Raw genomic sequence first — 57671 nt, 5'->3', positions numbered from 1 at the left:
ATATTACTTTTCAAATTTAAAAAAAACGAGCTCTAATTCGGAGCTCGTTTTTCCTTTCCTCAGTTCCCAACTTCAATTGTCGGGATCAACATGGAGAACAACAATTAAAATTGTGAATGGCTACCTATAAAAATCAGTGTGTTGCGCTTCGTCAAAATGCAATTAAATTTGTGAATAGTTAGCTCCCCCTAAAAATCTAATTAGCATCCAATACAATTAAATTTGTGAACGCAGATTTGTGTTGTATGTCTGAGCTTCAATAAGCTTTATTCAGAATATTATTTTTCTCATTTCAGATCGAAACAAAGGTTATTTGACAATATCTATTTACACTTAATTAGGTTTAGCCGCCCATACCTTGCATTGCCAGCCATTCTGCTCCTTTTCAAAAATACAAATTCCTCCTGTTGGAACCTTGAGATCTTTATACTGAAACAGTTCATCAAGTACATAACTGAACCTCATCGTACCATTACTGCTAATTAGTAAAGTGTTTTTCCCATGATGCTCTTTATAAACTTTATCAGCGAATGACAACCATCCGTCTTTTAGATTCTCCGGATCTACTATCCAGCCAGTTGGCACAATGGCTTCGGTATTCCAAAGTCCTATAACAGATTTTCCTTTTTCAAGATCGCCATTACCTAACCTTAAGCATACCTCTTCTTCAGTCTTATTCTCATCGATGCCGTAATCAATTTCATTGAAAAAGTTTTCAGTAACGATCTTTGAATTATCAATATCCAATGACTGACAAATAACCTTAGCTGTCTGATAATGTCTTTTTAGTGGTCCTGAATAAATTACATCCGGAAAGATGCCTATGTCCCTCAAGTAACTTGCTGCAAGACGAGCTTTTTCACTCTCGACTAAATCAAGGTCGGTTCTAGCTCCAACTCTGGTGGTGACGTCCCCAGGCAAAAAAGTATTCCCATGCCTAACAATAACTAACCGAGTTTTCATGATTTCCCCTCAACTTCTATAACAGTTATATAGTTTTTATACTCTGGTAAAAGACTATTTAACTTCTCTGATCGCTCAGAAATGTAGTGCTCGGGTAAGAATCGGCCACCATCTCGAGTATTATTCATTCTTTGCTTGATAATCTCCATTGGTGTCACAACAACCGTCATACGAACGCTATAATCAGTTTGATGGTTAATATACTTATATAAGCTAACGTGAGAATCTATTGCAGAACTATGCCCCCAAATAATACTAGAATTATCAACTACCGCCTTTATCAACAATTGATAGCCAAGCCACCTCGCTGGAAGTTCGTACTCATTAAACGCTTGTTCATTCCCAAATTTCTCAAAAGACTCTCTGTAACCCTTCAGGCGAATCATAATGTCATCAAATTGAAGAACAAACGCTTCAGGAATCTGTTGCTTTAAATCTTTGACATAATGAGATTTTCCAGACAAAGGAGGTCCCGCCACAATATCTAGTGTCGGAAAATTTGAAGAAGTTAACTTATTCGAAAACTCATTGTAAACATCACGAAAGTCTTCTACGTCAAATAACTCCTCCTGCCTTTCTAATCCATATTTCGTTAACAAAGTTTCAATATCTACAGCGCTAGCAACTATACTCCGTATTTCGCATTCTATATTCATAGATTTGCTTTAACCTATTTAAGGTTAAACTCCCCATCAGCATCTAAAATTTCTTCAGCACGACCAATATCCTCAGGGCTATCAACACCACTCATGCCTCTGCGCCCCATATAATCAACTTCGACCATCTTCACAGGTATGCCATTTTCTAGAAAACGCATCTGCTCGAGTCCTTCAGATTTCTCATACTGGCTCTCAGGTAGTTTCAAATACTTAGTTAGTCCTTCAAAGCTATATCCATATAGTCCAATATGTCTTTTTACGGGTGATAATGAAGTTTCCTCTCTCCACATCTCCTCTTTTCTGATTGCAGGAATTATATTTTTACTAAATGTCAAAGCTAATCCATCTTTTTGTACCTGAACAGTAGTTCCACTAAAGGGCGTGATCTTCTTAGTTTCTCTCAAGACATCTAACTCCACCCAGCTTAGATTGACATACGGAGTAAAAACCTCACCTACTGTACTATCCTTCCAAGATTTAATTAGCAAATCCACAAACCAAGGTGGACAGAGCGGATTATCTCCTTGTAAGTTAACAATGAAGTCGGGGCTTTCATCAACCTTACACGCCACCTCATAACAGCGTTCAGTTCCACTATTACACTTATCTGAAGTCATTATCCAAGGAATATGCCTAGCTGAACAAAAGTCTCCAATTCTCGAATCATCAGTAGCGACAACATAGCTACAATTTGCATGTTTCGATGCCACATAAGCAGCAACGTCAGTGACTCTTTTGATCATTTCAACACCCGCTATTTTCGCTAACGGCTTTCCTGGTAGTCGAGTGCTGTTATAACGTGCTGGTATTACTATTAAAATATTTTTCATAGTTATTAACCACTTATCTGTTCGATATTACTGTCTTCAATCAATTTTTTTAATACTAGCCTGGTTGAGCTAACACACCTGTCTTCAGCTTTCTTTATTTTTTCCCTATTCTTGATATTCTTTGATGTATCTTTAGTATTTGTATCCAAAGAGAGTAATTCAAGGAGGATACTTTTTGTTAAAAAGTCCTCTGGATGTATTATGCTTAGCTTCAGATGTTCGTTATATCCACTATTTTCCCAATAGTAATTTGTCAAAGGAATTTGCCATTTTAGTACAATCTCTTTAAGATCATTTAATGAATCTCCAAGCTTAAAATCGTACATTAGCTTAATGACCTCTTTACAAATATTTCTATCTGATTGAAGAGTGTATCTACCAAAGTGTTTTAATGCGAAATTCGTAACACTTTCTATTGTCATTTTTTCGTTATTCAGACTAGTTTTTCGACCTCGCTTATTGGGTATAACCTCATTATAAATACCCATACCCACCAGAGATTTACTCCTTTCGTTCAATAACTCGTTGTGACTTTTTCTTGCATGGCTAAGAAAAGTAACAATATTTAATATCGCTTTACTTGTAATGGGTGTGTTGAAACTACTAACTTCATTCACTTTTTGTAAGCACAGTAATTGCCATTGATCCACTATACTAATGCGTATTTTTGAATTTTTAGTAACGACATCTTCAGAACTAAAAAAAGGATGTTCATTTAATTCCGTCTTATAAACTCTACTTTCTAAAAACAAGTCAGTTTTAGATTCAATCATGCGAAAAAACATATTTTTCTCAATATTAGAAATACAATCGTGTTCAAGTTTAAGTCCATTTAGAATAGACGAAATTTTCAGCACAGTATCAGAAATATCCTCTGTATTGGACGCGACAATAAAAACATCAATTTCAGGTAGGCGCTCCAAGGCCCATTTTTCAAACGCTGGTATCAATTGATTTTGGTTAAGATCCCTACTCAACCATCGTATATTTTGATCCTCAGGATTTCCTTCTTTTTGAAAAAAATCAATCGCAATTCTCTTTAACAGCATCGAATTAATGTAATTTTTTTTCAATGAATCGTCATTTTGATCGAAGAATTCGGACAATTCTTTTAGAGTAAAATATTTACCCTCTAACTTAACTTGTATAGAATATTTTCTTACATCTAGCCCATGCTCATTGTTTTTCAAAAAATTTGATGTTAAAAATTGTTCTAAGTTAGCTATGTAGTTTCGGTATCTCTTAAAAAAGTATGAGTCAAGGTGATTAGCTAAAAAATCGTTATACTCTGTTCGTTCAAACAAACAGCTAACTTTTTTATATTTAGCAGAGCGAACTTCACGAGTTTCGTATCTAGCCCTTTTGTCAATCTCAGAAATGAAGTAATTTTTCCAAAACGTGTTGGAATATAGAAATGATTTAAAAATATCTTTAATCTCAACACTATTTTTCACTAAATAATTATAAGTACCTAAAATTTTTATTTTATCGGGAATCTTGTAACCCCCATCAAAACCGGCAATTTTACCAACCCACCTGTCAGCTATAAAATCGACAAGATCCACTTTTTCAAAATTTTCTACTTTTCTCTCTGACCAAACTTCAGGTGATATTTCATAAGAGCTTCCATAATGTATAATTCTGGCAATATCAATATATTCGAGTTTATTTATCGACTGATATTTTTGAATTGTTTTCCTCAAGAGGTACTTCAATAGCTCCCAATATAAATCAGGCGGACTTTTTTTTGCTGGCTCGATCACTTTTTCACTCCTTGAAGGCAATAAACACAAATAAATCTTACCCTAAAACCCACACAAAAAAAAATAAAATACTGTTTAAACAAAGTATATTTTCAGTTAAAGCCTTTAAAAATAAACAATAAAATCAAACACATAAGATCACTCTTCGATTTTAAATAAGAATCTTATCCTTTTTAATCTTAATTTACAGGGTTTAATTTACTATTTCCCCTTCGAGAAATAGAGGTTTTTGACTCCCATCATCAAAATACTGTGAAATTTACATATTTGGCTGTAATAGCAACACTAATTGGGCTAAATAAACAACGAGGAATGCTTGATGAAACTGAAACCTAATACACCATTTCAAACGATTACAGTTCCATTGATAGGAATTGTTGATAGCTTTGTCGATAATCTGAATACAATGAACCTGAAGGAGGAGGATGGCGGTCGTTGGAGAGGAACTGCTCGAGCCACTGTATGTGGCAACACTGGTCAAGTTTTACCATACAATGGTATTGAAACAGAAAAAGGTTCCGTAATTCCCTACTATCTACCTAATTCATTGAATACGGACTACCGTGGTGTGATTCGTATGTACAATAATCTAAATACATTACACGATGGCTCATCATTCTGGATAAATCCGTTAATCAAATGGCTAACTGGCTTTCAACTCAGCGAACATCCAGTGGTAGCTCCATACTATGAATTTGAGGTAATGGTAATCAGATATAAAGTCACAGAAAAGCAATGCGCAATAGTTACTCCCAACTCACTGCATTTCGATCGACTAGGAGAAAATACCCGTAGTTGTATTCTAACTGTAGAAAGAAATAACGTGAAAGGAGGGGCTTTTGTCATCGCGGATGGTTCAGAAGTTGGTTTACATATTCTAGATGCTAACGAGGAGGCGCTATTATACAACAAAGAGGTGCCTGTTGGGGAGGGAGTTATACTTGATGAACGCCCTTGGTCAAACAACCAGCCTGTATGCCATTCGGCAACTGAAACATTCGTCTCCAACCCATTGTTAGCCGGTTATCGCACTATTTTAGTAACCGAGATGACCCCAGTTTTTCCGATAATACATTAAACCTAGTCCCCCTTTATAAAGCTCGCTTTGCGGGCTTTTTTTTATGGACAAATTTTCAATTCACATAATGTCCTTCTAAATTTTATTCAAGAAGTCGAGCCCAATAGTCTTGAGCCTTTTGTAAATTCATAAAAAACTCACGGGAATTACCGAGTGCATCCAGTCTAGATAAGCGACTAGGATGCGGGACTAGATGTAACCTTTGCGAGTGAAAACTGATTTGAGGCATTTTAAAAACAAAAAATGGTAACTAGTTTAAGCATTTTGATTTTGGGAAAAGGCTACGAATTTTTCGTATAATTGATTCCTTTAAAAAGTCGATATTTTCAGCATTCCTTCGGACTTCTATTTCAATCTGGCCAGTACATGAATGACTAATTAAAGCATCATCAAAGCCGGCTTCAAAAAGCAAGTCATCAATATTGTCTGTAGACATTTCACTTCCACCTAGGTCAAAATTCATTGTGACATTGTATGCCTTCAAATTACTGCCTCCCATTTTCAATCCATGCTAACCTTATGGAGCGACTCTCAAATTAATTTAAAATATGTCCAAATTAAAACGAGACCAAATTCACCCCCCCTTCAAAATTAAGCCTTTAAAAAATTCTGGTGTTGATGTTGAAAAATCAAGAGAAAGAAGCCGGAAGAAACTAGAAAGCCTAAATCAAATGAGACTTTTTCCAGACTTAAATAAGGCTTCCTCCTAGTATCAATAGTAGCTTACACCTGTTCTTACTGGCAGCTAATAGAGCTACCTACGGTAAAAGGTCAGAATAGATCACTCAAAATCTTCGGGGTTAAGTTCTTCTACACGGCATAAATAGCCGTGAGCTTTGATTTTTTCATCACTTAAAGACTGATCTGAAAACTTCTCAAGCTTAATAGAGCGTTTATCTTTCATAACTGTACATAGCAAAATATCACCAATTTTTAATTTATTTTCCGCACTGAAATATTCGTCTGGCGGGAGAGGAATCGCCCCATTTTTACCAACGGTTACAATCATAATTCAACCTATATTTATAATTAGGATTCATTAGCGGTCATCACACTTTCTTTGACCTCGTAACCAGAACTGAGCACTCATTCCCGTTAACACAGCAAGCTTGTTGGCAAAGCAAGTTGTGACCACGGATTTTTCGTCCAGAAATTCACGATAGTCACTCACAGATATATCCAAATTCTCGATTATATCCTCGTCACTTAATCCCTTTTCTCTTAGCTTAGGCACAAATAAGTCTTTGAAATAGCGTGCGGGGTGCAGTGCTTGTTTATCAGGCGGTGTATCGACAAAGCCATTATTGGCATAATCCTCTATCAACACACGCCCCTCTGTCAGTGAATCAATATCTAACCTTTTGTTGTCTGACATTTTTTGACCTATATACCTATACCATCAACCGTCATTCGAATATCCTGCGTATCTTTTACTTCTGGGTAAAGAGGGAGGTAACACACTGTAGAGCCACTCTTTATCGTGCTTGAAAAGCCAACTGTAACTAGCTTTGCATGCGCATTGAATTTCTCCGCGATGTAAATTCGGACGCCCATCTAATACTTTTAGAATATTTTGTTGATGATTGTTAAGTTGCTCGTTGAAGCGCATCTCACGTCTAGATTTCACAAGGTCCGGGTGTTGTGAAAGTACCTGTTCTACGGCGCCGACAGAACAATCAACCTTATGGGCGATTTGGCGCGTTTTAACGCCACTCTTAAGCATTCCAACAATTAACTCCCTATCTACACCGAATATCCTTTTGGGACGTCTGTCTACTTGAACGTTGTGTTGCACCGCGATTTTTTTGACATATATAATGCTGCGCTTGAAATACCGTGATACCTCTCTCAGCGACTGTCCGCCTCTAAGTGAGCGTAAAATGTCAGCATCGGAGTTATCTTCATTCAACCAATTAGCGTCACAGCTTTCGTGCAATCCTGGCTCACTAGTGTTGTATTCGACGAACTCCTGCCAAGAACGCCATAACATCCCGATTAGCAATAGATGTTTTAACGGATGAAACTGTGCCCTCTGGGCCCTGAACAAATTCTCAGGGTAACTGTTGTCGAGTAAAAGTTGCTGCACTACTGGGGAGGCACTCTCCGACCAGTATGCCCTTAGTGTTTGTCGAAGCCTTTCTTGCCGAATGGCTCCTATGTGAGGTGCTAAAGCGGCTTCCACAAGCCGCTGTCGGTATCGATTCAATAAATCGTTATATTGGATTACAGGCTGATTACAGCGCCATACATCATCAATCAGACCACTTAGTTGAATGTCTATTTCGCTCAAGTTTAATGAATGCTGAGTTGCTAACTGAGTTGGCTGAATTAACTCTCTACGTCGTACCTCTACTTCAATCAACGGTTCACAATGCTTCAAGCAAACCGAACAGCCAGGAAGTTGATGTTGCAAATGCCACCATGCTCGACCAACATTTTCTAAGTCACCTTCAATACATTCTGGACAAGCCCTTAAAACAGTACCGGCGCTAACTCTATTGGCTATAAGCGACATACGTGAATGAAGATTACTGCCGTTGCCTCCAGCGAGATTATTGAACACCGAAAAATAGGTCTTTTCTCGTAAAAAGCATCGGAAGAGAGGAAGCATTGTGTGCTCGTTAATTATCTTACTAGCGGATAAACCCAACACTTTGCTGATAAAAGGGATATACCCAGGGAGTTGAGAAGCTAATTGACAGTGTGCCAATTGGCTTCGCTCAAGCACTAGTCTTGTAGAGGGAAGCCCTGACAGTTGGCAAGTTGCAGCTAACCAACCGTAAGGTATTTCGTCATCCTCAAGAAATAAGTGATAGCCCAGCATCATTAGATTGACCAATATGGTAGAAAAACACTAACCAGATAATGTGCGCTATTGGTGTAACCTTAGTCGGGCTATTCATTACCGATTCTATGCAAAGCAGCTCATGAAGTTCAGCCTCAGATTTGATATCGAAGTAGCTGCCAATTTGGTTCTCCAAAACCCAATCCCAGAACTCATGCTCTATCTGCGTTTTAGTTTCCCAATACTCTTGATTCCGGATTCGAATCGCATCTCCAAAAGCGTGTTCAACCGAGCGAAGTATTTGGCGCTCTCTCTTAGGAAACTGAAGTGAGCATGAGTTTAAATGAAGCTCTCGCCCAACACGTTCAATTGCAACGTTCGCAGCTGTAGCGGTTGGTAAGCTTTCCTGCATATCATGATTGCATTTCGGGCAGATGGTATTGGGCAAAGGACTTTTTCTTAAATCAATATTCTCCCATCCACAACGTTTACAACCTATGACCAACGTTTGGAATGCATGTTTAGCGCAAACTTTGGCTGTTGGTAACTGATGGCTGACATGCCAATACGGTGCTCCAAAGTTTTCAATATCCTCCTCTATACATTGCGGGCAAGCTCGCCAACAATTTGCATTTTGTATTTTGGTTAATCCGGGAATGAAAAGCTTCTTACGATCACACTGCGACTTCCCTTTGAGCAGCTCCCTGCGACGTTCTACATCAAGAAAATGGCTATAGAAACCAGTACTCGTATGCCGACAAAGCAAGTCTTCGCACATCGTCGCTTTTGTATGAGTTATCAAGCCGTTGCATACGGCTTGATAGTCCTTAAGAGGGTTAACCGACTGATTCACACTAAACCAAGTTCGATAGAACTCAGCCACCGATTTAGTGGGTGTAAGCACGGCCATGCGGGCAATGCGCGAAAAGTAGTGCTCATCAGGCAGCAGCGGTAACAAAAAGTGCATCGTCGCCATAACCTAGTCTTTAAGCCCTGTTTTAAAGTGACCTATACTCGCACCAGAAGATATGTTTGCTCCCAGCACAGGGGCAAGCAATGGCGCTTTTGGACTCGACCGTGGTATCGACTTTTGGGGTGGTGCTTTAATGCCCTTAGGCCTTTCCGGCAATGCAGACTCTGTATTCTCCGCTTTCTGCACTTCCTCCAATGCATTTTCATAAGCCCGTATATCTTTATTTTTTAGATGCATCAGCGCCGTCTTATAAAGCTGAAACTGATTGAGGAATGCCGTTTCCAAGTATTTAGCTGTATTTGTCGAAGTGCCGGGTTCAAGTTTGCCTTCATTGTATAAAAACACCAGATACTCCTGATGTACTTGCGCCAAACGAGTCATGAATGCAGGGAGCCCGCTGGTATACTCATAGAACCTATTAACGAATTCGGTCGATAATTCGCTGCAATGAAGGAGGGACCAATCGGGATAAAGCGCATGTAATGTGGTAGTGAACATATCCCCATTCTTCGAATAAGTCGTCAACCGAAATTCTCTATCATTGACTAGTCGGCGTAGCGTAGTGATTTCAGGTTGCGATTTACCATCGACAAGGACTCGCTTCGAAAATAGCTGCAACCCTGAATCTGTGCAGCTGATAATCATTGGAATACCAATTTTGTTGAACATAGCTTCAAGGATGGTAAGGGTTGGTGCCTTTTCCGAGTTGCCATATGCCAACAAGAACTGAAGTTCATCAATATGTACTAAACCAATCTCATGGGTGGCTGCAACTAACTGCATTCCAGCTAAATGCCGATCAACGGATTCACGATTACGAGCATCCCACTGCTCAAAGTAATCCGTAGTACCAGTGGCATCATCTACAGCCTTGAAAAAGTTAAGCGCCAGGGCTTTTAACGAAGGCGTTGAGGGCATATCCAAAGACAACCATACAATTTGATTTTGGTTGAAAGGTTTCCCTTCAAACTCAGTGTGACGAATCACTTGAGGAATAATCCCTAATGCACTGCGGATCATTGTAGTTTTTCCAGCACCACTGTACCCAGTGACCAAGACGCTTGATGCCGTGGTTTTGTGAGTGGCAATGCCGCGCTTTATGGAACCGTCCGGTTTCGAGCGGTAAGCCTCTGCCAGTCCCATTTTTAATACCATTGATGTTGGCTCTAAAGGATTTCTGGAGGCATAAGAATGCAGCAAGAGCGACCAGCATTTTTGGTAAAACGTGACAAACTTATCCGACGGAACGTGGGTGCATCCCATTCCCTGCAAGATTGCACGTTGATATAGTTGATCTAAAGACCAAAAATCCGCGTCACATTGCATCGTCCTAGTTGTACGACGAAGCAACTCTGTTACGCTCCGTGGTGCTGGTAAAGCCTCAGTAAGCGGATTGCCGTTGAATTGCGATACTGGGTGTTTGCGGTACTGCGCATCGATTTGTAAACTCATTAAAAACCCTCCGTGGTTGTGAGTTCTGGTTGTGATTCAAATTCTACGGCCTCGCCTTCAAACCCTAATGCGACCATTACATCCCGAGCATGAGTCAGGGTGTTAAGTTTCTTGCCAATAGCTTGAAACTCTTTAATTCTGGGGACGATAGATTTACGTTCGTTCTCGGGCATTAATGCAATTTGCCCCATTAGACGGTCAAACTCTGGCTCGGCCATACTGCGCATGTGTTGACGTAACCGTGCTGCATATTCCTCGTGCGCAACAACTTTCATCTTGAGCCATTCGAGTTGATGAGAAACAATATCCCAAGGCATTCCCCAATATGGAGAGCCATTGTTTGCGTTTTTCAAAGTGAGCGTGAGGTACTTAAATTTAGCGCTATCATCCTTAGTTTTGACGCGGCAAAATATGTGATTCGTCCAGTCCTTTACCCGTTTCACAATCAGAGGGAATGTTCCTTCTAATGCCGCTGTTTGATACAAGCCTGCTTCATGAAAGTATGAGTGGTGATATTTGAGTCCTTCAAAGTAAATACAGTCCTCTCGTACTCTTGCTTCTTCTTCCGGTAGAAACGCCCAGCGAAGCTTAGCTTCGTCAGTTTCCTGCGTTTTGCGCCCACCGCTCATATCCTTTTCTAGGCTGTGAAGGAATATCGATTCCGGCGAAAGACCAATATCATCCACCATGGCCTCAAATCCATGCTTCTCAAGACGTTTAGCGGATTTATTTTGAAAAATGATGAAATGAATAATTTTACGGACCAAGCTGTCGTAGCTCAAAACAGCCTGATTTGATGGATGCTGTTCCGTACGGTCACGCTCTTTGAATATAGAGCCAGGTTGAAAGTGAGCCACTTCACCGTTGAATATATCGAACGTGCCCTCGACAGTACCCTTCGCGTCTCCTCGGTATACTGCCGTAAAGTTAAATGCCTTTATCCCAAACATTGACTTCAGGATTGAGGCTACGAGCTTATTGGGGTACTCAGTTCCATTATCTATTGTCACTTCTTGAGGGATAAAATTAGCAGGCCAGTCAGCCTCATCGATATCCAAACCATACCGTTTTGCAAATTGGACTTTACACATACAGGCGTTAACCATAGCCTGCGCTACGCCATCAGAATTCGGTGCTCCAAATCCTAAGTAAAATCCAACTATCATGGTTGAATACACATCGACCACAAAATAGAGAGTAGGCCTCCCCATGCTGTATCGGCGATTTTTTATGTAAGGATAATGGACATACATGTCCAGTACAGTGGCATCAATTTCATAGCGAGATGTTGCACCCAATATACCCTCTAGTGTTGTGCCTTGACGTGCTTCGTAGTCTTTCTTAAATTGGAATGATCCTACCCGCATTTCCAGCTGATCGCGTCGACTGAAAATCTGGTTAAAATGGTAATAGAACATCCGGGGTGAAATGCGCTCTTCAGGAGGGAGCAAGTCATAGTATGGAATTTCATGTTGTCCTACCGTTCGAGGAATACATTTGACTTGAAACGTATCCTCAAAACTTTGGAAGACCTTTCGCTTGCTGAGCTTTTTCCCCTCACGGATCCACTGTTTGACGACCTCTGCAATATTCTTTTTGTCGAGAGTTGTGATACCTCTGAATTGCGTTCGGCTTTTACTATTATCTTTACGGCCTCTACCACGTTTAATTATTGGATCGTTTGGAGTTTCAGCTTCTGGATAATTTTTACCTATACCAGCCCATTGGAACGAAATTAAGGCATTTGGCACCATACCAAAAATGATAAATCGATTTAGTGCATTGTGATAAGCCCCTTTCGATTTCCATTTCAATGTCGATAATGAAAGCAACGCTTCAATCTCTACCCCCAGCCCTTTACCATAGAGATATTGCTCAACCAAATGCGGTGCAGTTAACGACTCTATGTGGTTAAATTTAAAGTCCCTTCTTGTGAGCCATACGCCATATCCTTCTTTGAGAAGAACCTTGTCAGAAGTACTGAGTGTTTCTGGCAACTCATAAGATTTCCCCGTCTTTAGCCCTTGCTTTTGGATGAACTGAGCTAACTGAGTTTCGTTAAACACTCTTGGTTTTGGAGGGTTGCTTGCCTCCATCGCTTGAAGCATGTCAGCAACTGCATAAAACTCGCGGCAGGAACTTATATGACAAATACGGTAAGACATTTGCAAAGTAACTTGTTCCAGTTTGGAATCAATTTCATCTTTGTATAGATGTTCGCCTTCGAACCTCATGCAGCCAACTCCAATTCATCATTCAGTAAGTGGACAGGTCGAAACCATCGAACCATGTGCTCCTCACGTTTCTGGGCTAGTGGCAAAAAGCCGTAGAGCACCGAGAACCTAAATAGCTGTCGGGTATAGCTATCCGAAATGGACAATGTTTTGCTGATTTGTTCAATTAGATCCTGTAATTGGAGCCACGGAGCAAGTTGCCATTTTTCGCAAAAACAGTTCAAAAATGTAGTCAGCTCTTCGTTTGAAACATGGAGGTCTTTGGCGGCCTCTGAAAACAACTTGTTGTAATATTGCACTTTGGTAGCATCTCGTTCTGTCACAACTCTGTACTCAATACCACGGCGATGCCAGAATTCTCGCTCTATCGCGAATTTTTGCCACGTCCTCATACTTTTGTACTCAACTTCATCAAGCCAATTTAGCTTAAAGATTTGGTCCCAATATTTGAATGTGTAGGCTGTGAGCTGTGTTGTTTGACCATCTGCGGAAACTGTTTCCACTAAGAAGTCTGTCGTCATTACATAGGCTTCCTTTGTCTTCCAATTTCTCGGGTGAAGAATGTTACGCTCAACTGCAATATCAAGCGTTTCATCGAGATCCAGGGCATATTGCTCAAAAATGGCAACATTATTCCGCTTATACAGCAATTCCATATACATACGTCTTTCGCCATCAGATAAAAGATGTACTTCGCGGTTTTGCCTGTCGCAGAAAATCCAATGCCGGCGTCCGATCTTATTAACATCCCGAACCGTCAGATAGGATCGGTATTCACCATTAGAAATGTCAGCAATCCATTGCTTATATTTCAGTACTGTTTTGGGTGGTTTTAAATAAACCAACTTCTTCATGCGACCTCCTTTTCACAATGATCTCAACGCATATTAGAGATCGAAAAAGGATCTGAGATCAAGGCGGGAGATTTCGTAACCACATGAAAAACAACACTTTTGTTGTTTTTCGTGATTGAATAAACAGCAAATAATTGAAATATATCAACGGTATTTTTTAGCCCGACCTCCTAACTTTTTGATTTTCTTGGAAGGAGACAGTGAATTTGTTGTGATTTTATTTTTATGAAAAATAATCAGAAAAAAAGACGACTTCTGAAATCGATTGACAATCACAGATTGATTTATGACCAAATTAAACCAGCAGTCTGCTAACTTAACTTTCCTAAAATGAAAAATAGAAACATCTCTGTTAGTATTTTTTAATATGTCGTACCCCGTCAACTGATACCTTGGCTTCAAGTAAATTCAAAATTGCAATCTGACAAAGGAGTGCCAATGATTTCTATAGAGGAAATTGAGAATATTGCACCTGGTGTAGCTAATCTTTCAAAATCTGAGCATGATGTTCTCTGTCGATTTACATTGTTGTGGACACTATTCGAAGCCCAAGCTTTGGACAACGAAGGTTCAGTACGAAAGATAACCAGTGTAGTGAATGAAATAGAACCTCAAGTCATCAAAGAGAGCTGGTTCAATGAACAACTCCATTACTTCATGAACCGTTATATCGAAAATGGGAAAACGAATTATCGCTTCGAACATCTCCACCTTCGCAAAAACGATAACCCTGAACTAGTTGAACTTGTTTTACTAGGAAAAACCGAGGACATTGTCGATCAACTTATTGTTTGTCTAACCATAGTATTCAGATTTAGGAACAATTTTTTTCACGGAATAAAATGGGCTTATGGCCTACAAGAGCAGTTTGAAAATTTTGAACAAGCCACTCGCCTACTAAAAACATGTTTGGAGAAATTTCCAAAATGATATTTGGCCAAGTACTCGTATTGCCAACTGTAGCCAACCATTTAAATTTTAAATAAGAATTAATATGAAACCTGATTTTTTAGGCGCTAGAGGCTCAAATACTGGTGATGATTTTCATGAATGGTGGGCCCTTCGTTTAGCTTTACAATTACTGGAACCAGAATCAACATTAACTGCGGTAACTGTTGAAGGTGTTAACCTTGATGACAACAATAAACAAGAATTAACGGAGTGGGATTCCGTTGATTGTGGCTTATTTTACGGTGGCCATACTATAGAGCAGGCAGAAAAAGTTGTCATTGAGCAACTAAAGTACTCTGCATCAACACCTGAAAAAAATTGGACTGTTTCGGAATTATCAAGCTCTAAATCGAAACCTTCAAATAACAGTATTATCAAGGGGCTTGCTGATTCATTTACTGCAATATTAAAAGCTAGGCCAGACCTGATTGGTGCTGGTGCGCTAACAATCAGGCTAGTCAGTAATCGCCTTATAGGTAACGATCTTAAGGATGCTCTCTCAGTTCCTAGTAAAAATCCAAAATCATGTTCAGACCAAGAAAAAATTAGGTTAGATAGACTAAGAGAAAAGCATGAAAAATTGAGAGCAGCCAGCGGCCTTACTAAAGGGAACTTTAAGCAATTTATTAAGCTCTTCGACTTTTCTGACTGTGGTGCAGGTTCTCGCTTTGATCAGGAAGAAAGCGCGATTAATGAGATTCTAGATCTTACACTGAGTGCTGACCGGGGATTTGTGCTGGATTTGAAAGATCGAATTCATAAGCTGATGCTGCCTGAGGCTACAGGAAGTTATATCACAAGAGAAACAGTGCTGACATGGATGAATGTGTCTGACCCTCGAGCTCTATTCCCATGCCCTCCAAGGCTCAAAGCAGTAGAAAATCCTATTAACAGAAATGCTGCTGTTGCGATACAAACTGCCATGGTCAATGGCGATCAATTTATATGCCTGCATGGAGAAGGCGGTAGTGGAAAAACGACCGTACTAAAACAGGTTGAATATCTGTTGCCTGAAGGCTCAGTCATGATTACATATGACTGTTATGGTGCTGGCACTTATATGGATAGTGAAGCCTATCGACATAGACCGAAAGATGCCTACTTACAATTAATCAATGAAACCTCAGCTCGATTGCGATTACCTTTGTTGATTAGCCAGGATACTTCTGTAGATTTTATTAAGGCTTTTTCTTTAAGAATCGAAAGTGCAAGCAAAGTTTTAGAGGCACAAGAAGCTAATGCATTGTTGGTTGTCGCTATTGATGCTGCGGATAATTCTGTAACGGGTGCAAAGCAGTGTAAGCCAGAAGAAATCAGTTTCGTTCATGAACTGATTAAAATCGGAAATCTGCCAGCTAATGTTAGATTGATGATCTCTGCAAGAACTGGACGTTTAGATTCCTTATCTATTCCATCTAAATACAACTCAGTAGAAATCTCTAACTTCTCATTGGAAGAAACAGAGCTTAATGTATTAAATCAATTTCCCAGCGCAACCAAAGCATGGATAGAAGATTTTCATAATTTATCTAACCGAAATCCACGAGTACAAAGTTACGCATTCGACTATGCAGCATCAGATGCGGGCAAAGCGATTGAATTTTTAAGGCCCAATGGAAAAGGGTTAGAGCAAATCTTTGAAGCCCGCTTTGAAGAGGCTATTTTGAAGGAGGGTAATTCTGACACCTTGTCTCTTGTTTGCTCATCGTTAGTAGCACTACCTGCACCAGTTCCAAAGCAACATTTAGCTAGTGTTGTGGGGATATCAATAGAAAGGGTTAATGATATTGTTTCTGACCTTCCTGGAATGCGGATTCTTGAGGATAAAGTAGGGTTTCTTGATGAGGATGTTGAATTTTTTGTCAGAGAGAAAGCGCAGCCAAGGCTTTTGGAAGCTTATAAACGTTCAGCAGCACATTTCAGTGCCAATCATGAAAGTGACGAGTATTCAGCCATGCACTTGGCTTCAGCGCTATTTTCAGCTGGGCGAGGTCAAGAAATCATAAGAATCATTGAAGAAAATGAAGCACCAAAAGCTATAAAAGACCAAATAATTCGCCGAGAAGTGCAACGTCAGCGGTTACAGCTCGCAATGAAAGTGTGCCGCTCAGCAGGCGAGCAAGCAGATGCAATATTTACCTTGTTAGTTGGTGCTGAGGCGATAAAAACAGATGATGCCGTAAACAAAATTATCGCTGAAAACCCAGATTTATCTGTCCATTTTGCGTCTGATACTGTAGGCAGAAATATACTTTACTCGTCAAAAACATATGAAAGCCATGGTAGGTTCTTATCGCATATTGTTGCCCGTGATGCAGCTGACAGAGATTTTATCGCTGCCCGTGAAAAGAAACGCATTCTTCGTGAATGGATGAATCGGAGAAGTGAAGATATTGAACGACAAAAAGCCGAACAAAGCCAGCTTCGGTACCAACATATAGATGCGTGGCCATTAGAGCTTGAGGATATTACTGCTGTTGCCCATTCAGTGTTGGATATAGAGGGTTACCAGGCTGCATATGAATTCATTTGTGGCTGGAAGCCGAAAAGTATCCATTACAAAATCGCGATCAGATTATTGGATCGCCTGTTGTTATCGGGCAAGGTAGTCACCGTTGAAGAGTTTTTGGATAGTGGTTGTATCCCAGATCCTTGGTCATCATTGTTCCAAATACCCTTGGCGCTTGTCGGCCATGATATCGATTGTGCCTCTCTTGAAAAGTCACTGTGCAACAAGGATGTATTGAAATATTGCGACCTAAAAGAGCTAGAAAGGCACACCTCAGAAGGCTCAGACAGTTTTAGCTACGCGGAATTGTTACTTAGTGGCTGTGAAATTTTGGCGGCCAATGGAGTGAATTTATCCTCAGTTGAGCCAATCCTTGAATATCTATGCCCTGATAATTGGCGGTTGGTTAATAACATCTACATACACGATATTATTAAAAACGATGTCGCTTTTAGAGCTTACTCTTTGTTGATGCGTCATCGGGGTATCAACGTCACAATAGAGTCCTATTGGATTGATTCGCCTATACCTGAAGAGCTTAATGAGACCGAAAAAAATAAGAAAAAGCAAAAACTATCGGAAAAGCATAAAGAGATAAAGGAAAACCTGTCAGGCTTAATTTCTGTTTACTCTGTTAGAGCGGATGTATTGCTGGCTAATATCGCGCCGAAAAGTGCAGAAGAGAAAGTTAAGTCTGCACTGGGCTCTTTGTCTGAAAATTCCTGGAGGATGTCTAGGGAACACTATTTTGAATCCATATGTAGTCACCTTTCTTTATCGTTAGCCAAGCTGTCTGTTGTGCCTGATATCGATATGAACACAGTGCTAACCCTAGCTAAGGGAGCGTTTAAACAATGGCCATCTGTGTTTTCTTCCAGTCAGCGTAAAGTTATTGCGAATCTAATAAAAATACCAGAGTTGAAGCAGCTAGTAGTTAAGGATATTTATTATCGCTCAGTTGAAGTAAAGGATCTAAAAACAGCAGCAAACGAAAAAATCAGCATCCTTTTGGATTTGTCGAGAGTATTACTGTTTGTGGATAAGGACGAAGCCAGAGAAGTATTTAAAATAGCGGTTGATATTGCTAATGACGTTGATGTCGATGCTATGCATGACGTGGCTCTTTTTTCAGCGTTATCCAAAAACGCTAAAAACCACTTTTCGCTCGCAGATTCGCAGCTCATAGCAAGTCAAATGGCTGAGATAATAACGGAGTACGGTACTCTTCTTGATGGCTATGATCATTTTCCTTGGAATGATGCAATTTCTGCTGTTGCTATATTGGATATGCCGAAAGCAATCAGTCTTATCGGATATTGGGAAGATTGTGACTTAGTTCAAGCCAGCGAAACTCTTCCTGCGTTGATGTCTACGGGCATTTCAGAAGGTACCATAAACTCTGCGCAGGCTGCATCTTTGCTAAATTTCTGTGATGATTTGAATGAGGAGCTTGTGGCTAAACTAGCGTCAGTTACAAGCGTTCAAGATGCCTGTCAGCTGGTAGAGGAAATTGCAAAGGCTGAGTTGTTAAGATTCAACAGAAGCGGTAACTCCAAAGTATGTCAGGAGTTAAATGAGCTCGTCCCATATAGCGAGAGTAATGAATATTGGCACTCAGCACTTAATCAATTAGTTGAATTTAAATCACATGCCCCAAAAAGTACCAAGTCCCAAACTAACAATGACAAACTTGATTCGACAAGTAGGAAGTTAAAGGAGCGCGAGTTCATTGAAAGTATAAAATTGGCGGAAATTTCCTTTGAATCACCTTCCGATTTTATGAATTCAATTCAAGCCAAGAGAAAAGTAGCTAGAGGTGAAGATTTTTATATTACTAGTGATGACATACTGAGATCTTTAATCAATCGCTTGGAGTCAAGAGATCGTATTGCCTTTCTTGGTTTCTTGACCGATGGAAATGTTATTGATGATCTTGGCTATACATGGGCTAAAACATTACTTGACTGCATTAACTTTTGGATAGGGTCATCTCACGCCATATCTGCTTGGAAAGAGGAAAACCTGCCACTCTTAATTACTAATCATTTGGGCGAGTTCTCTTATGGTGAAAATTATGGTTACGACAAGTGGATACTTAAAGATGTTATTCATAGCCTTAATTTAAATAAAGAAGAAGCGGTTAGCATACTGCTAGATGGTCTGGAAAAAAATTCCGAACTCTTGCCATTACCCAAGTTATATTCGGTGATCAGACTATTGACTGATTACTGTAGCGGGGAACAAATTGCAGATGTCACAACTCGTTATGTACAGCGACTTACCACACGCTTAAAACTTTCAACCAAGAAGACTGAGTCTAAGTGTTCAGTTGAGTCAGCATTTGCAAGCCAACTTTACTCGTTCTTAGGTGATGTAGATACCAGGGTGAGGTGGCGAGCAGCACATAGTATTAGAGCATCTGCCAGAATGGGAGATTTTAAGACAATTGTGGCGTTAACCGCTTTGTATGAGCATAAATCAATGCCCGGCTATCGTGAAGATAGTGCGCCTTTCTATTGGTTGTCAGCCCGTCTTTGGCTCATAGTTACCTTCGATCGAATTGCATCTGAGGTGCCGGAAGCCATTGTTCCTGTCGCACGCTGGTTATTGAGCATTGCTAATGAGCAAGACTTCCCACATGTATTGATACGCCATTTTGCCAAATCCTGTTTGATGAAGCTTCTTTCGAATGATTTTATTGATTTTGATGAGCAGGAAATTTTAAAGGTACGCAGCATTAATACCTCTGATTTAGATGCAGAAAAATCTAAGCGTAGGATTTCCCGTGGAGGATTTCACGAAGGTGATAATAATAGAAGATTTCGTTTTGATTCGCTAGATACTCTAAGTTATGTGTATCCAGGCGCGATAAGATGCTTCTCTGATGTTGACCAAAAAATGTTCCTTGATGAGGCGGAAGCTTGGATCATAGATCGCTGGAATAGCGGCACAAATTTATCAAAATGGGAAGACGAACCAAGAAAGTATAAATTTCAAAACGCTAACTATACTCTTTACAGCCACCGCCACGGTTCAATGCCGACAATAGAGCGTCATAGTTACTACCTGGAGTGGCACGCCATGTGGTGTAGTTTAGGTTCTCTGATGACAGTAAATGCACTGGCAAAGCCTGAATACGATGATGACGATTATGGAACGCTAAACGGCTTTTTGAGACAAAAGGGATTAACTCAACCGCCACACTGGTCAAGTGATCTTCGCTGCCCAACACCACTAGAAACACGTTTTCACTATCCCCCAACTGTCGGGGCTGAAGATTGGGTAGCCACAATAACCGCCAATGATTTTGAGTTGGAGCTCGGTTTAACTTCCGGAGATGAAAACCTAGTTGTGGATTCATATCATGATATTCGCACCAGTAATCATCACTCCAGTGTAAGAATATCCTCTTCGCTTGTTAACCCAGATACCGGGTTGTCATTGATTAGGGCACTACAAACATCCGATGACTCCCACGACTACCGCTTGCCACCTGCTGGCCATGAATTAGAGATAGATGAAGCTCCATTTTTATTACGTGGTTGGCTTAACGAGCACTCTGGTGATTCTCAATTAGATGAAAGGGATGTGTTTAATCATGGTGTCCGCTTAATAGAAACAACGCCGTCTGAAAATGTCATTGAAATACTGAAATTACGCCAGTCGGGCAGCTACCCCGTTAGCTGGATTAATTCCACTAACGGAAGCAAAGTATTTCATTATGAAGCATGGGCTGATGTAAGAGATGACTCCCGACAAAGAGAATACATACACGGTGAAGATGTTATTTCCAATGGGCATAGACTAAAAATATCACTACATCACCTAAAGGAATATCTAGATAAAGTTGACTTTGATCTAATCTTTGAGGTCGAAATAACACGAAGAGTAACTAAAGATGGAATTACAGAAAATAACAAAGAGTCCGAAAAAGAAGCGCGATACACAAGACTCTACCTTTTCAGAAGAACTGGAGAAATCTTTACCACTGAAGGACGTATTGGTACTTGGGCACCACCTAGCGACAGAGCTGGGTTTCTCCGATAGTTGCGATACACTGGGAAAGTGGATGTCACATCATTTAGCCGAAATGATGGATCGTGTTGAACGTGAAAAAGACGCAGAAAAAAAAGAAAAATATCAGGAGCAAACCGTTGAGTTGATCTTAAAAATATGGAAACACAGAAGTTCCCTAAATGGACATGCGTACCCATTAGCCAGATTTAAAGGAATAATCGACTCCTTAAGCATATTGTCTCCTGAAGCTAATGTATGGGAAAGAAACAGACTCGGTAAATATCAGTCCCTTGCTGCGGACAGCTTTTCAATGATCGTTGATTTATACAGAACGTTGCACTTTATTGAGTTTGTTTCCCTAGAGTCTGTTAGGAGTAAACAAGTGCCTTCAGCCGTTTTTTCCGATGAAGAACAAAAAATTTATGATTTTTTGACTAACTGGGCTGAAGAAGAAATAGGTTTTCGCTCATCAGAAAGTTCACCGTCAAATAAAACAGAGTTTGAAAATGCGGCTGAAAGTGTATGTCATTTTATTGATAAATTATGTGGCAAACTAAATGAGCTAAAAAATGAAATATCTAAATAGACTTGAGATTAAAAAAGCGAACCATCTCTGGTTCGCTTTTTTCTTACTTATGCGTTCACAATCTTAATTGCATTCACATTTTTAATTGCAGCGTTCACAATTTTAATTGCAGTTAGTCAACCAACCTACTCTTCCCGATAACTATCCACGGCAGGGCAAGAGCACATCAAGTTTCTGTCGCCGTACACGTCATCGATACGGTTAACGCTTGGCCAGAACTTGTTGCGGGCAACGGTAGCGACTGGGTAAGCGGCTAGTTCGCGGCTGTAGCTGCGGTTCCATTCGCTATCGCAAATGTCTGCCAATGTATGTGGTGCGTTGTGCAGTGGGTTGTCTGTAGCATCCCACTCGCCGCTTTCTACCTTGGCAATCTCTTCGCGAATGCTCACCATGGCTTCGATAAAGCGGTCGAGTTCGAACTTGGCTTCAGATTCTGTTGGCTCAATCATTAGCGTACCCGCTACTGGGAAGCTCATGGTTGGCGCGTGGAATCCGTAGTCGTTCAAACGCTTGGCAATATCAAGCTCGGTCACGCCTGACGCTTCTTTCAATGGGCGCAAGTCGATAATACATTCGTGTGCAACACGGCCGTTACGACCTTTGTAAAGCACTGGGTAATGCCCTTCTAGCGACTTAGCCACATAGTTAGCATTCAAAATGGCGACTTCGGTGGCTTTGCGCAAACCTTCGCTACCCATCATTTTGATGTACATGTAGCTGATTGGCAGAATAGATGCACTGCCCCATGGCGCGGCTGATACTGCGCCACAGTCTTTGCCTGCAGTTTCTACATTCACTACGCTGTGGTTAGGTAGGAATGGTGCTAGGTGCGATTTCACACCAATTGGTCCCATACCTGGGCCACCACCACCGTGTGGAATACAGAAGGTTTTGTGCAAGTTGAGGTGCGATACGTCTGAGCCGATGAAGCCAGGTGCCGTAATGCCTACCTGTGCGTTCATGTTGGCACCGTCCATGTAAACCTGACCGCCGTACTGGTGCACGATGTCACAAATTTCACGAATGGTTTCTTCGTATACGCCGTGGGTAGACGGGTAAGTGATCATGGCACACGATAGGTTGTCACCTACTTCTTCTGCTTTCGCGCGAAGGTCGGCCAAATCTACGTTACCGTTCTTGTCACATTCCACTACCACAACGTTTAGGCTAACCATTTGCGCTGAAGCTGGGTTAGTACCGTGAGCAGAGCTTGGGATCAAGCACACATTACGGTGGCCTTCGCCGCGGCTCTCGTGGTAACGCTGAATGGCTAACAAGCCTGCATATTCACCCTGTGCGCCTGAGTTAGGCTGCATAGAAAGCGCATCGTAGCCAGTTACGTTGATCAACCATTCGCTGAGTTCGGCGATCATTTCTTGATAACCCGTTGCTTGTTCAAGCGGTGCAAATGGGTGCAACTGACCAAACTCAGGCCAGGTTACTGGGATCATTTCAGCGGTTGCGTTTAGCTTCATGGTGCACGAACCCAATGAAATCATTGAGTGGTTCAATGCCAAATCTTTGTTTTCAAGGCTCTTGATGTAACGCAGCATCTCAGTTTCTGAGTGATACTGGTTAAAGACTTCGTGCGTGAGGAAGTCGCTAGTGCGCACCAAACCAGCAGGAATTGATTGGCTACCTTGTGTAGTCACTTCGGCATCGAGAGCTTCAACCGTTAAACCGTGATCATCACCTAACAATACATCGAACAAGACGGCAACGTCAGCGCGCGTGGTGGTTTCATCAACCGAAATTCCTACTGCACCTTCAAGGTCTGCACGTAAGTTAAGGCCAGCAGCCACTGCTTTAGCTAGCACGGCTTCTTTGTCGTCCACCAGCACGGTCAGCGTATCGAAATAGGTGCTGTGTTTCAGTGCCAAGCCTTTTTGCGTCAAACCTGTTGCAAGAATGTCGGCAAAACGGTGGATGCGGTTAGCAATGGTTTTTAAGCCTTCTGGGCCGTGATACACCGCGTAGAACGATGCCATGTTGGCAAGCAATACCTGCGCAGTACAGATGTTCGAGTTAGCTTTTTCACGACGAATATGCTGTTCACGGGTTTGCAATGCCATACGCAATGCTTGGCGACCACGGGTGTCTTTACTCACACCGATAATACGGCCCGGCAATGAACGCTTGTACTTGTCGAGTGTGGCAAAAAAGGCAGCGTGTGGACCACCGTACCCCATGGGTACACCAAAGCGCTGTGCACTACCTAGTGCAACGTCTGCACCTAGTTCACCTGGCGAAGTTAGCTTAACCAATGCCATTAGGTCGGAAGCAACGGCAACAATACCTTTGTTGGCTTGTACAGCGGCAATAATGTCGCGAATGTCTTTCACTTCACCTGTGGTGCTTGGGTATTGTAGCAATGCACCAAATACGTCGTGGCTGGCGGCTTCTTCAGCAGGGCCTGTAACAATGCCGAAACCGAACATTTCTGCGCGGGTTTCTACTACGTCGATGGTTTGTGGGTGAACGTCGTCAGCAATAAAGAACAAGCTTGACTTTTTGTTCTTCGATACGCGCTTTGCCAAGGTCATGGCTTCGGCGGCTGCCGTGCCTTCGTCCAACAAAGACGCAGACGCTAACTCAAGGCCTGTTAAATCAATCGTCACTTGTTGGAAGTTAAGAATGGCTTCCAAACGGCCTTGGGCAATTTCAGGCTGATAAGGCGTGTATGCCGTGTACCAACCTGGATTTTCTAATACGTTGCGCAAAATCACGTTGGGTACATGAGTATCGTAGTAACCCATACCAATAAATGAACGCATGATTTTGTTTTTGCCAGCGACAGCTTTAAGCGCACTTAACGCTTCAACTTCTGTTGCGCCTTCACCCACTTGAATGGGGGTGTCTAGGTGAATGCCCGCAGGCACAGTTTGGTTGATCAACTCGTCCAGTGAGTCAGCGCCTACCGTGTTTAGCATCGCCTGGATTTCAGTTTCACCAGGGCCTATATGACGGCGGATAAAGTCCTGTTTTTGTTCTAGTTGCGACAATGTTAGAGAAGAATTCGACATATCGTTAAGCACACTTGCAATGGTTAGTGAATTTTACGCAGGTATTTGTGCGGTAATTACGTGAGCCATTCAGCACTCAATTAGCCCGACAAACACAAGGTATATATCGTCAAAAGGGCCACATGGGCCCTTTTGCAAACTCGCCTAATGGCGAAAGAAATTACTCTTCGTCGATGCTGTTTTCGTAACCTTCAGCATCCAACAAGCCTTCTACTTCAGACTCGTCGTCGGCTTTGATTTTGAATAACCAGCCGTCGCCGTATGGGTCTGAGTTAACCAGCTCTGGTGAGTCTTCCAAGTCTTCGTTAACGGCAACGACTTCACCGCTAATTGGCGCGTAAACGTCAGAAGCGGCTTTTACCGATTCTGCAACGGCTACGTCGTCGCCTGTGCTCACTGCATCGCCAACATCTGGCAATTCAACAAATACCATATCGCCCAGCAAGTCCTGCGCGTGCTCAGAAATACCTACAGTAAATACACCATCACCCTCTGGACGAACCCATTCGTGGGTAGCGGCATAGCGTAAATCAGTTGGGATATTGCTCATAATTGTTCCTGAATTATTGAATTTTGCTTATAAAACACTTTTGCCATTGCGGACAAAACTGGGCTTAACCACATTTACTGTAACCCACTTTTTACGCATTTCCACCTCTACTGTTTCACCAACATTTGCTGGTACACGTGCCATCGCAATTGCGTGGCCTAGAGTTGGAGAAAAAGTTCCTGATGTAATCACACCTTCGCCGTCGTGAGTTTTCACTTTAAGGCCAGCGCGAAGTACACCTTTGTCTGTCATTACCAAGCCCACAAGCTTGTCAGTACCCGCCGCTTTTTGTTGTTCAAGCGCTGCACGGCCAACGAAATCACGGTCTGTCGGTTCCCAAGTAATGGTCCAACCCATGTTTGCCGCTAGAGGCGAAATGGTTTCGTCCATATCTTGGCCGTACAAGTTCATACCGGCTTCTAAACGCAAGGTGTCGCGAGCGCCAAGACCACAAGGTTTTACACCTGCGTCTAGCAGACCTTGCCAGAACTCACCGGCACGCGCTTCAGGCACCATAATTTCATAACCAGTTTCGCCGGTATAACCCGTTGTGGCGATGAACAAGTCTTCTGCTTGTACACCAAAGAAAGGCTTCATACCTTCAACGGCTTCTTTTTGCGCTGCGCTGAACAAGGTAGCGGCTTTTTCTTTTGCGTTTGGACCTTGTACTGCGATCATGGCAAATTCAGGGCGTTCTGTGATGGTCACAGTAAAGCCTTCTGCTTTGCTCATTAGCCAGTTCATGTCTTTTTCGCGGGTTGCTGAGTTCACTACCAAACGGTAGTTAGTCGCTGTGAAGTGGTACACAATCAAATCGTCAACCACGCCGCCGTCTTCATTTAACATGCCGCTGTAAAGGGCTTTGCCTTTGTCTTTTAGCTTGGCTACGTCGTTCGCTAACAAAAAGCGAAGGTAAGCTTGGGCGTCGTCGCCTTCTACATCAACAATGGTCATGTGCGACACATCGAACATACCGGCATCTTGACGAACCGCGTGGTGTTCTTCAATTTGCGAACCATAGCTGATTGGCATTTCCCAACCGTGGAAGTCGACCATTTTGGCACCGGCTTCCAAGTGTTTTGCATGAAGGGCAGTGGTATTTGACATACTGATTGCTTTTATCCGTTTTTAATGTGGCAAAAAGTATAGGTAGGGTTGGCTTGTGCAACAAATTGGAATTTCTTATCCTTACATTTACAATTGTAATGTATTTAAGTTTTATCATCAGAAATTCAAATCATGTTGAAACAACTTTCTCTCGATAATTTGCGCACGTTCGTGAGTGTGATTGAGCAAGGTGGCTATGCCAAAGCCGGTGAATGGCTGGGTCGGTCGCAACCTGCTATTAGCTTGCAAATTAAAAAACTCGAACAGCAAATTGGCAAAAAACTCTTTACTAAGGTGGGCCAGCGCCATGTGCCGAGTAGCGATGGCAATTGGCTTTACCCAAAAGCTAAGGAGATGCTGGCGCTCAACGACAGTATTTTTCACAGCTTGGATGTCGCTCCTCTACGCGGGCGCTTGCGTTTAGGTATTCCTAACGAGTTCGCCTCTACCCTTTTGCCGGGGTTAATTGGCGAATTCTCTAAGCGCTATCCCGATGTGTCGTTAGAAGTTACGTCAGCGCTGAGCCGTGATTTGCTCCACCCCACCCGCAAAGACGAGTTTGATTTAATCATGGCCTTGGTAAACCCCATGCAAGATTCCGCCGCCAACGATGAGGCTGCTGAATTGGTAATGGAAGATGATATTGTGTGGGTGGGCGATGCCTCTCGACCCATGAAGCCTGATGCGATTTCGCTGGTACTAGCGCCCGATGGCTGTATGTATCGCAGCCGGGTGATCACTCAGTTAAAACAGCAAACTCGCCAATGGCGGATCACCTACACCAATGCCGATTTATCTGGCTTGGTCGCTGCTATTCAACAAGGGTTGGGCGTGACGGCGCTGGCGCGATCGAGTATTCCTGAAAACCTCACTATGCTGTCGCACCCGAGTTTGCCTTCACTCGGGCGGATCAACATTTGTTTGTTCAACCAAGATTCCCAACACCCCGTGGTGAGTAAAACATTAGCCGAGTTTATAAAAACCCGTTTGCGTCAGGGCGGCTAGCGCCCTTTTACGCTTTTAATGGCTCTAGCTTACCCAGCGGGGTATCAATTGAACTAGGCGGAGAGGTAAACCAATGGGCTTGTTGCTCGCCCATGTATATGCAATCTTCCAAGCGCACGCCAAATTCGCCGGGTAAATAAATGCCCGGTTCATTCGACAAACACATGCCTTTTGCCAATGGTGTGGTTTCGCCGCGAACAAAGTTCACGCTTTCGTGCCCTTCCATACCAATGCCGTGGCCGGTGCGGTGAGAAAGCCCGGGCAGTTGATAGTCTGGCCCGTACCCTAACGACACATAATATTTGCGTACTTCATCATCAATACGGCCTGCCGGCACACCCGCTTTAGCGGCATCAAAAGCAATTTGTTGGCCTTTGCGCACCGCATTCCATACTGCGACTTGTTTTCTATTGGCTTCGCCAAACACCAAAGTACGGCTGATATCTGACTGATACCCCATCACGCTGCACCCGCTATCAAGCAGCACAACACTGCCTTCGCGAATAGTTTGGGTTTGCTTGGTACCATGAGGGTAAGCCGAGGCTTCATTGAAAAGCGCCAAACACCAAGTACCGCTGCCGCCCAAATCACGTTGGGCCTGATTCATCATTTGCTTCACATCGGCTTGGGTCATGCCTAATTCGAGGTTAGCAAATACATACTCATAGGCTGCCAAAGTCACTTCGTTGGCTTTGTGCATTAACACTAATTCGTGATGAGTTTTATACATGCGGCAACCTAGCGTAATTGGCTCTGCTGGCGTGTGTTGCATATCGGGCAACAACGACATTACGCCATCGAGCACAAAATAACGCACGGTGTTTTCAAACCCAATTTTACCTTGGGTGATGCCTCTGTCTTTTAAAATGGCTTTTATCTGTGCGAACGGTGATTCATGCTCCTGCCATACGCGCACATCATCCCCCACTTGCAACGACTCGCGAATACTCGGCTCTTCAAAAAACGGGCAAACTACGCCAACCGCGCCTTCTCGAGGGATCACCACACCGGTTAAGCGCTCACTGCGCCACCACTGAATACCGGTAAAATAATCCATTGCCGCACCAGGTTCGAGGATAATGGCGGCAATGTTTTGTTGTTTCATTAAGGCTTGAGCCTTGGCAATACGTTGTCTGCGCTCTTCTGCACTAATGGCTGTCATATCGCCAGTGAGTGAGGTAAGTGCCGGTTTTGTTTTAACTGTTTTTGCAGAAACTAAAGAAGGGCTTGAAAGCGCAGCCAAGCCCAATGTCGACGCTTTAAGAAACGTTCTTTTATCCATTTTATTGCCTATGTAGGAATGAGGTAGTGTGAAACCTCAGGCTACTGAGTTTTACGTCGGTGGGCAATAAAGTACGCGACGAAAAAACGCGAACAAAGGTTTATGAGCAACTCGGGTTTAGTTATTCGGTTCAAGGATTAGCGCCACAACATCATTGCGATACTCATCGCTATTTTTGTATTCACGATATCCCTTAGATACCGCATAACCCGCTGTATACGCTGCGTTATTCAATGTTACAAAGGTGGCCCCATGCTTTCCATTGCCCAAGTTAGCAATATGTTCTGGCAGGGTGATATGTTGTCCCACACCAAACAATTCAGGCGCACTTGAACTGATCACTAAGCCAAAGCTATCCACAAACAAACCTATACGATCGGTGCTACTGCTCGGAATAACATCTTCAAGAATACGCTGAAATTGTGGCTGGCTATCAAAAATAAGCCCAATACCACCAACCATGTTGTTGGCATAACGCACCGCGGCGTTATAGACATAAGTGGGTTGGTTTTGATAACGGGAGTTCGCTTTAAACGGAGACACTGAATACTGCAAAGTGGAAGACAACTGCAACGCAGCTTTTGCACCGGAGTCATCGGGCAATACCGAGCCTATCATGTCAGTATGGTGTGGGTTAGACACTGCCAATACTCGCCCTTGCTTATCATAAAGATAAATATTGGTGTAAACCGTGTAGAGGTTATTAATGTACGCCAACACTGTGCTTAGCTGTGTACGATCATGTTCATCTATGCTCTGCTTGGCCATGATACGACCAAATGAGTCTGTTAACGCCCACCACCGGCAGTCGTTGGCGCGTTCGTAAAGGTTGCGATCCATAATATCGGTGGCTAGCGCAGCTTGAAACGACAATTCATGTAAGTGAGTATTCAGTGCGGTTTTCATTAAACTCGCCACTGATTGACTGAAGATCCCTTGCATATTACGGCCAATTTGCCGGATCTCTTCCAATATCGGAATGAATTCCTCTGCATCACGACGTGCAGCTGAAATTCGCCCATTGAGTACCACTAAATCAAGGTCGTCAGTCACAATGGTAGAATTGCGCCGAATATCTAACAGAGCGGGCGAAAAACCACGCCATGCGTCTATGTCGTTAACTTGTGTTAACGCGTAAGGTTGCGTTTCTTCTGCATCATAGTTCATTGTACTCAAGGGCATGAGTACACACCCTTGCCACCCCAAACCTGTGTACCCTTCATATCCGCGAGTAGACCGACGCGTGGCCAAATACAGTCGATTATTAAAACTGAATAACTGAGTGTCTTGTTGAAGAGACAAACACATGCCTGCACTCAATACGTCTGGCTGATTGGAAACCAACACCTGATTGGCGCTATCAAGCAGTGCCAAAATAGTGCCCTGCCCTTGCACCTCTAAACTTTCAAATACACCCGCCATTTCGTTGTTCAAACGAAAACTCATGCATACCACACCAATGGCCGACGCATCGGTTTCGTCTGCAAACACGGGCGCAAAGAACAACGAGGCTTTGTCTTGTAACGGGCGTAGGTCAGACTCTCGAAGTACCTCTAGGTAATCATCTTTTAAACCTAGAGCTTGATCGATAGCAGGGTCGGCAGATACCACTACGGGATTCACCGTATCGAGTTTTGCCAACACCTCACCTTGCCGGTTTATCAGCAAAATATCGTTGTATACCGTGTATTTACTTGCGTACTCTTTGAGTCTTTCTTCTACCGTTGTGCGCTGTATTTCGGCTTCTTCTGCAGACAAGGTTAAAAAGTGTCGCATTACGTCGTCGGTGGCTAAAAACCCCACATCAGCCGTACGCTCAAACAGGTTTCGAATGGGAATATCCACCAGTACCTGAGCCATGGCTTCACTGTCTTTGAGGTGTTGCTGGAGATGTTCGTTAAGTAGGTTGTTGATCAAAGCTTCTTGTAGCTCACCAAACTGGGCTTTAGTCTCAAGCATGTTGGCGAGCAAACTTTGAGGAATATTAAGGCTGTTGATCTTACCGATAAGCGAAACTTTATCCCACCAGGTATTGAGCCTGGTGAGGTCGTTACAATGAACCTTAATATCACTGAAGAGATCCAGCAACTGGTCCTGATTTGATGTCAAAATAGTATCCACAGGAACTTCACTTAATAACAAACTGCTTGTTATTTATACGGATACCAGAATTCAAAAAGAATTTTTGTTGTTTTTTTGTATAAAAATCAACAACTCAAACACCACAAAATACAACCATTTATTTACATTGTATTTTTCTACCAGCCCATGGCTTGAGAAATAAAGTGTTGTTTGACCACGGGTAAATTATCGACGGCCGTTAATCCTGCGCCGCGAATGAACTTTTTCAGTGGGTTATTACCGTCGAAAAGCTGCTTGAAGCCTTCCATCGCGGCTATCATTTTTAACGCTTCGGTTTTTCTCGCTCGCTCAAATGGGCGCAGATAACGGTGCAAATAAAATGGTTTATCCTGAGCGTGAACATCTAGAATTAGCTCAGCCAAGGCCAGCGCATCTTGCATGCCTAAATTTGCGCCCTGCCCAGCTAACGGATGAATAGTATGAGCGGCATCACCAATAATCACTACACCGTCTTTCACCCATTGGCGTGCGTAACGCATGGTAAGCGGGAAGCTCTGTCGCTCACTTTCCAGTGAAATTTTACCCAAGGCCCCGTTGCTCGCGACCATCAGAGCTTGGCAAAACGCCGCGTCATCTGCATGTATTAAGTCGTTCGCTACCAGCGTTTGTTGAGAAAACACGATTGAGCATAAGTGCGGGTCGGCCAACGGCAACAATGCCAAAGGGCCTGTAGGCGTAAATGCCTGTCGCGCCACTTGGTTATGGGGGAGTTCAGTACGTACTGTGGCAACAATTGCCGTGTGGTCATAGTCTTTAAAGCTGTGCGGAAAAGACGCCTGCTTGCGGATCATCGATTGTGCGCCATCGGCCCCCACTAATAATCGACACGATACCACCTCGTCATTGCTCAGCATCAACATGGTTTCTTGTTTACCCGTGAGCACTTTGTCAATTTTCACTGGCGCAAGAATAGTCGCATTGTCTTGGGCTTCAACCACATCAACCAGCGCATTCACAATGAGTTGATTTTCGATGATATGGCCCAGTTCCGGCGCTTGCATCTCATCACAATCAAAACTGATTTTGCCGAAGCTGTCGGTATCCCACACTTGCATTGCCGTATAAGCGCTTAAACGCGCTTGCGGCATTAGTGGCCACGCACCCAAGTTTTGTAACGCGGCTTGATTGGCAGCGTGAATGGCCGATACGCGAAGTAAAGGCGCATCGGGTATTTCACTTTTAGCCGGCTGATGGCTGATCACCGCTACCGACAAGCCCGAGTCTTTCAATGCTCGTGCTAAAGTTAAGCCCACCATTCCTGCGCCAACAATGGCAATATCTACCTGATGCATAGTGTTATCCGTGTTTTTTAATCTGTTTGGCTACTTGCGCGTAACCCATGGTTTGCTTAACAAATAGGCGTTGTACCGTTTTCAGCTTGCTCATTGCCAGTAAACCTATATTACGACCTACCACCAACGGCCAACGCTCGTTCGAGAACACGCGTACTAATGTATCGGTTAGTCCTATAGTAATTGCCTTGTCTTGGTTGCGCTTTTGTCCGTAACGATAAAGCAACTCAAATTCACCGGGGTCAATACGGGCATCTTCGGCAAACAAATCTACCAAGTCCATTGCGTCGCGTAACCCAAGGTTAAAGCCTTGGCCTGCAATCGGGTGCAGCGCTTGGGCGGCGTTGCCAACCACTACCGCACGATGCTGGAAGCAACGCGCTGTACGATGCAAGGCCAATGGGTACGCTGAGCGTTTACCAACATGAGTGATTACGCCATGACGAAAGCCAATTGTTTGCTGAAGTTCAGCAATAAAGGCGTCGTCATCCATTGCCATCACTGTGTCTACCTTGTCATGTGGTTGCGACCACACAACAGAATAACCAGCGCTGTCACGAGTATTGTCTGTTAAATGAAAGGGTAAAAACGCCAGCGGACCATGAGGAGTGAAGCGCTCATGAGCCCAGCCTTGGTGAGGCAAGTTAGTATCAAGATTACAAATGATCGCGGTTTGGCCGTAGTCATCTACCGATTTTTCAAACCCCAATGATTGAGCCAGTGATGAACGCCCGCCATCGGCAAAGATAATCAGTTTGGCGTTGATCACTTGCTCGCTGTCTAACGTGACTGTCACGCCCGCTGGGCTGCGCTCAATTGCTGCAACACTGTCGGGGCAAAACAGCGTTAACCGCTCATCTTCAGGAAAGGTTAACACCCGACCAAGCGCCTGCAATGACACCACTTTGCCAAACGCCTCAGCATTGTAATCTTTCGCGTGTAATCGACATTGCCCAATATGGCCTTCGTCAGACACCAAAATGTGTTCAATCGCAGCGGGCACAGTGTTATCTAATGCCACTCCGAGCTTGGTAAGCTCGTCTACAGTACGCCCGGCTAATGCAATCACACGGGCATCAAAACCCGGATGTGTGCCATTGTCGTCGTTTTCTTTGTGTTCAACTACAGCAACGCGATACGATGTTCGCTGTATCAGCCCTCGCGCCAATACACTCCCAACCGTACCAGCACCAACAATCACTATATCCGACGTGAGCACCTTGATTACTTCCTCATTAAGGCTTCAATTTCATCCGCTTGTTTCGGGACGCCCGCAGTCAGTATGTCTATACCTTCGCGAGTCACTACCACATTATCTTCAATTCTTACGCCAATTCCTCGATAAGGTTCAGGCACATCGGCATCGTCGGCAATATAAATCCCCGGCTCCACGGTAACAACCATACCCACCTCAAAAGGCCGAGGCTTACCGTGCAATTGATAACTACCTACGTCATGTACATCCAGGCCTAAATAGTGCCCCAGCCCATGCATATAAAACCCTTGCCAACGCTTTTCTTTCAGGTTGTCTTGTAACTGTCCAGACAAAATCCCTAATTCGATTAGCCCTTGGGTGATCACTTCAGCACTTAATGCATGCATAGCGGGAAGTGTGACTCCCGGTTTCATCGCTTCTAAAACTGCCAACTGCGCTTTGAGTACAAGGTTATAAATATCGCGCTGTGCTGGTGAAAACTGCCCGTTTACGGGAAATGTACGCGTAATATCAGCAGCATAACCATGAAATTCTGCGCCTGCATCGATCAAGATCAAATCACCGTCGTGTGTTTGCGCGTTATTTTCAGTGTAATGCAATATACAGGCGTTATTACCAGCGCCCACAATAGTGCTATAGGCTGGGCAACGTGCGCCTTTCATGGCAAAAGCGTGATGAATTTCTGCTTCGAGTTGGTATTCAAAGCAGCCGGGCTTGGCGAATTTCATTGCACGGCAATGAGCATCTGCGCTGATCTTTGCCGCTTCACGCATAACAGCCAATTCTTGCTCCGACTTTATCACACGCATTTCGTGTACCAGCGGCCGAATATCGTGAATAGCGGTAGGCGTATGGTATTTTTTGGGCTGTGAACGCAAGTGTTTGAGAGTATCTTGCAGCGCTTCATCGGCCTTAGGGTTATCGCCCAAGGCAAAATAGACATTATCGTGACCATCTAACCATTCGCACAATACAGCGAGAAGATCATCCACATCGTAGGCTTCATCTAGATCAAACGCCTCTAACGCAGCTTCTGCGCCCAATCGACGACCGTGCCAAATTTCGGCATCTGGGTCTTTACCCAACACTGCCATAGCGCGATACGGCGCGCCAAATTGCTCATGATTAGACAACAGCAACCAAGCATCGGCCTCATTAAAGCCAGTAAAATACCAAAAGTCGCTGTTCTGACGAAAAGTGTATTCGGTGTCGTTGCTACGCGTGACGGTGTGCGCCGCTGGGATCAAGCAAACGCTTTTGGGCAAGCATTGCGCCAGCAAAGCGTGCTGGCGTTCAACATAATGTTCGAATGGGATCATGACGGTTTTTACTATTAATGAACCGAAGGTTTGTCGTTTTGATCATCTAACAGTGATTGGCCCATTTCGTTAAAACACAACAAAGCAGAAATTTTCACGTATTCAATCACTTCAAACAACGCTTGTTCAGATTCATCATCGTCGTTCATTGGCTCTTCCATGCGGGCGATATCAGAAAAGTCAGACAGTGCTTCTTTCACGTCTTCAGAACAAGCTGACAAGTCTTGCTGGAACAAACCAAAACCGGCCATAAACCCTTGTACCCAGTTGATCAGCGCAAGGCCGCGATCGTTAATCGGTGCCTCATCATCAGGTAAAAGTAACGTAAGCCCAAACTGCCCATCTACCATTTGCTGACAAGTTTGGTTAAATAACTCAGTCAGCGCCGCAACAGCTTTGGGTGGCAGAGGTTGCCCCTGATGTGCAATGTCTTCTAGTACTTTCAACCAGTTTTGGTCGCTAAGCGCCATACCGCCGCCCAGCATACCGCAAAGCATGCCGTGAATTTCTGCGCCATCAACAATCACTTCGTTGTCGCTCAGCACTTGGGTAACGGTTTCAAATTTCAATTGGTTTTCCACGTAGAGAATTCTCCAGAATCTTTGTGTTCATGCTACCAAAACCCCGCCTTAATACCAATTACCACACAGTGCGATTGGCTATTAAATAACGCGTTTGGGCAGTGAATAAGCAAACAAACACGATAAGACCACACAAGGGTGGTAGTCGTGCTCAGATTCATCTATGATCATTCTTCTGATATGGACTTCACCAAAACGTACATTTGATATACCCTGTACGGTCACGCATTTTAACAATGTCGCCTGGGATGTTTGCCAGTTCATTCATGTCCCTGGCCGATGCTTTTTACTTAGGAAGTTGACCTGTTGCTATTGTGCAAGCTCGGCACGTATCGAGAAGCCTACGGTGACAAAGATGCTTCCGCCCTGAACTTTTCGGTTCTAGGGCGAACGATGAACAGCGGCATTCCGGGCGGCGCCCTCTTTCGACGGACGTAGAAATGGCAATTTTAAATTTTGGGTCGATCAATATCGACCATGTGTACCAGGTAGATCACTTCGTTAAACCCGGTGAAACTCTGGACTCCACAGATTACCAACAATTATTGGGCGGCAAGGGCGCGAACCAATCGATCGCACTTGCAGCGGCTGGCGCTGACGTAAGTCATATTGGCCGCATCAATGAACACGATGTGCAATTTAAACAAACGCTAATTAAACATGGTATTAGCTGCCGCGACCTTGTATGTGGTGAAACGCCTTCTGGCCACGCCATTATTCAAGTTACGCCAAGTGCAGAAAATGCCATTGTGATTTTTGGTGGTGCGAACCGTGAAATTGACGCCAAACAAGTAGCCAAAGCACTGAGTGACACTAAATCAAGTGATTGGGTGTTAACACAGAACGAAACCAGTGCATTAGAAGACGTACTGCGTCAGGCTAAAGAAAAGCAGCTAAAAGTTGCATTCAACCCTGCGCCGATGACTGAATCGGTTAAATCACTGCCTTATGATTGCATTGATTTATTGATTGTTAACGAAACCGAAGCCGCCGCAATAACCGAAAAAGACGATCTCGACGCGATCTTAGATCACTTCAGAGCGCATTGGTCCCACGCTGAAGTTATTGTTACATTAGGTAAGGCTGGTGTTGTTATGCTGAAAGGCGACAAAACCATTAAAGTAGACGCTTTTGTTGTAGATGCAGTTGATACCACTGCAGCAGGCGATACCTTTATTGGGTTCTTCCTCGCGGCATACAGCACTCATGCAGATGCGAAAAAAGCGCTGACTCATGGCTGCGCAGCGTCAGCTATTTCAGTCACTCGCAAAGGTGCAGCACAGTCGATCCCCACCCGTCAGGAAGTGGATCGTTTCTTAGCTAAACATTCTGACTAAATCGGTAGAGAAACCTAACCTATGACTCATAAAATTATTCTTGATACCGATCCCGGTATCGATGATGCAATGGCGATTTTCTTCGCGTTCCAATCGCCAGACATCGAAGTATTAGGCCTTACCACTGTATTCGGTAACGTGCCGGTGGAAATGTCGGCTCGCAACGCATTAACACTGTGCGAAGTGGCGGGTAAAGACATTCCGGTAACCAAAGGTGTAGGCATGCCTTGGGTTGGCCCAGAATCGACTTACGCGCATTTTGTACACGGTGACGATGGCTTCGGCAATATCGACTTTCCTGCGTCTAACCGTGAACTCGACCCTCGTAGCTCGGCACAATTTATTGTAGATATGGCACGCCAGTATCCAGGCGAAGTTACCATTGTGGCTATTGGCCCATTGGGTAACTTAGCGCTAGCACTGCGTTTAGAGCCTGAATTGCCTAAGCTAATTAAAGGCGTGAGTATTATGGGTGGCGCTGCCTTTGTACGTGGTAATGTCACACCCGTTGCTGAAGCCAACATTTGGAACGACGCACACGCTGCCGACATCGTATTCTCGGCTGGCTGGAACGTTACCATGTTTGGCTTAGACGTGACTAACGCTGTGCCTTTCAGCCCTGCGTTTGTTGACATGCTAGAAGACAAAAACACCAAACTAGGTGGCTTTGTAAAGCAAGCATCTCAATTCTACTACGACTTTTATTCACAAAACCGCGAAGACCGTGTGTGTTTCTTCCACGACGCCTTCCCAATTGCGCATTTGTTGCAGCCTGAGTTATTTGAACTCACAGAAGGTCATGCCCGCGTAGGCACTGGCCCACTGGATCGCGGCCAAACCGTGGTTGCACCAGAGGGTACTACGCCAAGCCCATTGTGGACTGAAGCCCGTAAGATCCAGGTCGCAACTAAAGTAGACCACGCCAAACTTGAAGAATTATTTGTGCGCACCTATTCTCTTTAGTAACCCGTTTACTTAATTGAATGTGAAAAGAAACTGGGCCATGTCCCAGTTTCTTTATACAAGGTGAAAAACTCTTGCGTGCTGTGGATAAGCCACAATCAGAGGTATCACGACTCGCTGAGCTAGTTAGCTATCAGGTATTGGATACCGACGCAGAAAAAGAGTTTGATGCGATCACTGAGCTTGCTGCTCAGATATGCGATACGCCGATAGCACTTATCAGTCTTATCGATCACGATAGACAGGGGTTTATATCCAAAAAGGCCTGACGGTATCGGAAACATCAACTCAACTAAGGCAGCCCTCGCTACTCGTTAATTTAATTAGCGATTAGTGTATCTTTTCAACGAAGGCCTCTTAAATGCATGAGGCCTTCTTATTTTCGCAGTGGGTTTATTGAGTGCGAGAAGACTTAACAATCATTGCACGTTATACACGTAGCATCTGGTCACGATTCGGCAAGAAGACTCTGACGCTCATTAGAGTTCATTTCTTCTTGTCGTCATACTTGAAGGCCTATTAAAGTTCCTCGCTTCTCTTTTCCTCAATTATCATCCACTGAGCTCGCGTGCAGTTTTCAAGCAGTTCAAAGGCTTCAACTACTACACCTCGCCCTTGGACAAAAGCATGCCCTTGATTACTTTGCCGTTTACTCAAGGCTTCAAGCTTTTCTCTTGTTTCAGCACGGCCAGGATGATTCGACAAAAACACATCAATATTTTGTTCTTTTACTAATCGTTTCATCGCCATCGCGGATTCAGTATACGACTTGATACGTGGCACATCTGGGCCATAGTTGAGCCCAGTACCGCCCCACAACACAGCCCGATGTTTTTCGTTTCCGTCAACAACCGGAAAAATGACAGTTAAGGTACCTGGTGTATGGCCCGGCGTAACATAAAGTGATAGTTCAGTACCGTTAACGTTCAATTTTTCACCATCGTCTACCGCCACATCTCGGCTTGGCTTTTTACCCCAACGATAGCTGGCGAATTTATCGTTTTCGAGGTAATCCCACTCTACACTACTCATGACTATGCGCGGATTATATGTTGACTTGATAAGTTCAAACCCACCATAGTGGTCGCCATGGCCATGAGAAATAATAAGGTGAGATATGGGCTTGTTGCCCAATCCAAGCGCAAAGAGGCCATTAATTATGTACTGTTGAGCTTGCTCGTCATTATTCAATGCATCCACTAGAACAATGCTTTCACCCGTATCGATTGCCCAACTTGCAACGTTGCCTGCCCCCACGTAATAGAGGTTATCAAAGACCTGCTGGGGTGGTATTTGGCGCCGCCCCTTGCCTTTGCGGTCGGGCTTGCCTGCACTCTCGGCACGCTTAGGTCTTTCTCCTCGCTTTTCATCGAGTTTGAACATATCTCTGGGTGGAGCACTAATATCACAGAGGCTTGCCAAACCAGGAAAATGCATAGAGCTCTCTAGGCCGTTTCGGGCGTAATCCTGAGCGGTAAGCGAAGAGCTAGCAGTGCAACTAGCGCACACACAAACAGCCCATGTAATAACCGCTATTTTCAGAATGTCCAATTTAACCCTAGCCACAATCTTCTTCCGTCTTCAACGTACCCAAACTCTTCGTATCGCATTGTTTTATCAAATGCATTGTAGAGCCCCGTTTGCAATTTAATATTGCGCGTAAGCTTGGTGTTGTAACCTATGTCAAACAAACCGACCCCTGGGGATAAAATAGAACGTGAAGATACTGACGTTAGCGCCGTTTCTTCCCCTCTTACTGTCCATCTAGACCAAATTTCGCTTTCTTGAGATAGACGATATGTGGTGTTTAGCGTGAATAAATGTTTAGGCTGTTGAACTAAAGGTAGGCCTTCATTTGAACCTGTTTTTTGTTCTGAACGCGTGTAGCTGTATGCACCGTTAAATGACCAGTTCCCAACGTTATACTTTGCCGCGAACTCTGCACCGTACGATTCAGCTTCGTCAATATTGATATTATAGCGGTCAGTTTCATCTAAACAGACTGATAGTTCACATGATGCGATGGCAATTTTATCATCGAAATCATTATGGAAGACGGTAAGGCTGTACTCCAAGCCCGCATCACCCGAATAGTAAAGCGCAAGCTCTTTGTTTAACGTAGTTTCGGGTGACAAGTCCGGATTCCCGTAAACATCTCCCCCTCGGCTTTCTTGAATCCATCCATCAGCCATTTCTCGAAGTTCAGGTGTACGATAGCCGGTAGAGACACCACCTTTCACTACCCAATTATCATTGAGGTTGTACACCGCATATGCACGAGGGCTAACTTGGGAACTAAACTGTTCATTGTCATCAAGACGAATACCTAGCGTGAAGGCCAAACTATCGTTAACACGCCATTCATCTTCGCCATATAAAGACCATTGACTGTTTTCAATATTGGTCGCCTCGCCACCGTTTGTATCAAAATCATCTAGTGACTCTTCAAGAAACTCTGTGCCAACCGTAAGCATGTGGCTATCGCTGGCAGCCCAAGACCATTGAGAATTGAAGACCAGATTATTAATAGTGATATCTCGCCCTACATTTTCAACCGACTCTTGCTGAATGTAACTTCGAGCCGTCACATCATCATACTTTCCCTCGTGAGTCAGCGCATAAGAATGTCTCTCGCTTTCAGTCTCTGCTAAAGAATTTCTTTCTGGCAACGACTTACCAGGCGTAGATGTGCGTGTCTGATCTTGGAAGATGTACTCGAACGTGAGTGTATCTGTGGTATTTGGTGTTAAGTGAAACGCTGTACGAATGTTGCTCAGATCTTTTTCTGCATAGCCTCGTTCAATATCGTCCTCTTCTCGCTTTTGATAAAGGCCGCTGGCTGTAATGCTCAATAAATTCTCGATTAACGGCCCAGAAAATGCCAGCTGAACTTGACTATCTGAGCCACTGTCTGAATTTTCTTGAATTTTTGTTTCTGCGCGAAGGTTACCACTCCATTTTCTGAAGTTTTTTCGCGTAATGATATTGATTACCCCACCCATTGCGTCTGAACCATACAAGGTGGACATTGGCCCGCGAACAATTTCAATACGCTCTATACTGTCCAATGGCGGCAACCAATCTTGTTCATACCCGCCGCTGCCATTTGGCTGGGATTCTCTACCTGTTTGTTTTTTTCCATCAACAAGTATAGATGTATATTGTGCAGGTAGGCCTCGAACGCTGATGTCTTGTCGGTATCCACCACCAGTTACAGTAACCCCCGGCACGTCTCGAAGTGCGTCTGTGATATCTTTGTAAGCTCGCTGCGCCAGTTGTTTTCTATCGATGACGCTCACTGACGCGGGAGCTTGAGACAAAAGTTGCTCAAAGCCAGAGGCTGTAACAGTGATGCTCTCTACTTGGTTTTGTTCCGTAGTTTGCTCCATGGATTGGGCAAACAGATTAGAAGAAAAAATAGAACACAACGACATTGTCAGTAAAGTGGGTGAAAAACGCATACTTAATCGATTAAAATAGAACAATGCACCAATGATAATTATTATCATTTTAATGTAAACTGTGATTTCGTTTTTTTATACTATTGTCGATGCAATTTGCTTCAATGCATGTGATTAAGATGAAAACACACTTTACAATAGTAATCGTATTTGGGCATATTTTAATCAAACAAGATATTCAGACTGCGTTAAAGCACGTTTTTGCATAGGGATTTCGTATGATTACTGTGGTTTTTAATCAAAAAGGTGGGGTGGGTAAATCAACGATTAGTACCAATTTAGCCGCACAGAGCGCAAAGTTAGGTCACAAAACGTTATTGGTAGACCTAGATGCGCAAGGTAACAGTAGTTACTACGCGGGGTTTAACGCCAACGAAAAAAGCCTTTCTGTTGCTGATATGTTTAAGCAAGTGGTGGGGATATTCAGAACGGCTAAAAAACCTATTGAGTTTGTTCATCCAACCCCTTTTGAAAACCTTTACGTGATGCCGTCCTAACCAGCCTTGGCTGACGTAGAGCGGGAGCTCGAATCACGATACAAAATTTTTAAACTTAAAGACGCGTTAAAGGAGTTAAAAGACGAATTCGACAACATTTTTATCGACACGCCTCCTAATTTTAATTTTTATTCTAAAGCGGCACTTATTGCTGCTGATGGCTTTTGCATCCCCTTTGATTGCGACGACTTCTCGGCACAGGCGATTGAGCGTTTACTTGAAAATGCAATGGAACTAAAAGAAGACCACAACCCTGAACTGCGTTTGTTGGGTATTGTTGTCAATCAATTCAATAGCCAAGCAAAGCTTCCAAGAGAGTTAATTGAGACACTTAAGTAGCAAGATTTGCCAGTGTTAGAAAGTTATATAAGTGCCACGGTAAAAGTGAAAGAGTCTCACTCTAAGCGAATGCCGCTGCCTTTCTACTTACCAAAATTGTGTTCACAAAATTGTGCTAAGTTTTCCTGAATTTTGGTTTCCGAACGAAGGTTGCCGCTCCACTTTCTATAATTCTTCCGCGTTATTATATTAATCACACCGTCCATTGCATCTGAACCATACAATGTAGACATAGCCCCGCGTACAACTTCAATACACTGGATACTGTCTAGCCGGGGTAACAAGTCTTGTTCATAGTCTCCGCTGCCATTCGGATGCGACTCCCTGCCGCTCTGCTTTTGCCATCAACTAGAATAGAAGTTTCCTTTGCAGATAAACCGCGTACGCTGATGTCCTGACGGTATCCGTCACCTACTTCGCTTTCGTTTGCGGTACCTTAACTTGATAACCACTTTATGGCTTAAGGGGGTTAGATAAGGACAATAGTTGTGACTTTATTTCGCCTCTCAAATGTGTTGGTGTATCGATTAAAACTTCCTCAATAAAACTCGGTGTTTTATATAAATCAATCAACTTATCGTTAACTTTAGCTAACCATTCACGGCTTTCTTTTGTTCGGTTGCATAATATGTAGCTACTCGTATAGCGTTCATTCCCTTCAATTTCATAAGCTCGAAGCTTTGAAATATTTTTATTTCGCAATTCAGAAGAAAACATCAACGCGTAGTCAATTTTTCTATGATTTAATATATCGAAAACAGGGTTGTCGGATTCACCTAGCGCAATTTTATATATTTGGTGCGACCGGAGTTTTTTTATTTCGTTATCCAAAAAATCTCCATAACTAATTCCACTTACTAGCAACAATGAATTTTTTTCATCAGCTGCCATCAGCTTTTGTAAACTTGAAATTTTCCCACTCTTGTTAAGAAAAGATTTATCTAACATTGCATCTGAACGCTTTTGGAACAAAAAGACAGAGGGGAGTATCGCGACAGGCAAAGAGTACAGGTAATCATGCACTCTTTCATTGTTTTTTCTTGCAAATAGTAGACATGATGCTTCTTCACGAGTTTTTATATATTTCAGTGCACGTGTGAATGGCACTATATCTAAATCATAGGTATTAAACATCGAACGCAGCAAGGTCTGATAGCTATCCCCACTAGAAGATATGTTCAACCGATTTGTTTTGTAACTGGAGTCACTAGAATACAGATGAACATTCGAGTATACAGAAGAGCAATAGAAGTAAAGTAATAATACAAGATAGCCAGATAGTCTTAACAACGATTTAACCTCACGCAAAACAACTTAATCATTTTTGTCATTAAAGTATAATTTAAAAAAAATCTATCGAATATACTTGATTTTAAATGGATTCCAATTTCAATCACTGACTAGTGCAAATCATGAACAACTCTTTCGCTTACCAACAAACTCCTCATCGATAGTTTGCTGTCTATATTTACTTTGCTCAAGTCAACCTGACTCTGTTGCGAATAACAGTATAGTAAAGCGTGTCTTCAATATTGGCTGTTGCTAAACCACCGATATCATCATGCTCTTCCGCTTCATCACTTGCGAGTGTTTAAGCTAATATCGACTTTGTCTGCCTTGAGTAGGCTTATACGGGTAAACTGACCTGTGGCTTAGTGAGGCCTTTGGGAGTAATAAGATCTTAATTATCTCGTTGAATCGCCACTACTAACCTAAACAGTTCCCAGTCGTTGAACATGGCGTTTTTCATACTCTACTGGTGACAGTAAATTATTGGAACCATGTTTGCGTTTGCAGTTATAAAACATTTCGATGTAATCGAATATGTCAGCACGAGCATCATCTCTGGTTGAGTAGATTTTCTTTTTGATTCTTTCTCACTTCAGTAGCTACATTGACCAACCGATATCCTCTCGGGAGTACAAGTCCACGATCAACGAATTGTTTGACCGCGTCAATTTTGAACTCTTCAGGGTAGCGTTTACCGCTAGCGCATATCTTACAGCCTGAGATTTTTAAACTCACAGAAGGTCATGCCCGCGTAGGTACTGGCCTACTGGATCGCGGCCAAACTTGAAGCCTTGTTTATTGAAACATACTCTTTGTAATCAAACAGGCATCCTGTGTTATTACAAAAAACCGAGCTCATGCTCGTTTTTTTTATCAGTGTGCTCTCGGCTCAATTACAATGATTAATCTCAAGAATGGTTAAAATTATGCACAAGCCTATTGATAAAATTGAGATCATACGTATTCTCAACCTCTAATTTGGACACAACACCCTGCCACTGTGACACCATTAGCGCAAAGACAAACATTGAGACGCCAATTCCGCGCGGCTCGCCGGGCACTTTCAAGCCAGCAACAAGCGGCTGCTAGTCGCGCGCTGGTAGAACAATTCACCGCATTGCCGATCACTCCTTCTCGGGTTGCCGTTTACTTAAGCAACGATGGCGAGGTTGATCTCACCCCACTGATTAGCATGTTGTGGCAACGAGGTATTAGTACGAGTTTGCCGGTGATTCACCCCTTTAGCGACCAACATTTGTTGTTTTTAGATTATCAACCTAATACCCCCATGACCGAAAATCGTTTTGGCATTGCCGAACCCGCGCTATCGTGCCCTGCTATTCGGCTACTGGCAGAGCACGATGCTATTTTGTTGCCGCTGGTTGGGTTTGATATTCACGGGAACCGTTTAGGGATGGGTGGTGGCTTTTATGACCGCACGTTAGCCCAAACATCGCTCCTTGGGGTTAACAAACCAGTACTGGTGGGTGTGGCTCATGATTGTCAGCAAGCAGACACGTTACCAGCCCAATCTTGGGATATTCCATTAGATATAATGATAACGCCTACAAAAGTCATACAGCCTTCGTATGATAATGCGTTAAAATAGTCATACAAATTTGAGGGAAACGCCATGGATCAGAACGCAAAGAAACAGGCCGTTGGCCTAGCCGCCATTAAATATGTTGAGCCAGACACCATTGTTGGCGTCGGTACAGGGTCAACGGTGAACTACTTTATTGATGCACTCGCAACAGTGAAAGACAAAATCACTGGTGCCGTATCCAGTTCAGTGGCATCAACAGAACGCCTAAAAGCGCTGGGTATTGAAGTGTTTGAGTTAAACGAAGTGGATAGCTTGTCGATTTACGTTGATGGCGCCGACGAAGTCACCGAACACAAACACATGATAAAAGGCGGTGGTGCAGCATTAACCCAAGAGAAAATTGTGTCTGCGGTAGCCAAAAAGTTTGTTTGTATTGTCGACGATACCAAAACGGTGCCGGTATTGGGTAAGTTTCCGTTACCGGTAGAAGTTATTCCTATGGCGCGCTCTTATGTCGCCCGCGAGTTAGTGAAACTGGGAGGCGACCCTGTCTATCGCGAAGGTGTAAAGACCGACAACGGCAATGTGATCCTCGATGTACACAATTTGAAAATTCTTAATCCACGCGAGCTTGAACAATCAATCAACAATATACCCGGTGTTGTGACCAATGGTATATTTGCTATGCGTGGAGCCGACATTGTGCTGGTAGCAACGAATGACGGTGTTGAAACAAAATAATACATACCCCGCGCTGAGATAATCTCAGCGCTTTTTTATGGCGAATGTATCGCCAACCAATAGCATAATAACGAGAACGGATTCCCTCAGACAGAAAATGAACAAAACGCTTTTCAGCAATGGGAACTTTTGTTATTTTACCCGTATAGACGTCCAGATGTCTTTTTAAAACCTACTATTTGAGATGCGAGGCAATGAGTAAATATTCACTTCCAAAGGATAAGATCCGTATTGTTCTGCTTGAAGGCGTACACAAAAGTGCGGTAGAAACCCTACAGAGTAACGGTTACACCAACATTGAGTACCTAAAAACCTCATTGCCGGAATCCGAACTGATTGAAAAAGTGAAAGATGCTCACTTTATTGGTATTCGTTCACGTACACATATCACCGAAAAAGTAGTGGAAGCGGCAACCAAACTCGTGGCTATTGGCTGTTTCTGTATTGGTACTAACCAAGTTGATTTAAAAGCTACACAAGCTCGCGGCATCCCTGTATTCAACGCTCCTTTCTCTAACACACGTTCAGTGGCTGAGTTGGTGTTGGGCCAAATTATCCTTCTTTTACGTGGCGTGCCGCAGAAAAATGCCAAAGCGCATCGTGGCGAATGGGAAAAGAGCGCGGTTGGCTCGGTAGAGGCCCGTGGTAAAACCTTAGGTATTATTGGTTATGGCCACATTGGTACGCAGCTGAGTATTCTTGCAGAACACTTGGGTATGCGAGTGAAGTTCTACGATATCGAAGACAAGTTGGTATTGGGTAACTCATCGCAAGTGAAGACCATGGAAGAGCTGTTAAACGTGTCTGACGTGATTTCACTTCACGTGCCAGAAACGGCGCAAACGCAAAACCTGATTGGTGAGAAAGAACTGTCTCAAATGAAAAAAGGCGCAGTGTTGATCAATGCTTCTCGCGGTACGGTTATCGACATTGATGCGCTAGTGAATGCACTTGAATCTGAACATTTGAGCGGTGCGGCAATTGACGTATTCCCTGTTGAGCCTAAGTCGAATGACGAAGAGTTTGTTTCGCCGTTACGCAAGTTCGACAATGTGTTCCTCACACCACACGTAGGTGGTAGTACTCAAGAAGCACAAGAAAACATTGGTATTGAAGTAGCGGGTAAAATGGCGAAGTACAGCGACAATGGCTCTACGTTGTCGGCAGTAAACTTCCCAGAAGTTTCTTTACCTGACCACCCTGGCCGTTCGCGTTTGCTCCACATTCACGAAAACCGCCCAGGCGTACTAACTCAAATTAACCAAACGTTTGCTGAAAAAGGCATTAACATCGAAGCTCAGTACCTACAAACCAGTGCTGATATTGGTTATGTGGTTGTTGATGTTGAAGCAGACAAAGCCAACGAAGGCTTGGTACAGCTACAACAAATTGACGGCACTATAAAAGCACGCTTATTAAAATAAGCGCTGAGAAAGACAAAAAAAGCGGCTTTTGAAGCCGCTTTTTTGTTTGATAAAACAGAATCTTAGAAGAACGTATAAACTAGCGTTACTGCTGTTTCTGTATCTAGTTTGTCTACGCCTTCATCAACGTTTGAGTTGTGGTCAAGTTGAATAGAAAGCTTCATCGACAATGAACCACTGATCGACGCGCTCAATGCAGTTTCAGAACGAGATTTAGTGTTCTCAGAACCGATTTCCGTACTCATTGTTTGGGTAAATTTAGCTGTATCAGAAATTTTCCAACGGTAGCCCAACGACGCACGCAAAATCGCACTGTTTTGCTCTACGCCTTCTTGTGTTTCGGCAAACGAGTAACCCGGACCCACACTGTATTCAAATGCTGTACGCTTGTCTTCCCATACTTTCTGCGACCAACCTGCCGCCACTGTCGCTTGATAATCGAAGTTGCTCTGACGGTCATCTTCGTACGAGGTAAAGCCGAACAAACGATTCTTAGGGTTGCTCAACTTGTAGTTCGCCTGGCCTGACGCAAAGAACTTCTGCGCTGACGTTGTTTCTACTTCATTACCTTCGTCATCTTCTGTGGTTTCTTGTTTATACAAACCATTGATGATGAAATCGTTACTCCAGTTATCTAATTCTTGGTGAGCTGTTAAGCCTGCACTCATAGATTCAGTTTCAGTGTTACCTGTAGTCACAATTAAACCGAACTCGCCGTCCATAGTGAAAGGCTTCATTTCATCTTGCGCTAACGCACTTCCAGAGGCCGTTAACAACGCCGCTACCAACAATTTTTTCATGTCACATCCTACTCTTGGTCCCATTTCCTCAAACAGCAGTTTATCGAGTGATAAAGGCGCCCCTGTTTGAGCCCGTGTCGTACACTGATGAGCATACGACACTTTATAAACGCAATGCGCTTAATCCTGTGTGCATTGCTCATACAGTTTTCAACACCGATTATAGCGATTTAGAAAAAACTGTATACCAATGCAACGGTTGTTTCTGTACTTATCGATTCATTTTCGTCGGTATCATTGCTGTTGTGGATCATAATGAAGGATAACTTCAAACCCAACGACTCAATGATATTAGCCGACAATGAGGTTTCGAAGCGTGACTTGGTATTTTCGTCACCCGCTTCGGTACTGATAAACTGGCGCACCCGTGCGCCGGTTTCCCACTCATATCGATATTCCATCGATGCGCGAACAATCAGCCCATCGAGGCTGTCTTCATTTTCCCCTGAATCCAATTGGGCAAAACCCCAACCTGGACCGATGCTATATCTGAATTCACTGTTCGCATCATGCCATAGCAATTGTGACCAACCCGCCGCAATAGAGGCTTGAAAGTCATATCCGCTAAACTGATCATCTTCATAGTCACCAAACATGAACATGCGTTTGTCTGGTGAATGTAACTTGTAATCAAATTGCGCAGAACCGTAAAAACGCTGAGCCGTCACTTCGCTGTGAGTGCCGTCACCCTCGTCGTCTGCAACTTCACTTTGCTTATAAAGCATTTCAGCGAGGTATTGATTACTCCAATTTTTTGTATCGTGTTGTGATGTTATGGCACCTTTAAACGAGTTAGCGTCGGTATTGCCGGTAGACACCAGCACCCCTAACTCTCCGTCGAGTTTGAACGCTTTTTTATTTTCGTTATCACTGTCAAAATCGGCACTGTAGAGTGTATCGATTAAATCTCTGGTGGCTGCCGATGCATGCTCTACACCACCAACAAACAAAATCGATACCACCACACCTTTTAGTACGGTTGTATACTGCATAAAATAATCTTTGTTAGCACACATGAGGTCGCCGAATACTCTGGCTCCCCGATTTATAATATCAATGCGGCGACTTTTGCTGTTTCCTTGTTAGCAAATTCCACCGCATTACCTATGGATTCTCCGTCCAAATTTAATAATGCAGATACGTCCTTGTTAACGAGTTCAAGTGAAGCATACTTGTCTTTGTTGTGCTGTTTTATTGTCACTCGCATCGCTATAGACAAAATAGCAATGTCGGTGTCGGAACAGGCTTTATTGTTATCGTGAAGATACTTTACCGGAAAAAACAACGGCATTGGCAATTTCCAATGCTCCATGATCGTACCGCTACAAAGCGCAAAGGTAAAACCAAAATGTCGTTGTTGACGCTCCCAAGGCAAACTTTCTGATTTATCGAGTATGTATCCTTCATACGCCTTAGGATTACACTTAGCAACAATGAGTTCGCTTAAGTTTTGTAAAATTCCCATGACGAAAAAACGTTCACTGCCACGAATACGATGCTGCTTAGCTAAATGACGTGCCACCATGCCGCAGTAAATAGACCCTTGCCAATGGCGATCCAACTTAACTAAATTGGTATCAAAGTGCTTGAACGCACTGTTGGCAGTTTCTGCCATGACCAAATTATATAACGCCTCTCCGCCAATCACACTCACTGCCTTGCTAATAGATTCAACCTGAGACGGGAATCGAAACAATGAGGAATTAGCCAAACGTAACATTTTAGCCGTAAGGGAAGGATCTAGGCTGATTAACTGGGCGATATCATCGGCATCAGTGCGATAATCATCAAGCATATTTCGAATACGAATGCACACATCAGGCAGTGTGAAAGACTTCGTTGCAAAATTGACGTATTCGTTTAAATTCATTTTATCAGGCTCGACCAGTTGTTCCGCCGCTATTATAACAAGCTAGGCCAAAATAACAGGTGTTTTAGTCCAATTGCTTATGTTTCATTGTTATTTGAAAAAAGATCAGCCTGAACAGCATCTTCTTTAGGTGCTGGATTAGATTGCTGTCTCGCTCGTCGAAGGGCATTTTGTTTGCGTCGATGACACGCCGCAATCACTTTTCGCCGTGTACCGTCGTCTATTTTTAACCAATACAACCGCTCTTCCCGACTTCGGTAGCAGCCCAAACAATAACCCTTGGGGCCGCTTTCGCATACACCAATGCACGGGCTTGGAATATCAAAAAATTCCAATTGGCTAGGCGTTGTGTGTGCATCGGCCATAATTTGACTATTGATTTACAGGGGTTTCATTAGGTTAGACCCGAAAGCTGGCACAGTAAACCACTAATCAATAACAAAACCCGCTAGCCCATGCTTGTACACTAATAAAATACAGGCATAAAAAAAGCGAGGTAACTACCTCGCTTTTCAAAACTTAGGTCAGTAATAAATTACTTTTTCTTCGCTTTAGGGTTAGGCAAATCAGTAATGCTGCCTTCGAAGATTTCACAAGCCAAACCAATTGACTCGTTCAATGTTGGGTGAGCGTGGATAGTTAAGCCCACATCTTCTGCATCTGCACCCATTTCGATAGCAAGGCCAATTTCACCTAGCATTTCACCAGCGTTAGTACCAACCATTGCACCGCCGATTACGCGACCAGAATCTTTTTCGAAGATCATCTTCGTCAATCCGTCAGTTGCGTCAGATGCGATTGCACGACCAGAAGCCGCCCAAGGGAATGTTGCTGTTTCGTAAGCAATACCTTGCTCTTTCGCTTCTTTCTCAGTAACACCAACCCAAGCCACTTCTGGCTCAGTGTAAGCAACTGAAGGAATGCAACGCGGGTCAAAGAAGTGTTTCTTACCAGCAATAACTTCGGCAGCAACATGACCTTCATGTACCGCTTTGTGAGCAAGCATAGGCTGGCCAACCAAGTCACCAATTGCATAAATGTTAGCAACGTTGGTTTTCATTTGCTTATCAACGCTGATAAAGCCACGCTCATCAACATTTACACCCGCTTTATCAGCGGCAATCAATGCACCGTTTGGCTTACGGCCAACTGCAACCAATACTTTGTCGTAACGCACTGCTTCAGAAGGAGCATTTTTACCTTCAAAAGACACGTACAAGCCGTCGTCTTTTGCTTCAACGCCTGTCACTTTTGTTTCAAGCATTACGTTGAATTTTTCTTTGTACGACTTCATGAACACTTTCATCAAGTCTTTGTCAGCAGCAGGGATCAACTGGTCTAGAAATTCAACCACGTCAATTTTCGAGCCTAGTGCTTCGTATACGGTTCCCATTTCAAGACCGATAATACCACCACCTAGTACCAACATTTTCTCTGGAATGTCTTTCATTTCCAAAGCGCCTGTTGAGTCGATCACGCGGTCGTCTTTAGGGATGAAAGGCAATGATACAGGCTCAGAACCCGCAGCAATAATTGCGTTGTCAAAAGTAATGGTTGTTTTACCGTCTTTGCCTTCCACTTCAAGAGTGTTAGCGCCAGTAAATTTACCGTAGCCTTGTACATGCTTAACTTTACGCATTTTAGACATGCCAGCCAAACCTTTGGTTAGCTGACCAACAACACCGTCTTTGTATGCGCGGATTTTGTCTAAATCGATTTTAGGTTCGCCAAATTCAACACCGTGTGATGCAAGGTGCTTGGCTTCTTTCATAACCTTGGCCACGTGTAGTAGTGCTTTTGAAGGGATACAACCTACATTCAAACAAACACCACCTAGGGTTTCTCTGGCATCTACAAGAATGGTTTCGATGCCCAAGTCGGCAGCGCGGAATGCAGCAGAATAGCCGCCAGGGCCGGCGCCTAGTACCACTAACTGAGTTTTAATTTCGCTCATTGTGACCTCAAATCTGTCCTATTTTTCAATAATATGCGTAGAGTGAGATGGGAGCGATTTTCATAATATCAAGCAAAATCGCTATCATCTTTTTCATCAGGAGCGCGAGGGTACCAGCGCTCCTGAATCGTTTTTACAGCAACATTTGGCGCAAATCGCCAAGTACGTTACTCAAGTGTACAGCAAAGCGCGCAGCAAGGGCACCGTCAATAACACGATGGTCGTATGACAATGACAATGGCAGTGTTAGGCGCGGTTCAAATTCCTTGCCGTTCCACTTAGGCTTTATCTCGCTCTTAGACACACCGAGAATAGCAACTTCTGGTGCATTAACGATTGGTGTAAAGGCTGTACCGCCTATTCCACCAAGGCTAGAGATAGTAAAACATCCACCTTGCATATCAGCAGCTTTTAGCTTGCCATCGCGAGCTTTCACACTGATTTCCATCAATTCTTTTGATAGTTCCATGATGCCTTTCTGATCAACATCACGTACTACAGGTACAACCAAACCATTCGGGGTATCAACAGCAATACCGATATGGAAGTACTTTTTCAAAATCAATGATTCACCGTCAGCAGACAATGATGAATTAAATGTTGGATACGCTTTAAGTGCATCAGCAACGGCTTTCATCATAAACACAAGTGGTGTAATTTTTACGCCCAACTTACGTTTTTCTGCGATTTGGTTTTGTTCCTTACGGAACGCTTCCATATCGGTAATATCAGCATCTTCAAATTGAGTAACATGCGGGATCGTTACCCAGTTGCGGTGCAAGTTAGGGCCAGAAATCTTCTGGATGCGAGTAAGCGGCTTCTCTTCAATTTCACCAAATTTAGCAAAATCAACTTTTGGTGCCGCAATAACTTGTAAGCCACCTTCACCTTTACCAACGCTTGAACTAGCCGTCGCTTTAGGACGTGACAATTCATATTTTACGTAAGATTGAATATCTTCTTTCAGAATTCGACCTTTAGCGCCAGAACCCGAAACCTGTGTTAGATCAACACCAAACTCACGCGCTAAGCGACGTACCGAAGGCGACGCATGTACTTTACCTGTTTTAGGCTTTTCACCTGCAGACGGGTGATGCGGTACAGGCGGCGGCTTAGGCGTGTCAGCAGGCGCTGGCGCAGCTGCTGGAGCAGGCTTAGCTTCTGCTGGTGCCGCAGCTGGCTGGGCAGGTGCTGCACCTTTAATTTTCAGCATCAAGACTTTTGAGCCCATTGATACTTTGTCGCCTTGCTTCACCAACAACTTGGTAATAGTACCGGCTTTTGGTGCAGGCACATCCATAGTTGCTTTGTCAGTTTCAAGCGTGATCAAGCCGTCTTCTACGTCAACGGTATCACCTTCGGCAACCAATACTTCAATAACGTCAACATCACTCGCGTCGCCGATATCAGGCACGGTTACTTCAATTTCTTCTTCCACTGCAGCAGATGTTGCCACTGGCGCTTCTGCTGCTGGCGCAGGAGCTTCAGCAGCAGGAGCCGCTTCGCTTGCTGCACCGGCAACTTCAAGCGTTAATACCAATGAACCTTCGCTAACTTTATCACCCTCTTTCACGGCTAAGCTTACCACTTTGCCCGCTTCTGGAGCTGGTACGTCCATGGTTGCTTTGTCAGTTTCAAGTGTGATCAACCCGTCTTCAACGTCAACAGTATCGCCTTCAGCAACGAGTACTTCGATAACGTCAACATCGGCGGCGTCGCCGATATCAGGTACTTTAACTTCAATGGTTTTAGTGCCGCCCGTTGCTGCAGGAGCTGAAGCTGGGGCAGCTGCTGGAGCTGGCTCTGGCTTAGTTTCAGCAGCAGGGGCTGGCGCAGCTTCTGCCGCAGGTGCTTGGGCAGCACCGGCAGCTTCAAGCTTGGCAAGCAAGTCGTCTTGCTTAATCTTGTCACCAACGTTCACACATAATTCTTTTACTGTACCAGCGAAAGGTGCAGGAATATCCATGCTCGCTTTGTCACTTTCTACCGTAACAAGCGCATCTTCCGCATCAACACTATCGCCAACGGCGACACAAAGCTCAATGACTTCAACTTCGTCGTCACCGATATCGGGTACAAGTACTTCTTTAATGTCAGACATATTGAGAATCTCCCTGCACTTATGCGTATAGTGGGTTTACTTTTTCTGGGTCAATACCCAAATCTTTCATCGCTTTCGCTAGTGTTTTAGCGTCAAGCTCACCGGCTTTGTACAACTCGTAAAGTGATGCGTAAACCACTGAGTTTGCATCCACTTCAAAGTGGCGGCGTAGGTTTTCACGGCTGTCAGAACGACCGAAGCCATCTGTACCCAATACGCGATAAGCGCCTGGTACAAAACCACGTACTTGATCGGCGTAGTTTTTGATGTAGTCAGTGGCAACGATAGTCGGGCCGTCATTGCCTTCAGACAATACTTTAGTGATGTAAGGTACTTTGCTGTCAGCTTCTGGGTGAAGCATGTTGTAACGCTCACAATCCAAACCGTCACGCGCCAATTCGTTGAACGAAGGTACGCTGTACACTTCAGAAGCAACGCCGTATTCATCTTTCAAGATGGTAGCAGCTTGGCGAACTTGCTGTAGGATGGTACCTGAACCAAGCAATTTCACTTGCTTCTTGCTGTTGGCCGCGCCAACTTTGTCTAGCAAGTAAATACCTTTGATGATGCCTTCTTCACAACCCGCAGGCATTTCTGGCTGCGCGTAGTTTTCGTTCATCACTGTGAGGTAGTAGAACACGTTTTCTTGATCTTCAAGCATACGGCGTAAACCGTCTTGAACAATCACGGCAACTTCGTAACCGTATGTAGGGTCGTAGCTCACACAGTTAGGAATTAACGCTGCTTGTGTATGGCTGTGACCGTCTTGGTGCTGTAGACCTTCACCGTTCAAGGTTGTACGGCCAGCTGTACCACCGACAAGGAAACCGCGACATTGGCTGTCACCGGCTGCCCATGCCAAGTCACCAACACGTTGGAAACCAAACATTGAGTAGTAGATGTAGAACGGAACCATTGGCAAATCGTTAGTGCTGTACGACGTACCCGCCGCCAACCAAGACGCCATTGCACCTAATTCGTTGATACCTTCCTGAAGTACCTGACCTTTTTGGTCTTCACGGTAGTAAGCCACTTGGTCTGAGTCTTGTGGTTCATACTTCTGGCCCTGGCTAGAGTAAATACCCACTTGACGGAACAAGCCTTCCATACCAAACGTACGCGCTTCGTCAGGAATAATTGGCACAATACGCTTACCAATTTGCTTGTCTTTCAACAACGCAGTAAGTACACGTACAAACGCCATTGTGGTTGAGATTTCGCGGTCGCCAGAACCCTTTGTTACCGCTTCAAAGGCTTTTAGCTGTGGAGCTGGTAGTTCGTCAGACGTTTTCGCAATACGACGAGGCATGTAGCCTTTAAGTGCTTCACGACGCTCGCGGATGTACTTCATCTCTTCACTGTCTTCGTCAAACTTGTAGTATGGCAAGTCAGTAAGTGCTTCGTCAGAAACAGGAATATTGAAACGGTCGCGGTAATGTTTAATTGCATCCAAGTCCATTTTCTTAACTTGGTGCGCAATGTTTTTACCTTCACCCGCAGAACCCATGCCGTAACCTTTAACAGTTTTAGCAAGGATTACTTGTGGACGGCCTTCTGTTTTCACTGCGCGATCGTATGCAGCGTAAACTTTAACTGGATCGTGACCACCACGGTTCAAGCGCCAGATGTCTTCGTCAGACATGTTGCCAACCATTTCTTTCAGCTCTGGGTATTTGCCGAAGAAGTTTTCACGCGTGTAGTTACCGCCTTTCGCTTTGTAGTTCTGATACTCACCATCAACGGTTTCGTTCATCACTTGCAGTAGTTTACCAGACGTATCGCGAGCCAATAGTGGGTCCCAATAACGACCCCAGATAACTTTGATCACTTCCCAGCCTGCGCCGCGGAACGTGCCTTCAAGTTCTTGGATAATCTTACCGTTACCACGTACAGGACCGTCAAGACGCTGTAGGTTACAGTTAACAACAAACGTTAGGTTGTCTAGCCCTTCACGAGACGCAAGACCGATTGCACCCAAGCTTTCTGGCTCATCAATTTCACCATCACCTAGGAAGCACCAAACGCGCTGATTAGAACAATCTTTCAAACCGCGGTTGGTTAAGTATTTCAAGAAGCGAGCTGTGTAGATCGCTTGCATTGGACCCAAGCCCATAGAAACCGTAGGGAACTGCCAGAAGTCAGGCATCAATTTCGGGTGCGGGTAAGAAGATAGGCCTTCACCGCCCACTTCTTGGCGGAACATATCGAGTTGGTCTTCGCTTAGACGACCTTCAATGTATGCACGCGAGTAAATACCAGGTGCCACGTGGCCCTGATAGAAAATAAAGTCGCCACCGTCTTGGTCGTTTGGTGCACGCCAGAAGTGGTTAAAGCCCACATCATAAAGCATTGCAGATGACGCGAAGCTAGAAATATGACCGCCAAGCTCTAGGTTCTTCTTAGAGCCGCGCAATACCATCATCAAGGCATTCCAACGCAATGCGTTGCGAATTTTGCCTTCCATGGTTTGGTCGCCAGGCATTTGAGGCTCTTGGCCAGGAGGAATTGTGTTGATGTAAGCGGTGGTTGCGTCGTAAGGCAAATGTGCACCACTTCTGCGTGCTTTTTCAATTAACGACTCAAGTAAAAAGTGAGCCCTTTCTACGCCTTCTTCTTCAAGAACCGACTCAAGCGATTCGAGCCATTCCTGCGTTTCTTGAGGGTCCACATCTTGGTGCAACATATCAGTCATGGTGCCATCCTATTGTTACTTATATAGAAACACATCCAGTCACCGCCATTGGTGATGGATGAATACCTAGATTTCAGTTGTATTTTCAGTAGAAGAGTTAACCACTCGCCTCTTCTACTATTCGCAACGCAACCAGCTACCTGGTTACATCAATTACTGCATGGCTTTCGCCACTAAATCTCAAGGCGTCGTAATGCGCGTTGCATTTTGCTGTCGCGCTGATTGACCGCCAATAAGGTTTTTTCAATAAAGGCCAAGTGTTGATAACACTCTTGCCTTGCTGCCTCTGGGTCACGTGATGCTATAGCTTGTACAATTACCTTGCGCTGTTTGGCGATATCTTCGAGTACATCGGTATGCAGAGCTAACATATCTAAGTTTTTTTCAATGTTATCTACCAGCATGGCTTGCATCGTCGACATCACATGCAACAGCACCATATTGTGCGAAGCCCGGGTCATGATGATGTAAAACTCGCCTAATGCTTCTGCAAGGGCTCGTTTACTATCAGCCTTCTTAGGCTCGGGTAACTTTGCTAATGCATCTTGTAACGCAATATAGTCTTCTGGTTGACCTCGGAGTGCGGCGTAGTACGCTGCCATTCCTTCTAGCGCATGGCGAAATTCCAACAGGTCGAACTGAGTTTCAGGTCGACGATGGATTAATGCCATCAAGGGGTCTGTCATTGCCGCATTCAAATTGCGACTAATGAAAGTACCACCACCTTGCTTTCGCTCAATTAGCCCACGAGCTTGTAAGTTCCCTATCGCTTCTCTTAAAGAAGGTCGAGATACTTCAAACTCCGCAGCCAATTCTCGCTCTGGTGGGAGTTGTTGGCCTGCCAAAAGAGAACCGTCTAGAATCATAGATTCCAGCTGCTCTGTAATGACGTCCGATAACTTTTTTCTGCCTTGCCTCATTGCAAGCAATTCCTGAGCGCACATCAACTGTTAACTTTTTGTTGCCAGCCGACGCAATGGTCATACCAATTTACCTATACTACCAGTTTAGGACAGAACATGGTCGAGGTAAATAGTGATCATAACCTCGATTGATAGGGATCAAGAGGCGGTTGCTTTTACTACTTGAAAAATATAGGAAAGATTGAGGTAAATTCACTGGTCTGACGAGAAACCAAATGTGAAAAAATTGCTTACTAATCAAACGTTATTCACACATCAACGTTACTTTTGGTAAAAATCGCCGAATTAGATCTGTATGTTATTTAACCTACCATTTGCTTTTACCGACTATTCATACTACGCAACTTTTTCATAAAAGGTTTTTATATGAACATCTTAGCACCCATGATGATACACGCTTGTTCATTGCCAAGCGAACGGACTACGAAGAAATAAAGCTTGATGCACAAAGAACGAGCGACCAAGCAGTGGGCAGGATCGAGTCAGAAACCGTTCGCCGCAAGGATGCGGCGACACGAGCGTACAGGGAAGTATTCACCGCGTGTTTCTGAGCCGAGCCTGT

Annotated in this window: 43 protein-coding genes, 1 other RNA gene and 2 pseudogenes; 13 read left to right on the top strand and 33 right to left on the bottom strand. The window is 43.7% G+C overall.

From position 1 onward, the window contains the following. Positions 1 to 333 precede the first annotated feature (333 nt). From ACXAH6_RS11775 to ACXAH6_RS11760, 4 genes are read right to left on the bottom strand one after another with little or no spacing between them, the layout of a single operon-like run. Positions 334 to 963, bottom strand: a complete 630-nt coding sequence (locus ACXAH6_RS11775) for a histidine phosphatase family protein (RefSeq protein ID WP_474877048.1) — start codon at positions 961 to 963, stop codon at positions 334 to 336. Next, positions 960 to 1619, bottom strand: a complete 660-nt coding sequence (locus ACXAH6_RS11770; RefSeq protein WP_474877046.1) for a hypothetical protein — start codon at positions 1617 to 1619, stop codon at positions 960 to 962. The genes ACXAH6_RS11775 and ACXAH6_RS11770 overlap by 4 nt, the downstream gene beginning before the upstream one ends. 14 nt (positions 1620 to 1633) lie before the next feature. After that, a complete protein-coding gene (locus ACXAH6_RS11765; RefSeq protein ID WP_474877044.1) occupies positions 1634 to 2452 on the bottom strand; it encodes a 3-deoxy-manno-octulosonate cytidylyltransferase in 819 nt (272 codons plus the stop codon). Positions 2453 to 2457: 5 nt separating this feature from the next. Beyond that, positions 2458 to 4215: a hypothetical protein gene (locus ACXAH6_RS11760; protein WP_474877042.1), complete on the bottom strand. Its 1758-nt coding sequence runs from the start codon at positions 4213 to 4215 to the stop codon at positions 2458 to 2460. 319 nt (positions 4216 to 4534) lie between these two features. Between ACXAH6_RS11760 and ACXAH6_RS11755 the strand changes: the two genes are divergently transcribed. Continuing rightward, positions 4535 to 5293: a 2OG-Fe dioxygenase family protein gene (locus ACXAH6_RS11755; protein ID WP_474877040.1), complete on the top strand. Its 759-nt coding sequence runs from the start codon at positions 4535 to 4537 to the stop codon at positions 5291 to 5293. 250 nt (positions 5294 to 5543) lie between these two features. Here the strand turns inward: ACXAH6_RS11755 and ACXAH6_RS11750 are convergent, their stop codons facing one another. From ACXAH6_RS11750 to ACXAH6_RS11715, 8 genes are all read right to left on the bottom strand, one after another. Next, the gene (locus ACXAH6_RS11750) at positions 5544 to 5792 is read right to left on the bottom strand and encodes a hypothetical protein (RefSeq protein ID WP_474877039.1); all 249 of its coding nucleotides are present in this window, start codon (positions 5790 to 5792) and stop codon (positions 5544 to 5546) included. Positions 5793 to 6074: 282 nt separating this feature from the next. Further along, positions 6075 to 6302 (bottom strand): hypothetical protein, encoded by a 228-nt coding sequence (locus ACXAH6_RS11745; RefSeq protein ID WP_474877037.1) that lies wholly within the window; start codon positions 6300 to 6302, stop codon positions 6075 to 6077. Positions 6303 to 6332: 30 nt separating this feature from the next. After that, a complete protein-coding gene (locus ACXAH6_RS11740) occupies positions 6333 to 6668 on the bottom strand; it encodes a helix-turn-helix transcriptional regulator (RefSeq protein WP_474877036.1) in 336 nt (111 codons plus the stop codon). Between the two features lie 24 nt (positions 6669 to 6692). Further along, positions 6693 to 8120 carry a TnsD family Tn7-like transposition protein gene (locus tag ACXAH6_RS11735; protein ID WP_474877034.1) on the bottom strand — a complete coding sequence of 476 codons (1428 nt, stop codon included), beginning with the start codon at positions 8118 to 8120 and terminating at the stop codon, positions 6693 to 6695. Next, positions 8092 to 9054: a TniQ family protein gene (locus tag ACXAH6_RS11730; RefSeq protein WP_474877032.1), complete on the bottom strand. Its 963-nt coding sequence runs from the start codon at positions 9052 to 9054 to the stop codon at positions 8092 to 8094. The genes ACXAH6_RS11735 and ACXAH6_RS11730 overlap by 29 nt, the downstream gene beginning before the upstream one ends. Before the next feature lie 3 nt (positions 9055 to 9057). Continuing rightward, positions 9058 to 10503, bottom strand: coding sequence for an AAA family ATPase (locus tag ACXAH6_RS11725; protein ID WP_474877030.1), 1446 nt, complete (start codon positions 10501 to 10503; stop codon positions 9058 to 9060). After that, positions 10503 to 12737, bottom strand: coding sequence for a hypothetical protein (locus tag ACXAH6_RS11720; protein ID WP_474877029.1), 2235 nt, complete (start codon positions 12735 to 12737; stop codon positions 10503 to 10505). The genes ACXAH6_RS11725 and ACXAH6_RS11720 overlap by 1 nt, the downstream gene beginning before the upstream one ends. Then, positions 12734 to 13591, bottom strand: a complete 858-nt coding sequence (locus tag ACXAH6_RS11715) for a TnsA endonuclease N-terminal domain-containing protein (protein WP_474877027.1) — start codon at positions 13589 to 13591, stop codon at positions 12734 to 12736. Before ACXAH6_RS11715 ends, ACXAH6_RS11720 begins: the two co-directional genes overlap by 4 nt. Positions 13592 to 14029: 438 nt before the next feature. Between ACXAH6_RS11715 and ACXAH6_RS11710 the strand changes: the two genes are divergently transcribed. The 3 genes from ACXAH6_RS11710 (at position 14030) to ACXAH6_RS11700 (ending at position 21654) form a co-directional block, all read left to right on the top strand. Then, the gene (locus ACXAH6_RS11710; protein WP_474877025.1) at positions 14030 to 14521 is read left to right on the top strand and encodes a hypothetical protein; all 492 of its coding nucleotides are present in this window, start codon (positions 14030 to 14032) and stop codon (positions 14519 to 14521) included. Positions 14522 to 14585: 64 nt separating this feature from the next. Continuing rightward, positions 14586 to 21098 (top strand): ATP-binding protein, encoded by a 6513-nt coding sequence (locus ACXAH6_RS11705; protein ID WP_474877023.1) that lies wholly within the window; start codon positions 14586 to 14588, stop codon positions 21096 to 21098. A 22-nt stretch (positions 21099 to 21120) separates the two neighbouring features. Further along, complete coding sequence (locus tag ACXAH6_RS11700) at positions 21121 to 21654, top strand: hypothetical protein (protein ID WP_474877021.1); 534 nt, start codon at positions 21121 to 21123, stop codon at positions 21652 to 21654. A gap of 125 nt (positions 21655 to 21779) precedes the next feature. Here ACXAH6_RS11700 and gcvP read toward each other — a convergent pair whose 3' ends face one another. The 3 genes from gcvP to gcvT form a co-directional block, all read right to left on the bottom strand. Then, entirely contained in the window at positions 21780 to 24677 is a 2898-nt protein-coding gene (gene gcvP / locus ACXAH6_RS11695) for an aminomethyl-transferring glycine dehydrogenase (protein WP_474877020.1), read from the bottom strand. A 160-nt stretch (positions 24678 to 24837) separates the two neighbouring features. Continuing rightward, entirely contained in the window at positions 24838 to 25227 is a 390-nt protein-coding gene (gcvH, locus tag ACXAH6_RS11690; protein WP_474877018.1) for a glycine cleavage system protein GcvH, read from the bottom strand. 27 nt (positions 25228 to 25254) lie between these two features. Continuing rightward, complete coding sequence (gcvT, locus tag ACXAH6_RS11685; RefSeq protein WP_474877016.1) at positions 25255 to 26334, bottom strand: glycine cleavage system aminomethyltransferase GcvT; 1080 nt, start codon at positions 26332 to 26334, stop codon at positions 25255 to 25257. Between the two features lie 135 nt (positions 26335 to 26469). Here gcvT and ACXAH6_RS11680 point away from each other — a divergent pair, with 135 nt between their 5' ends. Then, positions 26470 to 27339, top strand: coding sequence for a LysR family transcriptional regulator (locus ACXAH6_RS11680; protein ID WP_474877153.1), 870 nt, complete (start codon positions 26470 to 26472; stop codon positions 27337 to 27339). A gap of 7 nt (positions 27340 to 27346) precedes the next feature. On the opposite strand, the gene ACXAH6_RS11675 is transcribed toward ACXAH6_RS11680, so the two are convergent. The 6 genes from ACXAH6_RS11675 to ACXAH6_RS11650 form a co-directional block, all read right to left on the bottom strand. Continuing rightward, the gene (locus ACXAH6_RS11675; RefSeq protein WP_474877014.1) at positions 27347 to 28621 is read right to left on the bottom strand and encodes a M24 family metallopeptidase; all 1275 of its coding nucleotides are present in this window, start codon (positions 28619 to 28621) and stop codon (positions 27347 to 27349) included. Between the two features lie 117 nt (positions 28622 to 28738). Then, positions 28739 to 30730, bottom strand: coding sequence for a hypothetical protein (locus tag ACXAH6_RS11670; RefSeq protein WP_474877012.1), 1992 nt, complete (start codon positions 30728 to 30730; stop codon positions 28739 to 28741). 149 nt (positions 30731 to 30879) lie between these two features. Next, positions 30880 to 32055 carry an FAD-dependent monooxygenase gene (locus tag ACXAH6_RS11665; RefSeq protein WP_474877010.1) on the bottom strand — a complete coding sequence of 392 codons (1176 nt, stop codon included), beginning with the start codon at positions 32053 to 32055 and terminating at the stop codon, positions 30880 to 30882. Positions 32056 to 32059: 4 nt separating this feature from the next. Continuing rightward, positions 32060 to 33274: a 2-octaprenyl-6-methoxyphenyl hydroxylase gene (ubiH, locus tag ACXAH6_RS11660; RefSeq protein ID WP_474877008.1), complete on the bottom strand. Its 1215-nt coding sequence runs from the start codon at positions 33272 to 33274 to the stop codon at positions 32060 to 32062. 5 nt (positions 33275 to 33279) lie between these two features. Further along, a complete protein-coding gene (pepP, locus tag ACXAH6_RS11655; RefSeq protein ID WP_474877006.1) occupies positions 33280 to 34590 on the bottom strand; it encodes a Xaa-Pro aminopeptidase in 1311 nt (436 codons plus the stop codon). A gap of 14 nt (positions 34591 to 34604) precedes the next feature. Continuing rightward, a complete protein-coding gene (locus ACXAH6_RS11650) occupies positions 34605 to 35171 on the bottom strand; it encodes a UPF0149 family protein (protein WP_474877005.1) in 567 nt (188 codons plus the stop codon). A gap of 237 nt (positions 35172 to 35408) precedes the next feature. Between ACXAH6_RS11650 and ssrS the strand changes: the two genes are divergently transcribed. From ssrS to ACXAH6_RS11630, 4 genes are all read left to right on the top strand, one after another. Continuing rightward, a non-coding RNA gene (ssrS, locus tag ACXAH6_RS11645) (6S RNA) lies at positions 35409 to 35590 on the top strand. A 21-nt stretch (positions 35591 to 35611) separates the two neighbouring features. Further along, positions 35612 to 36508: a ribokinase gene (locus ACXAH6_RS11640; protein WP_474877003.1), complete on the top strand. Its 897-nt coding sequence runs from the start codon at positions 35612 to 35614 to the stop codon at positions 36506 to 36508. 21 nt (positions 36509 to 36529) lie between these two features. Beyond that, positions 36530 to 37471 (top strand): nucleoside hydrolase, encoded by a 942-nt coding sequence (locus ACXAH6_RS11635; RefSeq protein ID WP_474877001.1) that lies wholly within the window; start codon positions 36530 to 36532, stop codon positions 37469 to 37471. 74 nt (positions 37472 to 37545) lie between these two features. Then, positions 37546 to 37740 carry a hypothetical protein gene (locus tag ACXAH6_RS11630; RefSeq protein WP_474877000.1) on the top strand — a complete coding sequence of 65 codons (195 nt, stop codon included), beginning with the start codon at positions 37546 to 37548 and terminating at the stop codon, positions 37738 to 37740. Positions 37741 to 37990: 250 nt separating this feature from the next. On the opposite strand, the gene ACXAH6_RS11625 is transcribed toward ACXAH6_RS11630, so the two are convergent. Beyond that, positions 37991 to 38908 carry an MBL fold metallo-hydrolase gene (locus tag ACXAH6_RS11625; protein WP_474876998.1) on the bottom strand — a complete coding sequence of 306 codons (918 nt, stop codon included), beginning with the start codon at positions 38906 to 38908 and terminating at the stop codon, positions 37991 to 37993. Between the two features lie 101 nt (positions 38909 to 39009). Beyond that, entirely contained in the window at positions 39010 to 40980 is a 1971-nt protein-coding gene (locus ACXAH6_RS11620; RefSeq protein WP_474876996.1) for a TonB-dependent receptor domain-containing protein, read from the bottom strand. Between the two features lie 170 nt (positions 40981 to 41150). Between ACXAH6_RS11620 and ACXAH6_RS11615 the strand changes: the two are divergent. After that, positions 41151 to 41768 (top strand): annotated as a pseudogene (locus tag ACXAH6_RS11615) (ParA family protein). Between the two features lie 453 nt (positions 41769 to 42221). Here ACXAH6_RS11615 and ACXAH6_RS11610 read toward each other — a convergent pair. Then, positions 42222 to 42902, bottom strand: a complete 681-nt coding sequence (locus ACXAH6_RS11610) for a hypothetical protein (protein ID WP_474876994.1) — start codon at positions 42900 to 42902, stop codon at positions 42222 to 42224. Positions 42903 to 43480: 578 nt separating this feature from the next. Beyond that, positions 43481 to 43645 (bottom strand): annotated as a pseudogene (locus tag ACXAH6_RS11605) (IS3 family transposase); the annotation flags it as partial. Positions 43646 to 44085: 440 nt separating this feature from the next. On the opposite strand from ACXAH6_RS11605, the gene ACXAH6_RS11600 reads away from it, so the two are divergent. The 3 genes from ACXAH6_RS11600 (at position 44086) to serA (ending at position 46769) form a co-directional block, all read left to right on the top strand. After that, complete coding sequence (locus ACXAH6_RS11600; RefSeq protein WP_474876993.1) at positions 44086 to 44667, top strand: 5-formyltetrahydrofolate cyclo-ligase; 582 nt, start codon at positions 44086 to 44088, stop codon at positions 44665 to 44667. Positions 44668 to 44691: 24 nt separating this feature from the next. Beyond that, complete coding sequence (rpiA, locus tag ACXAH6_RS11595) at positions 44692 to 45345, top strand: ribose-5-phosphate isomerase RpiA (RefSeq protein WP_474876991.1); 654 nt, start codon at positions 44692 to 44694, stop codon at positions 45343 to 45345. 194 nt (positions 45346 to 45539) lie between these two features. After that, a complete protein-coding gene (serA, locus tag ACXAH6_RS11590; protein WP_474876989.1) occupies positions 45540 to 46769 on the top strand; it encodes a phosphoglycerate dehydrogenase in 1230 nt (409 codons plus the stop codon). A 62-nt stretch (positions 46770 to 46831) separates the two neighbouring features. Here serA and ACXAH6_RS11585 read toward each other — a convergent pair whose 3' ends face one another. The 8 genes from ACXAH6_RS11585 to ACXAH6_RS11550 form a co-directional block, all read right to left on the bottom strand. Next, positions 46832 to 47569 carry a DUF481 domain-containing protein gene (locus ACXAH6_RS11585; protein WP_474876987.1) on the bottom strand — a complete coding sequence of 246 codons (738 nt, stop codon included), beginning with the start codon at positions 47567 to 47569 and terminating at the stop codon, positions 46832 to 46834. 170 nt (positions 47570 to 47739) lie between these two features. Further along, positions 47740 to 48561, bottom strand: coding sequence for a DUF481 domain-containing protein (locus tag ACXAH6_RS11580; protein WP_474876986.1), 822 nt, complete (start codon positions 48559 to 48561; stop codon positions 47740 to 47742). Positions 48562 to 48614: 53 nt separating this feature from the next. Continuing rightward, positions 48615 to 49439, bottom strand: a complete 825-nt coding sequence (locus tag ACXAH6_RS11575) for an HDOD domain-containing protein (protein WP_474876984.1) — start codon at positions 49437 to 49439, stop codon at positions 48615 to 48617. Between the two features lie 77 nt (positions 49440 to 49516). Further along, positions 49517 to 49804: a DUF1289 domain-containing protein gene (locus tag ACXAH6_RS11570; protein ID WP_474876982.1), complete on the bottom strand. Its 288-nt coding sequence runs from the start codon at positions 49802 to 49804 to the stop codon at positions 49517 to 49519. Positions 49805 to 49974: 170 nt separating this feature from the next. Further along, a complete protein-coding gene (gene lpdA / locus ACXAH6_RS11565) occupies positions 49975 to 51393 on the bottom strand; it encodes a dihydrolipoyl dehydrogenase (protein ID WP_474876981.1) in 1419 nt (472 codons plus the stop codon). A 133-nt stretch (positions 51394 to 51526) separates the two neighbouring features. Next, complete coding sequence (aceF, locus tag ACXAH6_RS11560) at positions 51527 to 53494, bottom strand: pyruvate dehydrogenase complex dihydrolipoyllysine-residue acetyltransferase (RefSeq protein WP_474876979.1); 1968 nt, start codon at positions 53492 to 53494, stop codon at positions 51527 to 51529. Between the two features lie 19 nt (positions 53495 to 53513). Next, positions 53514 to 56186 (bottom strand): pyruvate dehydrogenase (acetyl-transferring), homodimeric type, encoded by a 2673-nt coding sequence (gene aceE, locus ACXAH6_RS11555; RefSeq protein WP_474876977.1) that lies wholly within the window; start codon positions 56184 to 56186, stop codon positions 53514 to 53516. A gap of 173 nt (positions 56187 to 56359) precedes the next feature. Continuing rightward, complete coding sequence (locus tag ACXAH6_RS11550; RefSeq protein ID WP_474876975.1) at positions 56360 to 57106, bottom strand: GntR family transcriptional regulator; 747 nt, start codon at positions 57104 to 57106, stop codon at positions 56360 to 56362. Positions 57107 to 57671 lie beyond the last annotated feature (565 nt).

The sequence above is a fragment of the Alteromonas sp. ABE4_545 genome (assembly GCF_056161325.1).
The sequence above is the reverse complement of the archived record's forward strand: the minus strand, read 5'-3'. Positions and strand labels throughout refer to the sequence as shown.

What these genes read in the sequence shown, in the direction of transcription:
- ACXAH6_RS11570 (WP_474876982.1), bottom strand. Translation starts at nt 49,804, where the DNA reads ATGGCCGATGCACACACAACGCCTAGCCAATTGGAATTTTTTGATATT.
- ACXAH6_RS11635 (WP_474877001.1), top strand. Translation starts at nt 36,530, where the DNA reads ATGACTCATAAAATTATTCTTGATACCGATCCCGGTATCGATGATGCA.
- ACXAH6_RS11745 (WP_474877037.1), bottom strand. Translation starts at nt 6,302, where the DNA reads ATGATTGTAACCGTTGGTAAAAATGGGGCGATTCCTCTCCCGCCAGAC.
- lpdA (WP_474876981.1), bottom strand. Translation starts at nt 51,393, where the DNA reads ATGAGCGAAATTAAAACTCAGTTAGTGGTACTAGGCGCCGGCCCTGGC.
- aceF (WP_474876979.1), bottom strand. Translation starts at nt 53,494, where the DNA reads ATGTCTGACATTAAAGAAGTACTTGTACCCGATATCGGTGACGACGAA.
- gcvH (WP_474877018.1), bottom strand. Translation starts at nt 25,227, where the DNA reads ATGAGCAATATCCCAACTGATTTACGCTATGCCGCTACCCACGAATGG.
- ACXAH6_RS11735 (WP_474877034.1), bottom strand. Translation starts at nt 8,120, where the DNA reads ATGATGCTGGGCTATCACTTATTTCTTGAGGATGACGAAATACCTTAC.
- gcvP (WP_474877020.1), bottom strand. Translation starts at nt 24,677, where the DNA reads ATGTCGAATTCTTCTCTAACATTGTCGCAACTAGAACAAAAACAGGAC.
- ACXAH6_RS11550 (WP_474876975.1), bottom strand. Translation starts at nt 57,106, where the DNA reads ATGAGGCAAGGCAGAAAAAAGTTATCGGACGTCATTACAGAGCAGCTG.
- ACXAH6_RS11575 (WP_474876984.1), bottom strand. Translation starts at nt 49,439, where the DNA reads ATGAATTTAAACGAATACGTCAATTTTGCAACGAAGTCTTTCACACTG.
- ACXAH6_RS11725 (WP_474877030.1), bottom strand. Translation starts at nt 10,503, where the DNA reads ATGAGTTTACAAATCGATGCGCAGTACCGCAAACACCCAGTATCGCAA.
- ACXAH6_RS11750 (WP_474877039.1), bottom strand. Translation starts at nt 5,792, where the DNA reads ATGGGAGGCAGTAATTTGAAGGCATACAATGTCACAATGAATTTTGAC.
- ACXAH6_RS11715 (WP_474877027.1), bottom strand. Translation starts at nt 13,591, where the DNA reads ATGAAGAAGTTGGTTTATTTAAAACCACCCAAAACAGTACTGAAATAT.
- ACXAH6_RS11720 (WP_474877029.1), bottom strand. Translation starts at nt 12,737, where the DNA reads ATGAGGTTCGAAGGCGAACATCTATACAAAGATGAAATTGATTCCAAA.
- ACXAH6_RS11585 (WP_474876987.1), bottom strand. Translation starts at nt 47,569, where the DNA reads ATGAAAAAATTGTTGGTAGCGGCGTTGTTAACGGCCTCTGGAAGTGCG.
- ACXAH6_RS11610 (WP_474876994.1), bottom strand. Translation starts at nt 42,902, where the DNA reads ATGTTTAATACCTATGATTTAGATATAGTGCCATTCACACGTGCACTG.
- ACXAH6_RS11580 (WP_474876986.1), bottom strand. Translation starts at nt 48,561, where the DNA reads ATGCAGTATACAACCGTACTAAAAGGTGTGGTGGTATCGATTTTGTTT.
- ACXAH6_RS11625 (WP_474876998.1), bottom strand. Translation starts at nt 38,908, where the DNA reads ATGCATTTTCCTGGTTTGGCAAGCCTCTGTGATATTAGTGCTCCACCC.
- serA (WP_474876989.1), top strand. Translation starts at nt 45,540, where the DNA reads ATGAGTAAATATTCACTTCCAAAGGATAAGATCCGTATTGTTCTGCTT.
- ACXAH6_RS11620 (WP_474876996.1), bottom strand. Translation starts at nt 40,980, where the DNA reads ATGATAATAATTATCATTGGTGCATTGTTCTATTTTAATCGATTAAGT.
- ACXAH6_RS11665 (WP_474877010.1), bottom strand. Translation starts at nt 32,055, where the DNA reads ATGCATCAGGTAGATATTGCCATTGTTGGCGCAGGAATGGTGGGCTTA.
- ACXAH6_RS11765 (WP_474877044.1), bottom strand. Translation starts at nt 2,452, where the DNA reads ATGAAAAATATTTTAATAGTAATACCAGCACGTTATAACAGCACTCGA.
- ACXAH6_RS11770 (WP_474877046.1), bottom strand. Translation starts at nt 1,619, where the DNA reads ATGAATATAGAATGCGAAATACGGAGTATAGTTGCTAGCGCTGTAGAT.
- ACXAH6_RS11675 (WP_474877014.1), bottom strand. Translation starts at nt 28,621, where the DNA reads ATGGATAAAAGAACGTTTCTTAAAGCGTCGACATTGGGCTTGGCTGCG.
- ACXAH6_RS11700 (WP_474877021.1), top strand. Translation starts at nt 21,121, where the DNA reads ATGTCACATCATTTAGCCGAAATGATGGATCGTGTTGAACGTGAAAAA.
- ACXAH6_RS11705 (WP_474877023.1), top strand. Translation starts at nt 14,586, where the DNA reads ATGAAACCTGATTTTTTAGGCGCTAGAGGCTCAAATACTGGTGATGAT.
- ACXAH6_RS11740 (WP_474877036.1), bottom strand. Translation starts at nt 6,668, where the DNA reads ATGTCAGACAACAAAAGGTTAGATATTGATTCACTGACAGAGGGGCGT.
- ACXAH6_RS11775 (WP_474877048.1), bottom strand. Translation starts at nt 963, where the DNA reads ATGAAAACTCGGTTAGTTATTGTTAGGCATGGGAATACTTTTTTGCCT.
- ACXAH6_RS11730 (WP_474877032.1), bottom strand. Translation starts at nt 9,054, where the DNA reads ATGGCGACGATGCACTTTTTGTTACCGCTGCTGCCTGATGAGCACTAC.
- aceE (WP_474876977.1), bottom strand. Translation starts at nt 56,186, where the DNA reads ATGACTGATATGTTGCACCAAGATGTGGACCCTCAAGAAACGCAGGAA.
- pepP (WP_474877006.1), bottom strand. Translation starts at nt 34,590, where the DNA reads ATGATCCCATTCGAACATTATGTTGAACGCCAGCACGCTTTGCTGGCG.
- ACXAH6_RS11640 (WP_474877003.1), top strand. Translation starts at nt 35,612, where the DNA reads ATGGCAATTTTAAATTTTGGGTCGATCAATATCGACCATGTGTACCAG.
- ACXAH6_RS11755 (WP_474877040.1), top strand. Translation starts at nt 4,535, where the DNA reads ATGAAACTGAAACCTAATACACCATTTCAAACGATTACAGTTCCATTG.
- ACXAH6_RS11710 (WP_474877025.1), top strand. Translation starts at nt 14,030, where the DNA reads ATGATTTCTATAGAGGAAATTGAGAATATTGCACCTGGTGTAGCTAAT.
- rpiA (WP_474876991.1), top strand. Translation starts at nt 44,692, where the DNA reads ATGGATCAGAACGCAAAGAAACAGGCCGTTGGCCTAGCCGCCATTAAA.
- gcvT (WP_474877016.1), bottom strand. Translation starts at nt 26,334, where the DNA reads ATGTCAAATACCACTGCCCTTCATGCAAAACACTTGGAAGCCGGTGCC.